At 63.0% G+C, this 55430-nt stretch carries 59 protein-coding genes (1 of these 59 running past the window's edge); 28 read left to right on the top strand and 31 right to left on the bottom strand.

Going from position 1 to position 55430, the window contains the following annotated elements; all coding sequences use genetic code 11:
* Positions 1–301: 301 nt before the first annotated feature.
* Together KJQ96_RS00005 and KJQ96_RS00010 are read right to left on the bottom strand one after the other, a co-directional pair.
* A complete protein-coding gene (locus tag KJQ96_RS00005; RefSeq protein WP_213284678.1) occupies positions 302–2338 on the bottom strand; it encodes a pyrroloquinoline quinone-dependent dehydrogenase in 2037 nt (678 codons plus the stop codon).
* Positions 2339–2392: 54 nt separating this feature from the next.
* Positions 2393–3835 (bottom strand): caspase family protein, encoded by a 1443-nt coding sequence (locus KJQ96_RS00010; RefSeq protein WP_213284679.1) that lies wholly within the window; start codon positions 3833–3835, stop codon positions 2393–2395.
* Between the two features lie 232 nt (positions 3836–4067).
* Here KJQ96_RS00010 and KJQ96_RS00015 point away from each other — a divergent pair, with 232 nt between their 5' ends.
* Positions 4068–4463 carry a hypothetical protein gene (locus KJQ96_RS00015; RefSeq protein WP_309142340.1) on the top strand — a complete coding sequence of 132 codons (396 nt, stop codon included), beginning with the start codon at positions 4068–4070 and terminating at the stop codon, positions 4461–4463.
* A gap of 2 nt (positions 4464–4465) precedes the next feature.
* Here the strand turns inward: KJQ96_RS00015 and KJQ96_RS00020 are convergent, their stop codons facing one another.
* Entirely contained in the window at positions 4466–6172 is a 1707-nt protein-coding gene (locus tag KJQ96_RS00020; protein WP_309142341.1) for a ShlB/FhaC/HecB family hemolysin secretion/activation protein, read from the bottom strand.
* A gap of 208 nt (positions 6173–6380) precedes the next feature.
* Here KJQ96_RS00020 and KJQ96_RS00025 point away from each other — a divergent pair, with 208 nt between their 5' ends.
* From KJQ96_RS00025 to KJQ96_RS00040, 4 genes are all read left to right on the top strand, one after another.
* The gene (locus tag KJQ96_RS00025) at positions 6381–7505 is read left to right on the top strand and encodes a FecR domain-containing protein (RefSeq protein WP_213284682.1); all 1125 of its coding nucleotides are present in this window, start codon (positions 6381–6383) and stop codon (positions 7503–7505) included.
* A 65-nt stretch (positions 7506–7570) separates the two neighbouring features.
* Entirely contained in the window at positions 7571–10297 is a 2727-nt protein-coding gene (locus KJQ96_RS00030; RefSeq protein ID WP_213284683.1) for an EAL domain-containing protein, read from the top strand.
* Positions 10298–10473: 176 nt separating this feature from the next.
* On the top strand, positions 10474–11664 hold the full coding sequence (locus tag KJQ96_RS00035) for a GNAT family N-acetyltransferase (RefSeq protein ID WP_213284684.1): 1191 nt from the start codon (positions 10474–10476) through the stop codon (positions 11662–11664).
* Positions 11665–12609, top strand: a complete 945-nt coding sequence (locus tag KJQ96_RS00040; RefSeq protein ID WP_213284685.1) for a cupin-like domain-containing protein — start codon at positions 11665–11667, stop codon at positions 12607–12609.
* 6 nt (positions 12610–12615) lie between these two features.
* Here the strand turns inward: KJQ96_RS00040 and KJQ96_RS00045 are convergent, their stop codons facing one another.
* Both KJQ96_RS00045 and KJQ96_RS00050 read right to left on the bottom strand, forming a co-directional pair.
* The gene (locus KJQ96_RS00045; protein WP_213284686.1) at positions 12616–13254 is read right to left on the bottom strand and encodes an NIPSNAP family protein; all 639 of its coding nucleotides are present in this window, start codon (positions 13252–13254) and stop codon (positions 12616–12618) included.
* A 183-nt stretch (positions 13255–13437) separates the two neighbouring features.
* Positions 13438–14103 (bottom strand): DsbA family oxidoreductase, encoded by a 666-nt coding sequence (locus KJQ96_RS00050; protein ID WP_213284687.1) that lies wholly within the window; start codon positions 14101–14103, stop codon positions 13438–13440.
* A 162-nt stretch (positions 14104–14265) separates the two neighbouring features.
* Between KJQ96_RS00050 and KJQ96_RS41315 the strand changes: the two genes are divergently transcribed.
* Positions 14266–14397, top strand: a complete 132-nt coding sequence (locus KJQ96_RS41315; protein ID WP_256441589.1) for a hypothetical protein — start codon at positions 14266–14268, stop codon at positions 14395–14397.
* On the opposite strand, the gene KJQ96_RS00060 is transcribed toward KJQ96_RS41315, so the two are convergent.
* The gene (locus KJQ96_RS00060; RefSeq protein ID WP_213284688.1) at positions 14394–15215 is read right to left on the bottom strand and encodes a helix-turn-helix domain-containing protein; all 822 of its coding nucleotides are present in this window, start codon (positions 15213–15215) and stop codon (positions 14394–14396) included. The genes KJQ96_RS41315 and KJQ96_RS00060 overlap by 4 nt on opposite strands.
* 100 nt (positions 15216–15315) lie before the next feature.
* Here KJQ96_RS00060 and KJQ96_RS00065 point away from each other — a divergent pair, with 100 nt between their 5' ends.
* Both KJQ96_RS00065 and KJQ96_RS00070 read left to right on the top strand, forming a co-directional pair.
* Positions 15316–15537: a hypothetical protein gene (locus KJQ96_RS00065; RefSeq protein ID WP_213284689.1), complete on the top strand. Its 222-nt coding sequence runs from the start codon at positions 15316–15318 to the stop codon at positions 15535–15537.
* 38 nt (positions 15538–15575) lie between these two features.
* Complete coding sequence (locus KJQ96_RS00070) at positions 15576–15974, top strand: hypothetical protein (protein ID WP_213284690.1); 399 nt, start codon at positions 15576–15578, stop codon at positions 15972–15974.
* 128 nt (positions 15975–16102) lie between these two features.
* On the opposite strand, the gene KJQ96_RS41320 is transcribed toward KJQ96_RS00070, so the two are convergent.
* Positions 16103–16237, bottom strand: a complete 135-nt coding sequence (locus tag KJQ96_RS41320) for a hypothetical protein (protein ID WP_256441590.1) — start codon at positions 16235–16237, stop codon at positions 16103–16105.
* Positions 16237–16707, bottom strand: coding sequence for a group III truncated hemoglobin (locus tag KJQ96_RS00075; protein ID WP_213284691.1), 471 nt, complete (start codon positions 16705–16707; stop codon positions 16237–16239). The genes KJQ96_RS41320 and KJQ96_RS00075 overlap by 1 nt, the downstream gene beginning before the upstream one ends.
* 85 nt (positions 16708–16792) lie before the next feature.
* Between KJQ96_RS00075 and KJQ96_RS00080 the strand changes: the two genes are divergently transcribed.
* From KJQ96_RS00080 to KJQ96_RS00090, 3 genes are read left to right on the top strand one after another with little or no spacing between them, the layout of a single operon-like run.
* Positions 16793–17221 carry an Rrf2 family transcriptional regulator gene (locus tag KJQ96_RS00080; protein WP_213284692.1) on the top strand — a complete coding sequence of 143 codons (429 nt, stop codon included), beginning with the start codon at positions 16793–16795 and terminating at the stop codon, positions 17219–17221.
* A gap of 29 nt (positions 17222–17250) precedes the next feature.
* Entirely contained in the window at positions 17251–17541 is a 291-nt protein-coding gene (locus tag KJQ96_RS00085; protein WP_213284693.1) for a DUF6522 family protein, read from the top strand.
* Positions 17538–18218 (top strand): class I SAM-dependent methyltransferase, encoded by a 681-nt coding sequence (locus tag KJQ96_RS00090; protein WP_309142342.1) that lies wholly within the window; start codon positions 17538–17540, stop codon positions 18216–18218. The genes KJQ96_RS00085 and KJQ96_RS00090 overlap by 4 nt, the downstream gene beginning before the upstream one ends.
* 85 nt (positions 18219–18303) lie before the next feature.
* Here KJQ96_RS00090 and KJQ96_RS00095 read toward each other — a convergent pair whose 3' ends face one another.
* Entirely contained in the window at positions 18304–19011 is a 708-nt protein-coding gene (locus tag KJQ96_RS00095; protein WP_213284694.1) for an SET domain-containing protein, read from the bottom strand.
* Between the two features lie 156 nt (positions 19012–19167).
* On the opposite strand from KJQ96_RS00095, the gene KJQ96_RS00100 reads away from it, so the two are divergent.
* The gene (locus KJQ96_RS00100) at positions 19168–19770 is read left to right on the top strand and encodes a hypothetical protein (RefSeq protein WP_213284695.1); all 603 of its coding nucleotides are present in this window, start codon (positions 19168–19170) and stop codon (positions 19768–19770) included.
* A gap of 525 nt (positions 19771–20295) precedes the next feature.
* Here KJQ96_RS00100 and KJQ96_RS00105 read toward each other — a convergent pair.
* Positions 20296–21030: a TetR/AcrR family transcriptional regulator gene (locus KJQ96_RS00105; protein ID WP_213284696.1), complete on the bottom strand. Its 735-nt coding sequence runs from the start codon at positions 21028–21030 to the stop codon at positions 20296–20298.
* A 112-nt stretch (positions 21031–21142) separates the two neighbouring features.
* Between KJQ96_RS00105 and KJQ96_RS00110 the strand changes: the two genes are divergently transcribed.
* The 4 genes from KJQ96_RS00110 (at position 21143) to KJQ96_RS00125 (ending at position 24437) form a co-directional block, all read left to right on the top strand.
* Positions 21143–22549: a carotenoid oxygenase family protein gene (locus KJQ96_RS00110; protein ID WP_213284697.1), complete on the top strand. Its 1407-nt coding sequence runs from the start codon at positions 21143–21145 to the stop codon at positions 22547–22549.
* Between the two features lie 288 nt (positions 22550–22837).
* On the top strand, positions 22838–23416 hold the full coding sequence (locus KJQ96_RS00115; protein ID WP_213284698.1) for a hypothetical protein: 579 nt from the start codon (positions 22838–22840) through the stop codon (positions 23414–23416).
* A gap of 42 nt (positions 23417–23458) precedes the next feature.
* Positions 23459–24016, top strand: a complete 558-nt coding sequence (locus KJQ96_RS00120) for an inner membrane-spanning protein YciB (protein ID WP_213284699.1) — start codon at positions 23459–23461, stop codon at positions 24014–24016.
* A gap of 124 nt (positions 24017–24140) precedes the next feature.
* Positions 24141–24437 carry a hypothetical protein gene (locus tag KJQ96_RS00125; protein WP_028348671.1) on the top strand — a complete coding sequence of 99 codons (297 nt, stop codon included), beginning with the start codon at positions 24141–24143 and terminating at the stop codon, positions 24435–24437.
* 9 nt (positions 24438–24446) lie between these two features.
* On the opposite strand, the gene KJQ96_RS00130 is transcribed toward KJQ96_RS00125, so the two are convergent.
* From KJQ96_RS00130 to KJQ96_RS00140, 3 genes are read right to left on the bottom strand one after another with little or no spacing between them, the layout of a single operon-like run.
* Complete coding sequence (locus KJQ96_RS00130; protein ID WP_213284700.1) at positions 24447–25133, bottom strand: DUF429 domain-containing protein; 687 nt, start codon at positions 25131–25133, stop codon at positions 24447–24449.
* Complete coding sequence (locus tag KJQ96_RS00135; RefSeq protein WP_213284701.1) at positions 25130–25573, bottom strand: MaoC family dehydratase; 444 nt, start codon at positions 25571–25573, stop codon at positions 25130–25132. The genes KJQ96_RS00130 and KJQ96_RS00135 overlap by 4 nt, the downstream gene beginning before the upstream one ends.
* Positions 25574–25611: 38 nt before the next feature.
* Positions 25612–27264 carry a fumarate hydratase gene (locus KJQ96_RS00140; RefSeq protein ID WP_213284702.1) on the bottom strand — a complete coding sequence of 551 codons (1653 nt, stop codon included), beginning with the start codon at positions 27262–27264 and terminating at the stop codon, positions 25612–25614.
* A gap of 214 nt (positions 27265–27478) precedes the next feature.
* Between KJQ96_RS00140 and KJQ96_RS00145 the strand changes: the two genes are divergently transcribed.
* The 5 genes from KJQ96_RS00145 to KJQ96_RS00165 all read left to right on the top strand — a co-directional run bounded on the left by KJQ96_RS00145 (position 27479) and on the right by KJQ96_RS00165 (position 30186).
* Entirely contained in the window at positions 27479–28009 is a 531-nt protein-coding gene (locus KJQ96_RS00145; protein WP_213284703.1) for a hypothetical protein, read from the top strand.
* 79 nt (positions 28010–28088) lie between these two features.
* Complete coding sequence (locus KJQ96_RS00150; RefSeq protein WP_213284704.1) at positions 28089–28559, top strand: hypothetical protein; 471 nt, start codon at positions 28089–28091, stop codon at positions 28557–28559.
* A gap of 158 nt (positions 28560–28717) precedes the next feature.
* Positions 28718–28903, top strand: a complete 186-nt coding sequence (locus KJQ96_RS00155) for a hypothetical protein (RefSeq protein WP_213284705.1) — start codon at positions 28718–28720, stop codon at positions 28901–28903.
* Positions 28904–29135: 232 nt separating this feature from the next.
* On the top strand, positions 29136–29810 hold the full coding sequence (locus KJQ96_RS00160; protein ID WP_213284706.1) for an isoprenylcysteine carboxylmethyltransferase family protein: 675 nt from the start codon (positions 29136–29138) through the stop codon (positions 29808–29810).
* A 16-nt stretch (positions 29811–29826) separates the two neighbouring features.
* Positions 29827–30186: a GFA family protein gene (locus KJQ96_RS00165; protein ID WP_028348664.1), complete on the top strand. Its 360-nt coding sequence runs from the start codon at positions 29827–29829 to the stop codon at positions 30184–30186.
* Between the two features lie 138 nt (positions 30187–30324).
* On the opposite strand, the gene KJQ96_RS00170 is transcribed toward KJQ96_RS00165, so the two are convergent.
* From KJQ96_RS00170 to flgB, 11 genes are all read right to left on the bottom strand, one after another.
* Entirely contained in the window at positions 30325–31032 is a 708-nt protein-coding gene (locus KJQ96_RS00170) for a glutathione S-transferase (RefSeq protein WP_213284707.1), read from the bottom strand.
* A gap of 243 nt (positions 31033–31275) precedes the next feature.
* Positions 31276–31551 (bottom strand): hypothetical protein, encoded by a 276-nt coding sequence (locus KJQ96_RS00175; protein ID WP_213284708.1) that lies wholly within the window; start codon positions 31549–31551, stop codon positions 31276–31278.
* Positions 31552–31780: 229 nt separating this feature from the next.
* The gene (locus tag KJQ96_RS00180; protein ID WP_249733618.1) at positions 31781–32425 is read right to left on the bottom strand and encodes a lectin; all 645 of its coding nucleotides are present in this window, start codon (positions 32423–32425) and stop codon (positions 31781–31783) included.
* Positions 32426–32754: 329 nt separating this feature from the next.
* Complete coding sequence (locus tag KJQ96_RS00185; RefSeq protein WP_375293124.1) at positions 32755–33741, bottom strand: Tim44-like domain-containing protein; 987 nt, start codon at positions 33739–33741, stop codon at positions 32755–32757.
* A 204-nt stretch (positions 33742–33945) separates the two neighbouring features.
* Entirely contained in the window at positions 33946–36510 is a 2565-nt protein-coding gene (gene cckA / locus KJQ96_RS00190; protein WP_213284711.1) for a cell cycle histidine kinase CckA, read from the bottom strand.
* A gap of 148 nt (positions 36511–36658) precedes the next feature.
* Positions 36659–37732: a flagellar biosynthesis protein FlhB gene (gene flhB, locus KJQ96_RS00195; protein ID WP_213284712.1), complete on the bottom strand. Its 1074-nt coding sequence runs from the start codon at positions 37730–37732 to the stop codon at positions 36659–36661.
* A gap of 98 nt (positions 37733–37830) precedes the next feature.
* Positions 37831–38601 carry a flagellar biosynthetic protein FliR gene (fliR, locus tag KJQ96_RS00200; protein ID WP_213284713.1) on the bottom strand — a complete coding sequence of 257 codons (771 nt, stop codon included), beginning with the start codon at positions 38599–38601 and terminating at the stop codon, positions 37831–37833.
* A gap of 14 nt (positions 38602–38615) precedes the next feature.
* Positions 38616–38879, bottom strand: coding sequence for a flagellar biosynthesis protein FliQ (gene fliQ, locus KJQ96_RS00205; protein ID WP_057855657.1), 264 nt, complete (start codon positions 38877–38879; stop codon positions 38616–38618).
* Positions 38880–38984: 105 nt separating this feature from the next.
* The gene (fliE, locus tag KJQ96_RS00210) at positions 38985–39296 is read right to left on the bottom strand and encodes a flagellar hook-basal body complex protein FliE (protein WP_213284714.1); all 312 of its coding nucleotides are present in this window, start codon (positions 39294–39296) and stop codon (positions 38985–38987) included.
* A 16-nt stretch (positions 39297–39312) separates the two neighbouring features.
* A complete protein-coding gene (flgC, locus tag KJQ96_RS00215) occupies positions 39313–39738 on the bottom strand; it encodes a flagellar basal body rod protein FlgC (protein ID WP_057846814.1) in 426 nt (141 codons plus the stop codon).
* Between the two features lie 26 nt (positions 39739–39764).
* Positions 39765–40175, bottom strand: coding sequence for a flagellar basal body rod protein FlgB (gene flgB, locus KJQ96_RS00220; protein ID WP_213284715.1), 411 nt, complete (start codon positions 40173–40175; stop codon positions 39765–39767).
* 436 nt (positions 40176–40611) lie between these two features.
* Between flgB and KJQ96_RS00225 the strand changes: the two genes are divergently transcribed.
* The 5 genes from KJQ96_RS00225 to KJQ96_RS00245 all read left to right on the top strand — a co-directional run bounded on the left by KJQ96_RS00225 (position 40612) and on the right by KJQ96_RS00245 (position 46573).
* Complete coding sequence (locus tag KJQ96_RS00225; protein ID WP_213284716.1) at positions 40612–41640, top strand: flagellar biosynthetic protein FliO; 1029 nt, start codon at positions 40612–40614, stop codon at positions 41638–41640.
* Positions 41637–42392 carry a flagellar type III secretion system pore protein FliP gene (gene fliP, locus KJQ96_RS00230; RefSeq protein WP_213284717.1) on the top strand — a complete coding sequence of 252 codons (756 nt, stop codon included), beginning with the start codon at positions 41637–41639 and terminating at the stop codon, positions 42390–42392. The genes KJQ96_RS00225 and fliP overlap by 4 nt, the downstream gene beginning before the upstream one ends.
* A 221-nt stretch (positions 42393–42613) precedes the next feature.
* On the top strand, positions 42614–43600 hold the full coding sequence (locus KJQ96_RS00235; protein ID WP_213285099.1) for a GGDEF domain-containing protein: 987 nt from the start codon (positions 42614–42616) through the stop codon (positions 43598–43600).
* Between the two features lie 160 nt (positions 43601–43760).
* Positions 43761–44084 carry a copper-binding protein gene (locus tag KJQ96_RS00240; RefSeq protein WP_213284718.1) on the top strand — a complete coding sequence of 108 codons (324 nt, stop codon included), beginning with the start codon at positions 43761–43763 and terminating at the stop codon, positions 44082–44084.
* Between the two features lie 1094 nt (positions 44085–45178).
* On the top strand, positions 45179–46573 hold the full coding sequence (locus KJQ96_RS00245; protein WP_213284719.1) for an FAD-binding oxidoreductase: 1395 nt from the start codon (positions 45179–45181) through the stop codon (positions 46571–46573).
* A 33-nt stretch (positions 46574–46606) separates the two neighbouring features.
* Here KJQ96_RS00245 and KJQ96_RS00250 read toward each other — a convergent pair whose 3' ends face one another.
* The 3 genes from KJQ96_RS00250 to KJQ96_RS00260 form a co-directional block, all read right to left on the bottom strand.
* On the bottom strand, positions 46607–46957 hold the full coding sequence (locus KJQ96_RS00250; RefSeq protein WP_213284720.1) for a DUF1488 family protein: 351 nt from the start codon (positions 46955–46957) through the stop codon (positions 46607–46609).
* Positions 46958–47066: 109 nt separating this feature from the next.
* On the bottom strand, positions 47067–47780 hold the full coding sequence (locus KJQ96_RS00255) for a hypothetical protein (protein WP_213284721.1): 714 nt from the start codon (positions 47778–47780) through the stop codon (positions 47067–47069).
* A gap of 229 nt (positions 47781–48009) precedes the next feature.
* Positions 48010–51768: a tetratricopeptide repeat protein gene (locus tag KJQ96_RS00260; RefSeq protein ID WP_213284722.1), complete on the bottom strand. Its 3759-nt coding sequence runs from the start codon at positions 51766–51768 to the stop codon at positions 48010–48012.
* Positions 51769–52166: 398 nt separating this feature from the next.
* Here KJQ96_RS00260 and KJQ96_RS00265 point away from each other — a divergent pair, with 398 nt between their 5' ends.
* Positions 52167–52388, top strand: coding sequence for a hypothetical protein (locus KJQ96_RS00265; RefSeq protein ID WP_028348639.1), 222 nt, complete (start codon positions 52167–52169; stop codon positions 52386–52388).
* Between the two features lie 5 nt (positions 52389–52393).
* Positions 52394–52837: a hypothetical protein gene (locus KJQ96_RS00270; RefSeq protein WP_375293125.1), complete on the top strand. Its 444-nt coding sequence runs from the start codon at positions 52394–52396 to the stop codon at positions 52835–52837.
* Positions 52838–52876: 39 nt separating this feature from the next.
* On the opposite strand, the gene KJQ96_RS00275 is transcribed toward KJQ96_RS00270, so the two are convergent.
* The 4 genes in view from KJQ96_RS00275 to fliL are tightly spaced (at most 18 nt apart) and all read right to left on the bottom strand, a layout consistent with a single transcriptional unit that may run on beyond the window.
* Positions 52877–53659, bottom strand: a complete 783-nt coding sequence (locus KJQ96_RS00275; protein WP_213284723.1) for a MotE family protein — start codon at positions 53657–53659, stop codon at positions 52877–52879.
* Entirely contained in the window at positions 53656–54093 is a 438-nt protein-coding gene (locus KJQ96_RS00280; RefSeq protein WP_213284724.1) for a DUF6468 domain-containing protein, read from the bottom strand. Before KJQ96_RS00280 ends, KJQ96_RS00275 begins: the two co-directional genes overlap by 4 nt.
* Positions 54090–55292 carry a flagellar motor switch protein FliM gene (gene fliM / locus KJQ96_RS00285; RefSeq protein WP_028348636.1) on the bottom strand — a complete coding sequence of 401 codons (1203 nt, stop codon included), beginning with the start codon at positions 55290–55292 and terminating at the stop codon, positions 54090–54092. Before fliM ends, KJQ96_RS00280 begins: the two co-directional genes overlap by 4 nt.
* A gap of 18 nt (positions 55293–55310) precedes the next feature.
* Positions 55311–55430, bottom strand: partial view of a flagellar basal body-associated protein FliL gene (gene fliL / locus KJQ96_RS00290; RefSeq protein WP_213284725.1) — the end only. It continues 372 nt past the right edge of the window; only the last 120 of its 492 coding nucleotides appear in the window; its start codon lies off the right edge, out of view; it ends in the stop codon at positions 55311–55313.

Genomic DNA, 55430 nt, shown 5'->3' on the forward strand with positions numbered 1-55430 from the left:
AGGCCGGGATGCTCCCGCTGTACCTGTATGCTCGTGTGCATTTTCTTTAGCGCAAATCGCACACGAGACCGCGGGTGCAGCCAGCACCCGGTCTTCCCTGCGCCCTCTAAATGAGAGGGCGGGAAGTTGATGGCAAAGCTCGGGCGCCATGCGTCGCGAGAATGTCACTTCATATTCCGTTGTCGTCACCCGCGAAGGCGGGTGACCCAGTATTCCAGAGACGCCAGTGATTAAACCGAGAAGCCGCGGCGTACTGGATCGTCCGGTCAAGCCGGACGATGACAGCAGAGGATGCGTACACTCACGCCCTTCCTGCCCTGCTCCGCCACCAGCGCCACAACGCAATCGCCATCACCACGATCACCAACCCAACCGCAATCGCCCCGCTCATAAAACGTCCACCGGGCCGGTCGATGGTGCGCGACCACAGCGAGGGCGCCTCACCTGGCCGCGCCAGGCGGAACGCCACCACGCTGTCGCCGATCGTGGTGCCGGACTCGGAATGACCGCCGGCGCCGATCGCGACGTATTGCTCGCCCTTCCACATGTAGGTCATGGGATTGGCGACGCCCGGCACCGGCAACCGGCCCTGCCACAGCTCCTGCCCCGATCGGGCATCGAAGGCGCGCAAATAAGCATCCATTGCGCCGGTGAAGACGAGGCTGCCGGCAGTGATCGCGACGCCGCTGATGAGCGGCGTGCCGAAGGGAAAAGCGATGCCGAGCGGCGCACGATCTTCCGTGGTGCCGACTCTCGATCGCCAGAGAATCTTGCCGGCCTTGAGATCGACCGCGACCATCTCGCCCCAGGGCGGCTTGTTGCACAACAGCCCCAACGGCGACAGTGCAACCGCACGGGTCATCGCAAACGGCGTGCCCTGTTGCCGTCCGAAATCGTGACCGGGCGGCGGGCTAAAGCTATCGGCCATAGCGGCACGTGGAAACAATTTGATAATGTGAATCGCCCGCGTCGTGTTGGCGTAAAGAATCTGGCTGACCGGATCGAATGCGACGCCGCCCCAGTTCACGCCGCCGCCGGTCATCGGAAACACCACGGTGCCCTGCGTGGACGGCGGCGTGTAGAGGCCTTCGTTGCGGGCAGAGGCGACCTGCGCGCGGCAGGCTCCGCTGTCCCAGAACGGAATCAGGCCGAACACGTCGTCGGCCGAGATCTGCTGCGACAGCAGCGCCGGGACGTGGGTCGGGAACGGCTGCGTCGGCGAGAGCTGCTCGCCTTCGGCCCCGCCCTGCGGCACCGCGCGTTCCTCCACCGGCCACACCGGCTCGCCGGTATCGCGGTCGAGCACGAACACGAAGCCTTGTTTGGTGGGCTGGATCACCACGTCGCGCAGGCCTTCACCGGTGTCGATGCGCGCCAATGTCGGCTGCGCCGGCAGGTCGTAATCCCAGACGTCGTGATGCACGGTCTGAAACGACCACACCCGTGCGCCGGTCTCCGCGCGCAGTGCGACGATCGAATTGGCGTAGTCGTTATTGCCGGGCCGCTTGCCGCCCCAGAAATCCGGGCTCGGCGAGGACGTGGGCAAGAATACCAGGCCGCGCTCCTCGTCCACCGACATCGGCGCCCAGACATTGGCGTGGCCGGCAATCACGCCATCATGCACCAGCGGATCGAAGCTCCAGCGCGGTTGCCCGGTTCGTGCATCGAAAGCGCGCACCGTGCCCGGCGGCGCTTCGACGCGGCGATTATCTGCAATTGCGGAGCCGACGATGACGGTGTCGCTGATAATGACGGGCGCCGACGTGATCTGGAATTCGCCGGGCCACTCCAATGGACCGATTGCGAACTTGATCTCGCCATTGTTGCCGAAATCGGCGCAGGGAACGCCGGTCCTGGCGTCGAGCGCGATCAGGCGCACGTCGTTGGTGCCCATGAATATCCGTGCGCGGCAGGCGGCAGTCTCAGCGGCGCGCTCATCGAGCCAATAGGCGACGCCACGGCAAGTGTAGCGGTTGGCCGGGCGTTGAGCTGTCGAGATACCAGGATCGTATCGCCACTTCGGCACACCACTGCCGGGATCGAGCGCGATGACCTCGTTAAAAGGCGAGCAGAAGATCAGGCTGTCCTCGACAAGCAGCGGCGTGGCCTGAAACTTGGTCCGCTTCATCGCCTCGACCGGCCGGCGATCAAGGTCGCCAGTCCGAAATTCCCAGGCGCGGACGAGATTGCCGACATTGTCGGGCGTGATCTGCTTGTGCGGCGAAAATCGCGATCCGCCGCGATCGCCGCCCCAATGCTCCCAGGCGGAAGCAGGAAGCGGATTGGCCGCGCAGAAGATGGCAACGATCAAAGCGAACAGACAAATCGGATTTCGCATCCTGCCCCCGCAAGCGCAACCCACGCTTGCGGGATTGATTACCCTATGGGCAGGTCAGTATCTACCCCGACTGCCGTGGTCGCCATAATTGCCGCCGCGTCCGCCGCCAAACCCGCCGAGACCGATCCCGATGCCGATGCTGACCGGCGGCGGCGGTGGCGGCTGCTCGTAGACCACGCGCGGGGGCGGACGGCGAACGACCACAACGTCGTCATCTACCTCACGCACACGCCGCGGCGGCTTGCGATCGGCGCGTTTCGGCGGATCGGGCTCGACGCGCTTGACCGGTGCATTGACCTTGATCGGTTGCTGCGGCGGCTGGATGTTGCAGGGACACATCGGCGCGGCGAGCGCGACGTTTTGCGGCACGGCGCCCGCGGCGACCAGAGGCGGCGCGAAATCCGGACGGTTACGCAGCCGCTCCTCCAGCTTGCGCGCGGTCGCGGCCAAATCGCTATCGGGGAATCGCGTCAGGAACGAACGATAAGCGGACGCGGTATTGATCAGCACAGCGTTATTCCACGCCACCATGCGCCGGTGACGGACCAGCCAGTCCCGCGCCAGCCGCCCGAGCGACGTTTGCGGGTAAAGGCCGGCAAAGGCCTCATAGGCTTCGTCGGTGCCGTCGGCCACGATCAATTCGTTTGCCGCCTCGACCGGCTTGCCCTTCAGATCGCGCGTCCACTCGGCAACCGTCTTCTTCGGAGCTGCGGCAGGCTTGGGTCCGGCGACCGAGGCGCCAAAAAAGCGGAAATCCTCCGTCAGCGAAGAGCTGTCCCACGGCGTCTGCCGCCCTTCGGTGACCTTGTTCACCGCAAGCCGCACCCGCTTGAACGTCTCCTCGATCGGAATCCCCTGCTCCTTGCCGGCCGCGAGCAGCGCGGTCGTATACGGGCTGTTGGAGCCCGAGCCGTCTTCCGCGACCGCGCCGGGCGAAGTCGAGAACGACAGAAACGTGCCGGGCGCACCGACCTTGGCATCGACCAGCGCAAGGCCGCTGCCGGCGGTCTTGAGATCGGGGAACGGATTGTTGCGGCAGGCATCGAGCATCAGGATGCGCATCCTGCTCGGAACCGATGTCAGCGTGTTCAGGATGTCGTTGAGGCGCACCGCCTGGATCGGAATATCGGCTTCCCGCTTCGGATCGATATCGACCGGGACCAGAAAATTCTCGCCGTCGATCTGCAGCCCATGGCCGGCGTAAAACACCAAGGCGATCGTATCGGCGCCTTTCGCGGCTACCTTGCCGGCGAATTCGCTGACCACCTCCCGCATTTGATTCTGCGAAAGATCGGCAGCGGTCGAAACCTCGAAGCCGGAATCGGTCAGCAATTGCGTGACCGCCTTGGCGTCATTGGCCGGATTGGGCAGCGCTGGCACCGAGCGATAGGCGGATTGGCCGATCACCAGTGCGAGGCGGCTTTCGGCGGAGGCCGAATGGGCGCCCAGCAGAACCGCCGCAGGAATCATCAGCTTGAGCAGCGCGTGACGGAACATGATGCCACCTCCCGACAATGCAGGCTTCGGATTGGTCACGGCCTCGAAGCCAAAGGTTCAAGCCGGCCGCGCCCTGTGAGACGTGATGGCGGCCCCATTCGAAGGCGACCTTGTCGCAGGCCCAGAATCCCGCGCAGTGATCCAAATCACAGTCGCGAGATCGTTATGTGCACGGCAATCCCCTGTCCGAAATGGCGCCGCCGGGGTAAAACAACCTCCGATGCGGCGGATCGTGGTTCACATAGCGCTGGTAGCGGGCGCAGCGCTGACGCTTGCGGGTTGCGGTTTTGCCGACGTCCGCGCGCCCGTGCCCGACTTCATGCGCGCCAAGGCGCCCGACCCGCCCGCGCTGGGGACGCCGCCCGACGTCAAGCTGCTGCTGCGGCAAAGACTCGATTCGGTGTTCGTGGCGGCCTCGCAACCGACCCAGGTCCGCGTCTCCGAGCCGCGCCCCAACCTCCGCGGCCAGGGCTGGACCGCCTGCGTCAAGGCCGAAGTGGTTTCCGTGACCGGCAAGCCCCTGGGCACGCAGACCTATCGGATCGAAATATCCGACGGCTCGATCGCCGACCGCCAAAAAGTCGAAGCCGAGGATACCTGCGCGACCGAGAGCTACGAGCCGGTCTAGCTCTACAGACAGCGCGTCGTCGCCCGCACCGGACAGAGCTTCAGCGCGCTGGTCAGCGAGAACAGCACCCGTGCCCCGCGGGTCGGATTGTCGGGCGCGCGGTAGCTGAGCGGCGCGGCGGCGCCGATATCGGCTTGCAGGCCTTCAGCGAGGAAGAAGCGAATGCCGCCGCCGGCCGAGGTCAGCGACAGCCCGTCGCTGAGCCGATAGCCGTCATTCCAGGCCACACCGCTGTCGACGAAGCCGTAGAGCTGGTAGCCGTTCAGATATTGCAGGTTCGTCTTCTGGTCGAAGCGCAGTTCGAGCGAGCCCGCGAGGCCGTTGTCGCCGCTGATCTCGGCGCTGCCATAGCCGCGGCCGAACGCAATGCCGCCGAGGTAGAATTGCTGCGAGGTGAAGAGCGGACGGGACGCCGCCTGGCCGGCGGCAGCGAGCTTCACCGACCATGCATCCGTCAGCGTTTGATAGCGCGTGAACCAGAAATTCAGCGCGGAGAAAGTGGCGGACGCGCCGACGCGCGACAGATAATCGTCGTCGCGGTGCGAGGCGCCGAGAATGTCGAGGCCCTGGCGATAGTTCACCGTCAGATAATTGGTGCCGCCGAAATTATCCTGCAGGCGGTAGTCCGACGTGAGGCTCGCTGTGCGGATGCGATCGGCATAGATCAGGCCGAACACGTCGTTTTCGGTGGCGTTGGTGAATCCCGCAGCCGCGGTCAGCGTCAGGCTGGACTTCTGCGACTGCACCGGAGCGATGCTGCCGCGAACTTCGAACGAATGGGTCTTGATGTTGTCGCTGTAGAGACGGCGGTAATCACCGGGCCAGACTTCGGTGTAATAGCCGTACGCACCGATACGGGCGCCGTCAGTGCCGACGGGCATTTCGTAGGACAGACGGCCGAATGCGAGCTGCCTGGGATCGCCGGGCGTGGTCGAAAGGTTGAACACCAGCGAATCGCCGGGCGCGAGATAGGAGTTGAACGCGGCTGTCCCGTAGCTTTGCCAGGGTCCGACCGACGACGATCCGAGATTGTCGATGCCGAACGATGTGAAGACGTGCCAGGTTTTCACGGAGATGATCAAGCGGAAATGGCCGCTCGTCGTGCCGATCTCGTCGATTGCGGTGTCAATGATGCGCAGGCCTGGGCGGCCATTGATCAGGAGCAATTGCCGTTCGAGCGTTGCAAGCCGCGAGGGCCGTTCGGCCAACACGGCATCGAACATGGGCCGGACGCCGAATTCGTCGGCGCCGTCCCCCTTCAGCGTCAGCTCCGTGATGCTGCCTTCGACGACCTGAATGCGAAGCTCGCCGCTCTGGATATCCTGCGGCGGGATGATCGCCCGGCTGAGGTGAAAGCCGGCGGCGCGATAGACCTCGCTGACCGCGCTGGCCATCGCCGCCAGATCTGCCTGCGACACCTTTTTCCCGATGTAGGGTTGATATGCCGTCACCAGCCGGTCCTGCGGTATCGCGACGGCGCCGCTGATCGAGACGCGCCGAAGCACGAACAGCGGCTTGGTGTCTCCCTGCCCCTCCGTCCCGGCAAACTGCGGCGACGGCAATCGGGGCCGCCCGTTCGCGCCCTGGCTCGATTGCTGGTCCTCGAAACGCTTTTCGGTCTGCCGCGGATCGTAACCGGGCTGATGCGCCTGCTGCGCTTGCGCCGGCAAACAGATGAGCGAAGTCCACAGCCCGAGGCTAACCACCACACGGGACAAAGCTGAACAGGCCCAGTTCCGTAATTGTACGGACAAGAAACCGGAATCGTGAGCGGAACCGCTAGCCATCTGATTTTTAATAGAAAATTATGGTCAACGAATGGTTAACGCGTCCCTCGCAGAGCACGGTTTCCGCTCACTCAATGTTGAAACATTTCCAATAGCGTACGGGATAAAGCGGCAAATCGGAGAGAGCTTCATGCGTGCGATCCCTCATGTCCCGAGAACACTCGCGGCGATGCTCTTCCTGGCGACGGCCTCGATCGCTAACGCCGCCGATGGCGGCGAGTGGACGGTCAGCAAATCTTCCGGCGAGGTCTGGGTCACCGGCAGCGGCGTGCAGCAGGCATCGATCAAGCAGGAAGACGCGTTGAAGCCGGGCGATACGGTTCGCACCGGCCGCACCGGGCGCGTTCTGTTGAAGCGCGGCGAGGAAATAATCATGGTTGGGCCGAATTCCGTGGTCGGCGTCCCGGCCCAGAAGAAGGAAGGGCTATCGACAACGATCGTGCAGCGGGCAGGCTCGATCCTGCTCGACGTCGAAAAACGCAACGTCAAGCATTTCGAGGTCGAAACGCCCTACCTCGCCGCCGTGGTGAAGGGCACGCAATTCCGCGTCACCGTCAACGCCGGCAAGACCACCGTCGATGTGATCCGCGGTCAGGTCGAAGTCGCCGACTTTAAGTCAGGCCAGATCGCGCAAGTAATGGCCGGGCAGCACGCGACCGCGTTCGCGAACGGCAAGACCGGGCTATCGCTGGGTGGAGCCGGCGTCCTCGTCCCGATCGAGCACGGCAAGCCCCGCGCACCTTCGATCGACCGCGTGCCGGTGCCGCGCAACGGTCTCTCCGCGCCGCGCCATGCGGCCAACGGACAAGATAAACATGCGAGCGCCCATCCCGCCAAACATGGCGTCACCCGCATCTCCTCGTCGATCGGCGAAGTCCGGGTGAACTTCCATCGCGTTACCAACGGTCTCGCCCATGGCACCTCGGCTTCGGCCAGCGCGGCGCGGGGCGCCTCCGAACCCAAGACGGTCTGGAGTTCATCAACTCCCGGCACGGACACGGCCGCCGCCAACAGTGGTCAGGGAGATAATGGCAACGGATCCGTCGCCAGTGCCGCCGGTCGAGCAAATGCAAGCGCGGTAGCGGCTGTCGCCGGGGGCAACAGCAATAGCGGCAATGGCAACAGCGGCAACGGTAACGGCAACGGCAATGGCAATGGCAATGGCAATGGCAGCAGCGAAAATGCCGCCAACGGGAACGGCAACGGAGCCAACGGCAGTGGCCGTGGCAACAGTGGACACGGAAGAGGCCGCTAACCGCACGATCCACTGCAAGAGAACTGAACGACCAGTCAAACCCGAAACACCAGAATGGTGACCAAGTGAAACGATATCGGCCGCATATTTTCGTGATGATTGCGCTGGCAATCGTCCTAGCGGGCGGCTGGCACAGCTCGCTTCGCAACGTGCTCGCCGACTTGCGGTTCGCTTGGCAGTCGCGACAAGTCAGCGGCGACATCGTGGTGATCGCGATCGACGCATCGTCGATCGACAGGATCGGCGTCTGGCCGTGGCCGCGCCTGCTCCACGCCGACCTGATCCGGCAGCTTCAGAAGGCGGACGTCGAGGACATTGCGCTCGATGTCGACTTCTCGACACCTTCGGATGCGTCATCGGACCGAAACTTTGCCGAAGCCCTCGAGGGCGCCGGCGGATCGGTGGTACTGCCCTCCTTCCAGCAGCCCCGCACCGACAGGACAACGCTTCACATCAATCGCCCACTGCAGCAATTCGCCGAACATTCGTGGTCGGCGATCGTCAATGTCGAGGTCGGGCCCGATGGACTCGTCCGGCGTTATCCGTTCGGTGAGAAGCTGGACGGCAAATTCGTACCCTCGATGGCTGCCGTGCTCGCCGGCCAATACGCCGAAAAGCGCACGCCCTTTTTGATCGACTTCAGCATCCGAACGGCCGGAATTCCCAAAGTATCCTTTGCCGACGTTCTGAGCGGCGACCCGGCGACACTGCAAAAACTCCGGGGCAAAAAGGTCGTCATCGGCGGCACGGCGCTCGAACTTGGTGACCGCTTCAGCGTGCCGAACGGCGTGATCCTGTCCGGACCGGTGCTGCAGACGCTGGCCGCGGAGTCGCTTCTGCAGAACCGCGCGCTGCAATGGACCTCGGGCGTCGTCACCGCGGCCGGCCTGGCGTTGCTCGCCGTGCTGATGCTGTTCTCGTGGCGCCGCCTCACCGCTGGCAAGCGGGTCGCGCTGCTCGGCGCAACGGCGTTCACACTCGAGGCAGGCGCGTTTGCCTTGCAGACGGCGTTCCCGCTCATTGTGGATACGTCGCTGTTTCACATCGCCATCATCGTCTACGTCGCGGCCATCGCCCTCGACGAAATCGACATCAGGGATCTGCTCGGCCGGGTCGCCGAGAGCCGCTTTCAGCGCGTGGCGATGTCGCTCGGCGACGGCCTGATCTGTACCGACTCTAACTATTTGATCACGGTGTGGAATCCGGGCGCGACCGCGATCTTCGGCTATCTGCCCGAAGAGATGATCGGTCGGCCGTTCGACGAGATTTGCGCACGTGACGAGGCCCTGGCCACATCCGCCTTCTCCATCAAGAACGCGGCACATCTGGCTGCCGGATCGGTGGTCGAGTTCGACGGACGCCGCAGCAATGGCGAGGTGTTTCCGGTCGAAGCCTCCTTCTCCGGCTGGCAAGGCACCGACGGGCTTCAGTTTGGCGCGATCCTGCGCGACATCTCGGTTCGCAAGCGCGAAGCCGAAAGAGTGAGATATCTTGCGGAACACGACACGCTGACGGGGCTCATCAACCGCAACACGCTTCACGTCCAGCTCGAGGCAAAAATTTCCGCGGCCGGGATGGACAGCCGCAAGGTGGCACTGCTGGTGATCGGCATCGACGGCTTCCAGCAGATCAACGACATGCTCGGCAACACCTGTGGCGATCTCGTGCTTCGTGCCATTTCGCAGCGACTGACGGCGGCTGTTCCGTCGGCGGGTCTGGTCGCCCGCTTGAGCGGAGACGAATTCGCCATCGCCGTTCCGACCAGCGATATCGGAGAAAACCTCAGCCGCTTCGCCGAACAGATCGGCGACGGCTTCGACGCGCCGCTGCTGGCCGGAAACCGCCACCTCCGCGTCAAGGTCAGCATTGGGGCCGCCGTTTGCCCGAGCGATGGACGAACGGCGGACGAACTCCTCAGCAACGCCCATCTGGCGTTGAGCCGCGCCAAGGCGACCAACCGCGGCGGCCACGTGCTGTTCGAAGACTCGATCCGCCGCGAGCTAGAGACGCGCCTGACGCTGGAAGCGGAGCTGGCGCTGGCCGCGGAACGCAATCAGTTCGAATTGTTCTTTCAACCACAATTTCATCTGGCCGACGGCCGGTTGATCGGCGCCGAAGCCCTGATCCGCTGGCGTCATCCCGTGCGGGGGCTGGTTTCGCCGGGCGAATTCATGCCGGTCGTCAATACCTCTCCGATTTCCGAGCGGATCGCCGAATGGGTTCTCCGAACCGCCTGCACCCAGGGAGCCGCCTGGGAACGCGCAGGACACAAGCTCCGCATCGGCGTCAACCTTTCGCCGTCGCAGTTGGAGTCCGGTGACCTCACGGTCTCGGTCGCGCAGGTACTCGCCAGCACCGGCTTGAGTCCAACCAGCCTCGAGCTCGAGGTCACCGAAGACATCCTGCTCCACGATGAGCAAGGCGCGCTGAATACGTTCCTCGAGATTCAGGAGCTTGGCGTTCGCCTGTCCTTCGACGATTTCGGCACCGGCTTTGCCAGTTTGAGCTATCTGAAGAAATTCCCGCTCGACGGGCTGAAGATCGACCGGTCCTTCGTGTTGGGCTTGCTGACCAATCCCGACGACGCGGCGATCGTCAGCTCGACCATCGGGCTGAGCAAGCAACTCGGCCTGTCCGTCATCGCGGAAGGCGTCGAGGACCGCGCCACGGCCGACTGCCTGGTCAGGATGGGCTGCGAAGAGGGACAGGGTTATTTCTTCGGCAAGCCGATGCCCGCTCGGGATTTTGAGGCCAAATTCCTGACCGCTCCCGCAGCCGCCGAGGTGGCGTGACGCCGAGCGCGGTTCGCTCAGGCTGAACGATCGGTTAACGCGACACCTCAAATCCGAGCGTCGCAGCAACGCTATTTTCCAACTCTTTTCGCTAGGGTCGCCCAGTGAACGCGATAGCCAAGGAATGCCCTTAAGGCGTCGTCGCCACATAAATCGCGAATGGGGATACGGGGAAAGTGGCCGATATTGCCGACATCTCGACGGTGCGCCGGGCATCGAGCAAGGAGGCGAATGCGCCAGCCATCAGCGAAGCGCTGACGCCGCTTACCGGCATCTCCGCGCCGCAATGGCGTGCGCTCGCCGAAGGCGCCGCCGAGCCGAACGGCTATTACTTGCCCGAATGGAAATTGGCGGTGAACGCTTCGGCGCGGGGCCGTTCGAATGTCGCCGCGCTCGGCGCGTGGCACGATGCATCCGCCTTGATCGGCCTTGTGCCCGTGATCTCGATGTGGCGCGCCTACAAGATCCCGCTGCCCGCTCTGGTCAGCGCCGATCCCTACGGCACGCTTTGCACGCCGCTGCTCGACGCTGATATGGCGGAGGAAGCCGTCACAAGCATCCTGCGCCGGGCCCGGCGGGCCGGCGCGCATGCGCTGATTTTCCGCGCCACCCCGCTCGATGGCGCAGCCATGAAGGCCTTCACCAATGTGCTGCATCGCGGCCACATGCAGCCGCTGGTGCTGCAATCGCATGTCCGCGCCTGCCTCGATGCCACGGCCGACGCCGATACCGTGCTGCGCGACGCGCTCGGCGCAAAGAAACTGAAAGAACTGCGCCGCCAGCGCAATCGCCTCGCCGAACACGGCGCCGTCCATTTCGACGTGGCGCGGACGCCCGGTGAGATCACTGCCGCCGTCGAAACCTTCCTGGTACTGGAAGCCAGCGGCTGGAAGGGCCAGCGTGGCACGGCCCTTGGCCAGCACGAGGGCGATGCGGCGTTCGTCCGCCGCGCCACTTCGGCGCTGGCAGAGACCGGCCAATGCGAGATCGTGACCTTGCGCGCCGGCGCAACACCGGTGGCGGCAGCGATCGTGCTGCGCCATCAGGATCGCGCCTTCTACTTCAAGCTCGGCGTTGACGAGCGCTTTGCGAAGTTTTCGCCGGGCGTGCAACTGACGCTGGAGCTGACGCAGCATCTTTGCGCCGATCCAGCCATTGCTATGGTGGATTCCACCGCAAATCCCGACCATCCCATGATCAACCCGATCTGGCGCGGACGCCTTGCGATCGGCGACGTGTTGATTCCGCTGCGGCGGAACGATCCGGTGGTGGCGTTGATTCGCGCCGCGCTCCCCTTGCGGTCCGCAATCCGCGAGCCGGCGCGGCGTCTCGTCCATTTCATCAGAAAGAGCCGGGAGAAATCCTAAATGAATACGCTCACCGCCATAGCGCCCGTCATTACGGCTGACCATGACGCGCTCCGCCGCGACTTTCCGCTAAAGCCGTTCGCGATCCGCCACAAGCTCGCCGGCCATCCGCTGCTGACGCTGCCACGCATCGCGCAATTGGCTTCCGAGCTGCCGCGCGACCTGATCGAACATAATTCCGGCAAGGTCGCGATCAGCCAGGATCCGGATGCGATTCCTTCCGTCGACCTCGACCCCGTCGAAGTCGTGAAGAGCATTGAGTCCGCCGGCGCCTGGATGGTGCTCAAGCGGATCGAGAATTCGCCGGACTATCGCGCGTTGCTCGAGGATACCCTGCTGTCCGTCGCCCGCGCCCGCGGCTTCAACAGCTTGGCTGACGCCGGCTTCGAGCAGGTCGAAGGTTTCCTCTTCGTGTCCTCGCCGAATTCGACCACGCCCTTTCATCTCGACAGCGAAGACAATTTCTTCGTGCACATCCACGGCGAAAAATTCTTCACGATCTTCGACAACACCGACCGTTCGATCGTCTCCGACGACGAGATCGAGCGCTCGATGACCAAACATCGTAACCTGAAATATGACGAGAGCATTGCGCCGTTGGGTAAGGAATTCCACCTGTTCGCGGGCGAGGGCTGCTATGTGCCGTATCAATGGCCGCACTGGGTGCGCACCGCAGGTTCGTTCTCGATCTCGATGGCGATCACCTGGAAGACGCGCGAGGTGCGGCGGATGAACGATCTGCACTTCTTCAATTCGATGCTGCGCAGCATCGGCCTGCCGCAGCAGCCGCCGGGCAAACAGCCGCTGCTCGACGCGCTCAAGCTGGCGTTCTATCGCACCGTGACGACCGCGATAACGCCGCTGCGCGCCTCGATGGCGATGCGCCGCGTGCTGCGGCGGATCGCGCTCGGGAAACGCGCGAACTATTATTTGAAAGGGGCGTAACCAGCCTCACTGCAGCGGCGAATGCGGCGCCGGCAGCATGATGGTTGAGTGCATCTCGTCGAGAAATCCGGGACCCTTCCCGAGAAATTCCTGCCAGGCCGGATCCTTCATCGCATTCCCGCGCGCTTCGGCGCGGGCGTTCAGGCTGGGATAGGCCCAGATGTGGCAGGCTTCGTTCGGCTGGCCCGCTTCGGTGGTCCAGAGGCCGACGATCTTTGAATGTTTTTCGCGCTCCGGCAGCACCGCGGTGAACGCATCGAGCCATTGCTTCAGGCCGCCGGCTGGCTTGGCGCGGTAGTTGCGGAGTTCGTAGACATTGCCCGTCGATGCCGGGGCCACCGGAGGCCTCACTGCATTCATCAGGCGGACATCCTGGCGGACCAACCAGGGGCGGATCAGCGGAACGTACTCGCCGGTCCAGCGCGGGTTTTTCGCAAGCTCGGCGCGCAACCGGGCGCGCTCGTCAAAACTGTTGTAGCTCCACATGTGCAGAACCTGATTAAGCGGGCCGATCTCGGTCGACCAGTAGCCTTCGAGCTTGCCGTAATCGTCCTTGCGGATCTCGCGCGATATCGTACTCGCGGCCTTGATCATGTCGCCGAGCGTGCCGGGTCTTAAGGTGTAGGTGCGCAGTTCGTAGATCATGATTGCCTCCCCAAGTTTATTCTAGTTTCATTGCCGCGTTCCCCGGATGCTGCGCAGCGTCATAAGCCCGTTACGCGCGTCTTCGACACGCTATGGCGGTGCGCTGAGGATCCGGCGCCCATCGCTGGAGTTGGGTCCCGGCTCTGCGGCGCAGCGCTGCGCGCCGCGTCGGGACACGCAAGGTCACTCCGCGGCCTGCGCGTTGATTTCGCCGGAAACTTGCCGGATCGCGCGGGCGAGTTGCTCGGCCGGCTGGGCGCCGGACACTGCATATTTCTGCGCGAAGACGAAAGTGGGAACGCCCGAGATGCCTTTGTCGGACGCTTCCTGAGCCTGGCCCGAGATCAGCGCGACATCCTCATCGGTGGCAAGCCGCTTACGCACATCGTCGGCGTCGAGGCCGACATCGGCCGCGGCCTGCACCAGCACGTTGACATCGGTCAGATCGCCGCCATCGCGAAAGTACAATTCCATCAGGCGCTGCTTCATCTCGGCAGCCTTGCCCTGCGCTTCCGCCCAGTGGATCAGCCGGTGGCAGTCGATGGTATTGGGCTGGCGCTTCACGAGTTCAGGGCGGTAGGTCAGCCCCTCCTCGCCCGCAGCCGCCACGACGCGGCCAGCGATACCCTTGTAGGCCTCGACCGAACCGAATTTTGCGGTGAGATATTCGTCGCGACTGATGCCCTCGCGCGGCACCCAGGAATTGAGGAAAAACGGCCGCCAGCGCACTTCGACGGGAACATCGGGCACCAGCGCCAGAGCGTTCTCGATCCGGCGCTTGCCGATGTAGCACCAGGGGCAGACCACGTCGGAGACGATGTCGATCTTGAGGGGTTTTAGGGTGCTCATCGGGACGTCCTCGCTGAATGATGTCCCGGAAGGTAGTCCGATCGGACAAGGAGACAAGGGCGCGGCCTGCATGTCTCGTATCACTTCACCTCCACGGTTATTGTGGCGAACGGCTAGCCCTTCTAGAACTCCGCGCCTCGATTTGAACCACGGAGCCCTGCAATGACCGTCATTTTCAGGCCGGAAAGCCTCCTGTTTCGCGCCATCGAACATGCGGGCGGGCCGTGGTCACCGGATATGCTGCAGGGCAGCGGGACCACAGCGCTGATGACGGTGCAAGGCGGCGACTCTTAGGTCAAACCGGCCGCGATCTGCCGCATCCGATCGGCGGTCAGATCGTCGGCGGGGAAGAACGTTTCCAGCGCCAGCTCCTGCAGTGTGATGTCGACGGGCGTGCCGAACACCATAGTGGTGGAGATGAAACTCAGGACGTCGCCATTGTGGCGCAGCTTGAAGGGAATCGCGACATTGTCGGCCGAGATCGGTCCCGAACGCGCCGGCATGCGATAGGCTTTCAGCTCCTGATACAGTTTGAGCAGTTCGGGATCAGCCGTTGCCTCGCACTGACGATGCAGCCGTTCCAGAAGATGCGCGCTCCATTCGGCAAGATTGACCGTGCGCGGCGCGAGCCCCTCTGGATGAAAGGCGAGCCGCATAACGTTGAGGGGATGCCGGAGCAAATGCGGCGGCAAACCTTCGAGCAACGGCGCCACCATGCGGTTGGCCGTCACCAGATTCCAGTGCCGGTCATAGGCCAGCGCCGGATTGGGCTCATGTGCCTTCAGCACCAGATCGATCGCCTGCCGGGCTGACTTTAGCGCTGGATCATCCAGCGAGCGTTGCGGAAAGGCCGGGGCAAAACCCGCCGCGACCAGGAGTACGTTGCGTTCACGCAAGGGAACCTCCAATCGCTCGGCAAGCTTGAGCACCATTTCGCGCGACGGCGCGGCGCGGCCGGTTTCGACAAAACTGAGGTGACGCGCGGATATTTCGGCATCGCTCGCCAGATCGAGCTGGCTCAGATGGCGGCGCTGGCGCCATTCGCGCAAGTGATCGCCAATGTGGAGGGGTTGGGTTCGTTCGGCTCGCGCCGTGGCAGCATGTGCGTTCATGGTGGAAAACCTACCATGCGAATTTCATCCATTCCATTACGTCCAAGGTAATCGAAACGGGTCGCAGGCCGGGTCATCTTGGCGGCACAGGAGATGACCCATGCTGATGCTTTCGCTGTTCCGCTTCGCCGCCGCCATGATCCCTTGGGTGCGCAATCTGGTCACCTGGCTCGTGGCACGCTCCCTGAACATGCCCGAGCCCCTGGTGCATGACACCGGTGTGTTCGTGTTCGTGCAGGTGCAAACGATCGAGAACAGGGTCGGCAAGGCGCTCTGCCCGGTGCGGCTGATGCGTCAGCTCCGGTCGCTGCTGCAACGCTGATCCCTGCCACCAGTCATTCTAAAGCAAAGGAGAACGTCATGATCCATCCGTCCACCTTCCTGAGCCGCGCCCTGCTCGCCGACGCCATCTTCAGCGGCGTCGCCGCTGTGGCGCTAACGCTCGGCGCCGGCACGCTCGCGCCGTTCCTCAATTTGCCGGAAGTCTTGTTGCGCGAAACTGGCCTGTTCCTGATCGCCTATACCGCGCTGGTCGGCTGGCTGGCGACGAGGTCGACGGTGATGAAGGCGCTGGTGCTGTTCGTGATCATCGGTAACGCCGCGTGGACGCTGGGCAGCATTGCGCTGCTTTTCTCGGGCGCGGTGTCGCCGAACCTGCTCGGTCAGGTGTTCATCGTGGCGCAGGCGATTGCAACGGGCGTCTTTGCCGAGTTGCAGTATATTGGGCTGCGGAAGAGTGGCGGTGTCGTAGCCGCTTGATCGCAGTTCTAACGCAGTCATTCCGGGATGGTGCGCAAGCACCAGACCCGGAATCTCGAGATCCTCAGGTGCGCAATTGCGCACCGTATTCGATGCTTCGCATCGCCCCGGGATGACGCGCGAGCGCGTCAGCTCAACACCACCGCCGCAATCATTCCGGCAAAAGTCAGCACCAGCCCGATGACCAGCATCGGCACCAGGCTGCTGCCCGAATACGGGTTGGCCTGCTCCTTGTTCGTCACGATATGTGCTCGATAAGCCATCACACTGCTCCTGCCTGATTGCGTCGAAATCTTTCACCGTTTGCGAGCATGACGCCATTGGCGCCGGCGATACCAAGCTCGAGGCTCGCCGCAATCCGCCGCGCCCGTTCCACAAAATGCGCGTCCGCCTCCGGCGGGCAGATCTCGCGCGCGGTGATCTCGAACAGTGCGAGCCAGCGGTCGAAATGCGCGGCATCGACCGGCAATGGCAGATGTTTCGCCATTGGCGTGCCGTGATAGCGGCCGGTCATCAGCGCGACGGATGACCAGAATGCGCACATCTGCTTCAGATGCGGCTCCCAATCCTTGATGCGCGTATCGAAGATCGGCCCCAGCACCGCGTCCTCGCGGACCTTGGCGTAGAAGCCGCGCACCAGGCGCTCGATCATCGCTTCGTCGATGCCCGTCCGCTCCATGATTTCGGCCATGAGCCGTTCGCGCCGCTCCGGCCCTGCCAAGATCGCTTCCATTCCGCCTGCCCTTAAATCGGTATTTCAAATACCTATTTAGACGGGCTATAGATGATTTGCAAGCAGATCTTTTGAGAGGGACCCCATGCGCCTGACGTCGTTCACAGATTTTGCGTTGCGCGCGCTGATGCGGCTGGCGGGCGACCCCGACCGTTCCTTCGCCACCAATGAAATTGCGTCCGAGTTCGGCATTTCCCGCAACCATCTGGCCAAGGTGGTGCGCGACCTCGCCGACAGCGGCTTCATTTCGACCCAGCGCGGCGCCGGCGGCGGCTTCATGCTGGCCCGCCCGGCCCAGTCGATCACCATTGGCGAGGTGGTGCGCGCGCTGGAAGGGCCGCCGCTGGTCGAATGTTTTCGTGAGGATGGCGGCAGTTGCGTGCTGAAGCCGCGCTGCCGGCTAAAGGCGAGGCTCGCTGCCGCGCGCGAGGCCTTCATGCGCGAGCTCGACGCCACGACGCTGGCGGAATGCGCCTACCCCGCGCAGCCCAGACGCAGTCCGTTGACCGCGTGAGGCCTCTACCGAAGCATCAGGACCTGAACATGAAACCGATCGAGTTCGAGAATGGCATCGTGCAGATCGATGCGTCCATCATCGCCGAAGGCCTCGGCCTCGCGCCGTCCCTGCTGCAGGAGGAGATGCGCGCGGGCAGGATCACGAGCCTTGCCGAGCGCGGGGTCGATGCCGATTCCGGCCGGCACCGCCTGACTTTCTTCTCCGAGCACCGGCGTTTTCGCGTCGTAGTCGACGAAACAGGCACTATCCTTCAACAATCGGCGGTCGACTTCGGCGATTCGCCGTTGCCGAAATCGGTGCGCAAGCCTGGCAGGTGAACCGCCGCACGCTCAGAAAGCTGTGCAGGAAACAGATGACATCAGCACAAGTCAGCGGCACGGAAGGATATGCCAGCGAAGCGGAACAGTTGTTCCAGCGCTACGAAAGCATTCCGGCGGCTGAAAATCACCGCCATGTCCTGCATCTGATACCCAAAGCCCCGGCCCGCGTGCTCGATATCGGTTCAGGAACTGGACGGGACGCGGCCTGGCTCGCAAGCTTCGGACATCGTGTTATCGCCGTAGAGCCTACCGATGCCCTGCGTATCCCCGCGATGGCGCTGCATCCCTCTCCGCTGATCGAATGGCTCGACGACAGCCTGCCCGACCTGGTCCGCCTGCGGGCACGCGACGAGACGTTTGATCTCGTGATGCTGACCGCGGTGTGGATGCATCTCGACCAGACCCAGCGTCAATATGCGATGCCGAATCTGGCCTCGCTGATTGGGTCAGGCGGCACTATCACTATGACGATCCGGCATGGGCCCGTGCCGCCCGCGCGGCGGATGTTTGAAATCCCCGCCGAGGAGACTATCGGGCTCGCGCAGGCGCACGGCTTGCGCTGTGTCTTGAATGTGGCTTCTGGATCCCACCAGGAGAGAAATCTCGCCGCCGGCATCACCTGGACAAACTTGGCGTTCGTGAAGGCAGATGCTTCGGGATCATTTTCGCGTTAGCTAAGTGAGCCCCGGCGCCTCCTGAAGAAGCGCGTCGAAACGAAGGGCAAGAGCCTTGCTCCGATTCAATCCGCGCAAAGCAGCCCTATGCCTGGAGGGTCGGCGCCGGCGCGGAAACCGGCTGTTTCCTGGCAGCCGATTTCTTGCCGGACGCTCTGACACGGCTGTTGACGTTCAGTGATGACCCATTCAGTGACATGCCATTGGCCGAATGGCCGTTCAGCTTGAGCTTCTTCTTCGACTTCCGCTCAGCCTTCGCCTTCAATTTATCCTTCAGCTTCGCGTCGGCCTTGGCCAACTTTTCCGCCTGCTTCAGCGCCTTCCGCTCGGCCTTCGCCTTCAGCCGCGCTCTCTCGGCGCGCGCTTCGGCGCGCTTCTTTGCGCGCTTCTTCTCGCAGGCTGCGCATTTGCAGCCGATCGGCTTCAGATAGGCTTTGAAGTAATCGGTACCGTAATCGTAGTTGATCTCCTCGCCCGGCTCGATGTTCTTGATAGCGCGGATGAACACCTTGCGTTTACGGGGTTTGACATCGGACTCCGCGTTTGGCCTGCAGGAATGGTTGATATAGCGGGCGATGTTCTTGCGCACCGAGCCGTCGATGGTCCAGCGGTTGTTCAGTTCGAACAAATATTTATTCTCGATCGCGTCTTCTTCTTTCTTCTTCGAATCAAGAAGCGGCCCGAAATAGCGGATAATCTTAGTGCCCTTCTTGATCGGCTTGGTGGCGAAAAGGCCAAGTCCGGTGCGAGAGCGGCCGACGCGATAGGGTTTATTCGAAGGAATGGAGGGCATGACGATTGGATAACTGCGCGCTCGAAAAACGAGGAATTGAAGCCGCCCTTCTAGGACGATTCCAACCGAATGTCAGGTATTTCGCGGCGTTTCCGTGAACCTTCCCCAGATTGCGCATGTCTGATCTTCGAGGTTCCAGAGCAAATGAGTGGCAGGATGAAACGTTCCCCACAATTGATCGCATTGGCCGCAGCCCTGTTGCCCGGTCTGATGTCGCCGGCGAACGCCCAAACTTTCAGCAGCAGCTACACATCGACCGCTCCAAAGGACTGCCAAACGGTCGGCAAGCCCGAATCCGAGGGCAGCACGACGCAGGTCTGCCCCGGCAAATCGGGGTTGGTGGTACTGATCAGCGAGGGCGATCTGCGTGAAACCGTCTCAGTGGGGCGAAACCGCGAGGTCGCCGCCAAGGAGCCGGCCGCGGAGGCCTGGTTCGGCCCCTTCAATTCGACCGGCCACACCGTAGAATGGCGGGCGGTCGATGGCAGGCCGTTCGCGATCATTCAGCGCTGGCTGATCGCCGATAACAATGACCTGGACCAGACCGGAAGCCCGATCACGAAACCGATGCTCGCGGTGACGCGGCTGCCGCCCGGGCCGGTCTGCCACGTCGCCCATATCGACGGCCAGGCCAACCGCAATGCCAACGAGCTCGCGCGCCAGGCCGCGGACGAATTTGCGCGTGATTTCAAGTGCGGCAAGGACGAAGTGAAGGTGATTGGCGAGCGCGGCCGCGCGGTGGAATTGGCAAAGCGGTGATGGTAGACGCAGTCTGGCACTTTCTTGCCGCATTAACGTCAAAGCTTCAGGCTTGAGTGCTTGAACCTTGTCAAACCTAATTATTTCACGGCATTACCCGGGGCAGCGATGCACATAAAACTCTTGGCACTCCTCATCGCCGGCATCGCCCTCTCCGGCTGCTGCGCCTCCGGAACTGGCTGCTCGACGCAGACCGCGGGCGCGCCGATTGCCTGGGACGGGTTGGGTGAACCGCCGACCGCAGATGGCGAACAAGCCGGGGTGGCCAAGCCAAAGCGGAGGACGGCGCGCAACAGCGAGATCATTCTGGGCCCGCTGAACGAAGCGTCTTCCAGGGACAGGTCAACCGGATCGGACGCCAGAGCGCGCTACGACGATTGGACACGGCAGCCCAACGAAGACGCGGAAGCCGACGCAAGGCTCGCACGGCAAACCAAGATTTGCAGAGGTTGCTGAGCGGGACGCCAGCCGCAACTGCAGCGCAGCTTCATCCCGCCTGCGAACTCCCGCAGAGCGGCCGCCGTCTTATGCCCCCGGCGGTCGTGGCACTGTCGAACGCAGCATTGCATCCAGAAGCTGATCGACGCCGGTCCCCTCGGGCAGCCGATGCAGGATGTCCTTGAGCCTTCCATCAAGCAGCAGCGTGGTGAAGCCGTGCACCAGCGACCACGCGCGCGCAATCGCGGCAGCATGGTCGAGCGACAAAGTCTCCAGCGCTTCGCCGGTGAGCTTTTCGTTACGGCTGAGGCTCACCGCGGTGGCCAGTCCCTCGAAGGAGGCGGTCGCCGCCTCGTGCAGCGAGGGCCGTGTCATGTCGAGCCGCTCGGTACGGAACATCAGCCCGTACATGCCGGGGCGCGCCTGCGCATAGGCGACATAGGCCTTGGCGCGCGCTAACGCCTTCATGAGCGGGAGCGTTTCGGTGTTGCTCGCCGCGATCATCGCCTCGTTGAAGCGCCGAAATCCGATGGCCGCAAGTTCGCTCAGGAGCCCGGTGAGATCGCCGAAATGATGGGTCGGTGCCGCATGCGACACGCCGGCCTCGCGCGCAACCGCCCGCAGCGTCAGGCCCGACAGCCCGTCGCGTTCCAGCACCCGCTCCGCCGCGGCGAGCAAGGCGTCGTGCAGATCGCCGTGATGATAAGGCGTCTCGCCGGCCGGACGACGCCGCCGGCTGGCCGGCCTTTCGGCTACAGTCTTCGCGGGCCTGCGCTTCGCGGCCGGGCGGTTCGTTTTGGTTGCTCTCGATAATCTTGCCATGCGAATCGTTATAACCACAATTTTTACACTGTAAAGATTTTGCTTGACGACCATTGGCGGCGCGCCTACTGATATCTTTACGATGTAAAGATGTAACCGGAGGAAACGTGTGATGCTCGACCAATTGGCGACAACCAATGCGACGGGGGACAATCTGGCGCCGATCCCGATGGAATGCGACGCGGCACATCTCAAGGTATCAGGCGAATTGCCGCGCGAGCTCAACGGCACTCTGTATCGCAACGGCCCCAACCCGCAATTCGACGCGCCCGACGCCCACTGGTTCGTCGGCGACGGCATGCTCCACGCCTTCCATCTGGAGAACGGCCGCGCCAGCTATCGCAATCGCTGGGTCCGCACCCCGAAATGGCTGGCCGAGCACGACGCCGGCCGTGCGCTGTTCGGCGGCTTCGGCCGCAGGCTGCCGGGTACGCCTGCCTCGGTTACGCAAGACGGCGGCGTCGCCAATACCAACATCATCTTTCATGGCGGCCGCCTGCTGGCCCTTGAGGAAGGCCATTTGCCGACCGAGATCGAGCCTGGCACCCTCAACCGGCTCGGCTATTGCGATTATGGCAGAGGCATCTCTGGACCGTTCACGGCGCATCCCAAGATCGATCCCGTTACCGGCGAGATGGTGTTCTTCGGCTACAACGCCGCAGGCCCCCTCACCCCCGCCCTCTCCTTCGGCTCCGTCAATGCCGCCGGCGTAGTAACGCGCTTTGATCGCTTCGAGGCCCCCTATGCGAGCATGGTGCACGACTTCATCGTCACCAAAAATCATCTGCTGTTTCCGATCCTGCCGCTCACCGGCAGCATCGAGCGCGCCATGACTGGCCGGCCGCCCTATGCTTGGGAGCCGGACAAGGGCGCCTATGTCGGCGTCATGAAGCGCGACGGCTCCGCCAAGGACATCGTCTGGTTTCGCGCCGAGTGCTGCTACGTTTTTCACGTCATGAACGCGTGGGAGGACGGCGACCGCATCATTGCCGACGTCATGCAGTACGAGGAGCCGCCGTTGTTCACCCATCCCGACGGCACGCCCACCAATCCCGCCAAGTCGCGCGCCCGGCTGTGCCGCTGGACCTTCGATCTCGCAGGCAATACCGATCGCTTCACGCAAACCTGGCTCGACGACATTACCGGCGAATTCCCCCGCGTCTGCGATCGAAGCGTCGGTTCAGCCAACCGGCATGGATGGTACGCCTGCGCCAATCCCGACCTGCCGACTTCAGCCGGATTGTCGGGCTTGGTACATGTCGACGGCAATGGATCGCGGCTTGGCCAGTACCTGCTGCCCGCCGGCGATACGATCTCGGAAGCAGTGTTCGTTCCACGCGGCGATGACGCCAGCGAGGGTGACGGCTGGCTGATGTCGGTGGTCTGGCGAGCCCGCGAAAACCGCAGCGACCTCGCGGTATTCAATGCCACCGATGTCGACGCCGGACCGGTGGCACTGGTGAAGCTCGGACATCGTGTCCCCGACGGCATCCACGGCAATTGGGTTGCCGCGGCCTAAGCGCGCTATAGCCTCCGCGATGCCAGGGCGCGACGTTGTCGCGCCCTGCGTTGCAAGCGTCGGCCGAATCGGCGGCATCACGATCACGCTCGTTTTGCTACTCGCCTGTGCCCTCATGTTTCTCTCGGTCGCGACATTGGGCGCCTGAAGCGCCCGCAAACCGTTGCAAAGACAATCACATATCGTCGCGTCGTCAAATTTAGACACTGTAAAGATTTTTCTTGACGGCCCCGACGCCCAACCCTACGGTATCTTTACGATGTAAAGATTAGCTTCCTAGAGGCCGTCATGACCATCTTCCTAGTCCTCGCCCCGTTCGGCTCGTTCGCCCTGCTGATGCTGGTGACCTCGGCCGAGATCAGCCTCTTCGTTGCGGCCGCAATCTGCCTTGCCGTCATCGGCATCGACTTTTATCGCGGCCGCTCGGTCAAGATGCTCGGCGCGGGCTCGGTCGTCGTATTTGCCGCGCTCGGCGCATACATCTCCTTGGTCGATCCGAACCTCAGCCATTCGGCCGTCAAGCTGACGGTAGACGTCGGCGTGCTCGCGATCTCGCTGGTTTCGCTAATCATCCGCAAGCCGTTCGTCCTGCAATATGCACTTGAGGAGGTCGATGCCGAAACGGCCAAGCAGCCCGGTTTTCTGAAAACCGTCTACCTCATCACCTGGGCCTGGAACGCCGCGTTTGTCCTGATGATTATCGGCAACGTGCTGCCGATCTATGTCCCGGGTCTGCCGCTCTGGTCGGGACTTGCGATCGCGTTCGCCGCCCGCAACAGCGCCCTCTACTTCACGGCATGGTATCCGCAATATCGCAAGGCGAAGCATGGTAAGCCGCCTGCAAACGCCCTTCCCGGGATCAACTGAAGCAGACTTCCAACCGAAACACGATCAGCAGAGAGCAAGACGATGAAGGACGTATTCGCCAGACTGGGCGCCGATTTTTTCTCCACCATCCTGTTCATCGCGATCTACCTGACGACTGACAACGTGCTGCTGGCGACTGCCGTCGCGATCGCTGGCGCAATTGCGCAGGTGATCTACTCCCGCATCAAGGGCAAGGAACTCGGCTACATGACATGGGCCAGCCTTGGGCTCGTCATCGTGCTCGGCAGCGCGACGCTTCTGACCCGCGACCCACGCTTCGTGTTGGCGAAACCCGCAATTGGGCATTTCGCGATCGGCGTCATCATGCTCAAGCGCGGCTGGATGTTGCGCTACATGCCCTCCATCGTGACCCAGACCATTCCCGAATATGTCACTTTCGCGGGTTACGCTTGGGCCGCACTGTGCTTCACACTCGCCGCCGGCACGATCGGTATCGCGATGACCGGCGACATGAAGCTGTGGACGTTCTATGTGACCGTGGTGCTGGTCGGCGCCAAGATTGCCGTCTTTGCAATTCAATACGTCGCGTTTCGTATTTTGGTCGGCAGCCGGCTTCGCACCGCCGCCCAGCAAGCCTGAAAATACGCGTCAAAAGGCGCTTGAGACGATTGGGCTTGTGTGGCGAGATAGGCTATACCGCGCTCGAGTTTAGCGGATCTCGCAGGCCATTTCGGCTTGCCGTGGAAATGTCGGGGAGACAAAGATGGCCGTGGACGGAAACTGGAATATCACCATGAGCACGCCGATGGGCGAGCGCAAGGCAACGCTGTCGCTGCAAAGCGCGGGCGGCGCGCTGACGGGCACGCAAGGCGCGGACGGCAATTCCGGCGAAATTTTTGACGGCACCGTCGACGGCGATGACGTCGCCTGGAAGATCTCCATCACCAACCCGATGCCGCTCACGCTTGCCTTCACCGGCAAGGTTTCCGGCGACACCATGTCCGGCGAAATGGGCATTGGCCCGATGGGCAGCTTCCCGTTCACGGGGTCGCGGGCGTAGGTTCTCCCCCTAAAACCAGATCCGCATCGGCAAGCCGTGCGCATCAACGGGCGGCGCCCCCTCGGGGAGGCTGCCCGCAGGCTCGCGGGCCGCAATCGCAACCGCGCAGGCATCCAGCACATCGTCAGGCTTTGCACCGCCACGTTCATCGGTCAGCCAGCGATCGATCTGCCGAAAGCCTGATTGCTTGAGCAGCGCGCGGCGCAGCGCAACTCCCCCGGCGGATTTCTTCGACGGCAAGGGCTCGTTGTCGTTCAATCGCAGAAACACCAGTTCGGGATGCACCTCGCGAATATCGCGAGATGGATTCGCGCGCACGAACGCGTCGACCTCCATGATCTTCGCACCCAGATGCCAGAGCTGGCGGGACACCCGCTTCTGCCCGCGCCGCTGCGCCTCCCGGTTGGCATCATTGGGATCGCTGAACTCGGACCACAGCCAGCGGCGAGCGCCGGCAAAGACGCGCGACGCGTGCGGCCGCAATTTTGCGCGAGCCAGCAGGTCGCAGCAGCGTTCGCCGTGATCGCTCATCCCGATCGGGATATCGATCCCCGCTCTGTCGCAAGAACGCGACAGCGCGTCCGTGATGTCGCGATGAAAAGAGATTTCCTGCACGTCACCGTCGAGGAGAACGGCGACCCAGCCTTTGCTGAACCCGTCGAGGCCAAGCGCCCTGCAGCCCGACCTCTTGCTCACCTCGGCCGGCGGGGCACGATTGCAATCGGATTGAAGGTATAGACCGCTTCGCCATGCTGGTTGTAGGCGGTCCACTCGACCCGGGCGATGCCTTGCGGCTTCGTGCGCGACGCTGCCAATTCCACCACCTCCCCTTCGAGAAAAATGGTGTCGCCGGGCCGCACCGGCTTCAGCCAGCGCAGATCGTCGACGCCGGCGCCGAACAGCGGATGCGGCCCGAACGGGCGCGCGCTCGCGGCGAGCCGCATGGCGATCGCCGCCGTCTGCCATCCGGAAGCGGCGAGGCCCCCGAGAATGGACTTCTTGGCCGCCTCCTCATCGAGATGAAACGGCTGCGGATCGTACTCTTTGGCGAAGCGGATGATGTCCTCCTTCGACACCGTCGCCGCCTCACTCTTGAAGCGCATCCCAATCTTCAGGTCGTCGAACCACTCGATCATCGCGTCCTCGCTCACATTTCACGCTGAACGCGAAGAGGTTAGCCCAAATTCAATTCCTTGAAGAAGTCGTTGCCCTTGTCGTCGATGATGATGAAGGCCGGGAAATCCACCACTTCGATGCGCCAGATCGCTTCCATGCCGAGTTCGGGATATTCCACCACCTCGACCTTCTTGATGCAGTGCTCGGCGAGATTTGCCGCAGCTCCGCCGATCGAACCGAGATAGAAACCGCCGTGCTTCTTGCAGGCCTCGCGCACCGCGACCGCGCGGTTGCCCTTGGCGACCATCACCATCGAACCGCCCGCCGCCTGGAACTGGTCGACGAAGGAATCCATCCGTCCCGCTGTGGTCGGGCCGAACGCGCCGTGCGGGTAACCGTCCGGCGTCTTGGCGGGGCCGGCGTAATACACCGGATGGTTCTTGAAATAGTCCGGCAGCGGCTCACCCTTCTCCAGCCGCTCGCGCAATTTGGCGTGCGCGGAATCGCGCGCGACGATCATGGTGCCGGTCATCGAGACCCGCGTCTTGATCGGATAATTCGACAGCGTCGCCAAAATCTCCTTCATCGGCTGGTTGAGGTCGATCTTGACGACCTCGCCGCCGAGCGACTGCTCGACCGCGGGCAGATACTGCGCCGGGTTGTGCTCGAGCTCCTCGAGGTAGACGCCATCCTTGGTGATCTTGCCGAGCACCTGGCGGTCGGCCGAACAGGAGACGCCGAGCCCGATCGGGAGCGAGGCGCCGTGGCGCGGCATCCGGATCACGCGCACGTCGTGGCAGAAATATTTGCCGCCGAACTGCGCGCCGACGCCGAGCGACTGCGTCATCTTCAGGATTTCCTGCTCCATTTCGATATCGCGGAACGCGTTGCCGTCGGCCGAGCCGTGCGTCGGCAGCGCATCGAGATAGCGCGCGGACGCGAGCTTCACCGTCTTCATGCACAGCTCGGCCGAGGTACCGCCGATGACGATGGCGAGGTGATACGGCGGACAGGCCGCGGTGCCGAGCGTGAGCACCTTCTCCTTCAGAAACGCCAGCAGACGATCTTTGGTCAGAACGGAGGGCGTCGCCTGAAACAGAAAGCTCTTGTTGGCGGAACCGCCACCCTTGGCCATGAACATGAACTTGTAGGCATCGTCACCCTCGGCGTAGATCTCGCACTGCGCCGGCATGTTGTTGGCGGTGTTCTTTTCCTCATACATCGACAAGGGAGCCACCTGCGAATAGCGCAGGTTGCGGCGCAAGTAAGCGTCACGCGCACCTTCCGAGAGCGCCGCCTCGTCGTCGCCATCAGTGATGACGTTGCAGCCCTTCTTGCCCATGATGATCGCGGTGCCTGTATCCTGGCACATCGGCAGCACGCCGCCGGCGGCGATGTTGGCGTTCTTCAGGAAGTCGAAGGCGACGAACTTGTCGTTGTCGCTGGCCTCCTTGTCTTCCAGTATCGAGCGGAGCTGCTTCAGGTGGCCGGGCCGCAGATAGTGGTTGATATCGCCGAAGGCAGCCTCCGACAGCGCCCGCAGCGCCTCGCGCGACACCACCAGCATGTCCTTGCCGAGCACCTTCTCGACCCGCACGCCCTCGGTCGTGATCTTCTTGTAGGGCGTGGTGTCCGGCCCTAGCGGAAACAGCGGCGTATGCTTGTAGGGCGGAACGGGTTTCTGGTCGGGAAAAGCGGTCGGGGCGTTCATGCTGGTATCTCGGGGTTGGAGCCGGCGGCAGCCAGAGCGGCGCCGCGACGATAGACCCGTTCTAAGCATTTTTCGACCAAAAGGAAGGTTCTGCCGGCCCGGCAGACGAGGCCGAAGCTGGGCAATTTTCGGCCGCCAATCGGCGATTGAACCGTTCCCAGCCATCTCCAGACAAACCGAGACTTTCGATACTCCCCAACCGATTGCGATGGTAATGAACTCCGCCACCACAGTGCCCGACACGGCTTCCGTTCCGATCCGTCCCCCGCGGCTGCTTGGGCTGTATCTGTTTCTTATCATCATTGCCGCGATCGAAGCTTTCGACGGGCTCTCGCACGCGCCGGTCCTGTTCGGCGACATGTCGCAAGTTCCTAGCCCTGGCGTCGGCGGTGCGATCATCAAGACGTATATTGCAAGCCATCCGGTGCTGGCGTTGGCGGCGCTGGGGTTTGCAACCATCGGAAGGCTGCGTTACGCCATCCTCGCGCTTGGCGCGCTCGTGCTCATGACCTGGCTGAATTTCATGCCCTCAGTGGTGCGGCACGGCTTGGATTTCCGTGGCGTCTCCGCCTTCGAGACGCCGGTCCGAATCATCGCGTTTCCGCTGATGGCCGCCTGCGCTATCGCGCTTGCCGCACGCGGCGAGCGGCTGGGACTGGCCACTATGCTGGTCAGCATTCCAACGCTGTACGGCGTGGCCTCGGTGATCGCCTTCGGCATCGGCATTTTCCTCTACGGGTTCTGACACTCGCAAGATCGGATTGACTTCCGCCCGCGCTCCTTGCAGGAAATCCGGGCTTCAATGGTGCATGGGGGCATTCATAATGGCTTTGGGACCACACCTTCGACGACCGATCCTGCTTGCCGCGGCGCTGGTCGCCACGGCCGCTGCATCGCCGGCGCAGGCCGACCGCTGCGACGATATCGCCAAGGAATTGAAGAACCAGATCGACGGCCTCAAGATCAGCGTCAATACCGGCAACATGATCTATCTGACGCATCCGGCGGCGAAGGAGCTGTCGCTCGGCTGCCGCGGCCGCAATTACTCCAACGAGCTCTACGCCAAGACGGACCGCAAGCCGAAGCCGCAATTCTTCGAGCTGGTCGCCTCCGCCGGCGCCATCATTTTCACGATTCCGAAGCCCGACGTTGCGACCGGCTCCTCGCGCTGCATCAAGCGCATGGGCATCCTGCGCGGCGACAAGGTTTCCATGCGCTTCCGCCGGCTCAACATGGAATGCACGCGCACCAAGACCGAAGCCTCGATCGCGGTGACCCGCGGCAAGGACGAATAGCGCGGCGCTCCCGATCCGTTGCATTCTAACAATTCCGCGAGCCGTCTGTTCACCATTGAACGGGATTGACGGCATTGGCGCGGGATTGCCGGGCCGGATTCACCAACCGTTCGTTTCAACCCGGCCAGTGTAGGAGGCCAGCCAAAAGGATGCTTCCGATGAGTGTTTCTGCTGTCCCCGCAACGGTGGTGGTCAGACCGCCCGAAGTCCCCGTGTTCAAGGCTCCCGACAAGACCCCCGACGTGCAGAACGGCGCTGCCGCCGACGGCACCCGCACGCCGCAGCCGACGCTGGTCGCCCCCCTACCGCCGGGTCAGGGAACGCGGATCGACCAACTGGCTTGAGCCAATCATCCGGTTTTCGTCACCCGCCAACGGGTCGGCGCGTAGCGCCGCCCGATGACAGGCTCCAGCGGGTGAACCAGTATTCCAGACACGTCGCCTTGAGCCGATAGGCCGCGGCGTACTGGATGGGTATGACAGGCGAAGGAAGCGGGTACCCTTCCTCACCTCAGCGCCGCAAGTTTGCCGAAAAAATGCGCGATCCTGTTGCGCGTGGGGCCAACGGAGCCCGCGCATGATCGCAAAACTTCTGCTGCAGAACACAATCGTCGTCGTCGGCATGGGCGCGCTATTGTTCGCCGCGGCCGGTTCGCTGGACTGGCCGGGGGCGTGGGTGATGTTGATCGTCAGCGCGATCCTCGGCCCTGCCTGCGGATTGTGGCTTGCCAAGACCGATCCGGCGCTGCTCGCCGAGCGCATGCGGCCAAAATTTCAGGCCGAACAGCCCACCGCCGACAAGATATTCATGCTGGTATTTGTCGCGACGCTGCTGATGTGGCTCGTCGCGATCGGCCTCGACCGGCGGGCCGATGCCTCCGATGTTCCGCTGCTGCTGCAGGCGCTCGGCCTTGCGATGTTCTTGCTCTCGATCGCGTTCATCATGTGGGTGTTCCGCGAAAATTCGTTCGCCGCTCCGGTCGTGAAGGTGCAGGCAGCGCGCCACCAACGCGTGATCTCGAGCGGACCCTACGCCTTCATCCGCCATCCCATGTACAGCGCTGTCATGCTGTACTTCATCGGAATACCGCTGCTCCTCGGATCGTGGTGGGGTGTGGCGTTCGCGCCGGTATTCGCCGTGCTGTTCGCCATTCGCGCCCGCATCGAGGAGCGCGCATTGGTCGAAGGGCTTCCCGGCTATGCTGACTACGCCGCCCGCGTGCGCTATCGTCTGGTGCCTGGAATTTGGTGAGGAGGATGACGGAGAGATGCCCGACAGCAAGACCTATACCGGCGGCTGCCATTGCGGGCAGGTACGCTTCGAATGCACCACCGATCTGGCGATGGTGACCGCCTGCAACTGCTCGATCTGCACCAAGAAGGGGCTGCATTTCACCTTCCTCGACCCGAAGAGTTTTCATCTCCGTGCCGGCGAGGAAAATCTGAAAGAGTATCTGTTCAACAAGCATGCGATCCACCACCAGCTCTGCGTCGATTGCGGCGTCGACGTCTTCGCACGCGGCAAGAAGCCCGACGGCACTGACGTGGTGGCGGTCAATGTGAGCTGCTTCGACGGCATCGAGCTGTCGAAGTTGAAGATGACACCGGTGGATGGCAGGAACATGTGACGGCGGAGCGGTCATTGCGGGGCGGTGCGTAGCATCGAACTATGGGGCGCCCTTGCGCCCCTGAGAATCTAGGGCTTCCCCGATGCGCAATTGCGCATCTGAGGTCTGGTGCTAGCGCACCATCCCGGAACGACGGCTTCAACCATCCAGCACCTTGTACCTCCGGAAAATCCCGTCCTCGTTGAATTCAATCCTTCGATCGCTCGCCAGATACGCCTTGATGTTCGGCCTCGCTGCCACCCTGTCGCGAAGCTCGATCAAGCCGGGAATCTCCGGTTCAAATGCCTTCATCCGGTTCGGAAATGCATAGCGAAGGCCTTCGACAATCTGAAACAGCGACAGGTCGACATAGGTCAGGCGGCGGCCGGTGACATATGTCCCGCCATTGGCCTGCAGCAGATCTTCGAAATAGCCGAGATATTTCGGCACGCGCGCCTTCCAGAACTCATCGGTGCGTTTCTTCGCCGGGGCCTTCTGCTCCTCGTAGTAGAGCGAGGGACCAAGCGGATGGTGGGTGTCGTGAACTTCCAGCACCAGATCCGCAATCGTGAGCTGCAGTTGGTGCACCCATAATCTGCCGGCTTCCGTCTTCGGCGCCAGCCCATGCCGTGATCCGAGATAGAGCAGGATGTTGGCCGTCTGCCCGATCACGAGCTTCCCGGCTTTCAGGAACGGCGGCGCGAAAGGCGGCGTTCCCTTCCCGACTTCCATCATGCGCGTCATCGCCGCCATGCCGTTGCCGTGGCGCGCCACGTCGGTATAGCCGGCACCCGCCTCTTCCAGCGCGAGACGCACATATTCGCCGCGGCCCTGAATGGTCGGCCAGTAATAAAGCTCGTAATGCATCGAAGGCGCCTCCTAGATCCGGATTGACAGGCCCAACAAATCATCCCGCCATTCGTTCGTCACGCCAGACGCTGCGGAACTGGACTGGACAGGAATGCTTTCGAGAGCGGCGCAATTAAAACGCCGCCTCTGGGGCGGCCTTGATAACTTGAAAATTAACGGGCTTCAGCGCCGAGCGCCCGGGAAATTTGTCGACCCGAGCGCCGCCCTCCTCGTCAGGTACCGGATCGGCCGCAAATGGCTTCAATCATCATCATCGTCACGGTGCCAGCGGCGCACAGGGCCGTAGCCTTCGCGAACGCCGTAGCGCTTGTATGTCGGTCGTCCGCGATCAGCGTCGATGCGGACGCTGCGCCGCTGATAAAATGTCCGTCCGCGGCCGTCGTCGGTAGTGATTGTGTCGACGCGGGTGTGCACGCCATTCGACGAGTTAGAGCTGGAGTTCGACGATGTGTTGCCAGCCAGCGCCAGCTGCGTTGCCAAGACGGTAAAAGCCAACGCGACAAGGACTCGTTTCATTCAAGGCCTCCGGATTCCGATTGGCAACTCGTCAAACACTCTGGAGTTCCGCGATCGACAGCCGGACTGCACGAGCAAGAAAATAGGTTGCACGGGTTCCGTGACATCGAGAGGGCAGGAAGCATATCGATGTTGCGGAACTGTCATTGGACGCACGTTCGTGCGAAGGACTTCGATTGGTCGATTCTGTTTGTGTCACTCGCCGGGCGAGCGCAAGACCGACCGCCCGTCAATTCGCCGCGAAGCAATAGAACAGCCCGTCGCCGCCGGTGCTCTTCAGGTCGGCCTGCGAACAGCCGCCATCGGGCCCGCGCGAGGGATGCGACGAATTCCAGGATTTCGAGGCGTCGTCGTCGCGCAGTCCCACGCGATCGGAATGTCCGACCATGGCTGCGCCTTGCGTCGAACTCGTCCAGTTCCTGCAGGTGCGATCTTCGCCGGCGGTAAATGCGGTGCCATCCGGCTGCGATCCCGTCAGCACGTCGTGGCGATTGGGCGTATCGCCGCGGCCATTGATGACCTCGCCTTTTTCGCTCAAGGCGGTCTGCTTGGTGAGGCCGTTGGCGGCGTGCAGTTCGGCGACATCCTTGGCAATCACAGTGCCCTTGGCGTTCTGCCACGGTCCCTTGCCGATACGGTCGCGCGCGTTCACCGCGGGCGCACCGTCGGCGCCTTGCGTTGAGAGATAGCCGCGCCAGGTCTTGCCACCGGCACCGGCGGCCTGCGCCAGCGTCTGGCAATGATTGTCGGCGCCGGCAAGTCCGCCGAGATTGCCGCCATTGCCGATGCCGTTGCTGGTCACGAAGAAGCTGGTATTGGCGGATTGCGCAGGCGCAGGCGCTGCAGGGATGACCCACATAACGGCAACCGTCATGCAGGTCTGCGCAACGATGCTGGCAAGATTCTTCATCTGGGTTTCTCCCTGTGGCTTTTCGTTCGATGTCATGAACCCGCTGCGATAGCGAATATTCCGGCGCGAGCATCGTGAAAGGAATGAGATCGGAAGTCGTATCGCCCGGACGCGGCGCGGCACGAAGTGACGAGACGCAGAGCCGGGACCCAAAAGTTGCGCGAGGTCCCGGCTCTGCGGTGCAACGTGAAGAACGTCGCACCGCGTCCAGGACACACAATCAGCTTCGCCAGGACAAAGAAAAAGGCGCTGCGGAACAAACCGCAGCGCCTTCTTCGGTGTGGTGCAGGCGATCAGCTCGTCTGCTGGATCGCCGAGAGTTCCCAGTCGCCGCCGCGGCGGCGGGCGAAGGTCCAGACTTCGGTGGCCTCGATCGGGGTTTCGCTGCCCGCGACCAAACGGCCGGTGGTGCGCTCAAGGGTCTTGTCGACCAGCGAGAACCGCATCGCCACGCTGGCGTAGTCGGTTTCGCCTTCGCGCCAGGCTTCCGCGAGGTCACCCTGCAAGAGCTTGACGTCGGACACCTTGTTGACGTCGTTGCGGGCCTTGTTCTCCTCGAGATCCTTGGAGAAGTAGGACACCATCTCGGGCGTCGCCAGCGTATGCAGTTTGGCGACATCCTCGTTCGACCAGGCGGCCTGAACCTCGCCGAGCAGCCGCTCGAAGGCTTCATAGTCGGCCGGCTGGATTTCCAGCGCCGGCTGGCTCGAACCCAGCCCAAAGCCACCCAGTCCGGAGCGGAAGCTGGTCTGGGCACCGGGACCTTCAGCAGGCCCACTGGCGGCAGGCCCGTTGGCATAGGCGGACGCCGGCGTATGGCGGCGCTGCCACCACGACATCGCCAGACGCACCACGATCACGATCAGCGCGATCTGCAGCAGCAGGCCGATGATCGAGGACAGGCCGCCGAGGCCGGAGAACAATCCGCCGCCGAACAGCATGCCGAGCAGGCCGGCGCCGAGGAAGCCAGCGGCAAGGCCGCCGAGCATGCCCATGCCGGGCCGGTTGAAGAAGCCGCCCTTGTTGGCTGCGCCCGCGGCCGGATTGCCCGCTGCGGGGGTGCCCGGCTGGGTAAAGGTGCGGTTCATGGGTTGCGCCGTACCCGGAGCGGTGGTCGTGCTCGGGGGCGCCGAATAGGTCTTGGATCCCCGCGAACCGGAGCTGCCGCCGCCGCCAACGCGAGCGTCAGCCGCATCGATTGTGATCGCCAGGGGAACCGCCACGGACAGGACAATGGCCATCGCCCGTACAATTCCGCGCGCAGTCTGCGTGAAATTCATGTCTTTTTCCTCTTTCCCCGACATGGGGAAGTGCCCCTAAGATGGGCAGACCGGCCCAAAAGTGAAGCCGCTATAGGGACGCATGGCTGCGGCCCTCGGTCGCGGGGATGTGACGATAAAGCCGAAAAGGCTCACGCCGGTTTGACGAACGGGCGCCCAAGATCGCTCAAAGCCGCCTGGAAAGCGTGAACCGGTGAGCCAACCTCACGACGCCGTCATCGTCTCCTTGACCTTCTCGACCAGCGCGGAAAGCGCAAACGGCTTTGGCAGGAAAGCGAATTGTTCGTTCTCCGGCAAGCTCTTGTCGAAAGCCTCTTCAGCGTAACCTGAGACGAAGATGATCTTCAAATTCGGATTGCGCTTGCGCATTTCGCGCAGCAGCGTCGGACCGTCCATTTCCGGCATCACGACGTCGGAAACGACCAGATCCACCGCTCCGTCCTTTTCGTCCAGCGCCTCCATCGCCTCTATGCCGTTAGAGGCCTCGATCACGCTGTAGCCGCGCGAACGCAGGCCGCGCGCATTCAGCGATCGCAAGCCGTCCTCGTCTTCCACCAGCAGGATGGTGCCCTGCCCGGTCAGGTCGGGCCGCGGCTTCGGCGGCTCGGCCGCCCCTTCCCTGGCCGCCCCAGTGGCGGCGGGCGCCTCCGGCTGCGCTTCCAGCTCGGGACGATGACGCGGCAGGAAGATGCGGAACGTGGTGCCTTCGCCAGGCGTGGAGTCGACATAGACGAAGCCCCCGGTCTGCTTGACGATGCCGTACACCGTGGAGAGACCGAGCCCAGTGCCCTTCCCGACCTCCTTGGTCGAGAAGAACGGCTCGAAGATCTTGTCGACGATATCGGCCGGGATTCCGGTGCCGGTATCGGAAATGTCAATCCGCACGTAATCGGCGGCCGGCATGCCCTTGTGCGAAAGCTGCGCAGCTTCGTCCACCGTCACGTTGGCGGTCCTTACCGTCAGTTTGCCGCCATCAGGCATCGCATCGCGCGCATTGACCGCGAGATTGACGACCACCTGTTCGAACTGCGAGACGTCGACCTTGACCGGCCAGAGATCGCGACCGTGCACGAGATCGAGCTTGACCTTCTCGCCGATCAGGCGGCGCAGCAGCATGGTGAGGTCGGAAAGCGCATCGCCGAGGTCGAGCACCTGCGGCCGCAACGTCTGGCGGCGCGAGAACGCAAGCAGTTGCCGCACCAGCGTCGCCGCGCGTGTCGCGTTCTGCTTGATCTGCATGATGTCCTGGAACGACGGATCGGTCGGCTTATGCGCGTTCAAGAGGAAATCGTTCGCCATCATGATGGCTGACAGCACGTTGTTGAAGTCGTGCGCGATGCCGCCGGCGAGCTGGCCGACCATGTCCATCTTCTGCGACTGATTGATCTGGTTTTCCAGCGTGCGGCGCTCGGTGGTCTCGAGCAGATAGACGATGGCGGCTTCGGTATCGCGCTCGTCCTCCTCGACCGCGGTGACGAAGAACTGGCCCCAGCGTTCCCTGGCGCCGTCGAGCATGGCCTCGACGGGTGCGATGTCGCCCTGCCCTTCGGCCGCCTGGTTGATCGCCGCGATCAAAAGGCCGCGGTCGCGTGCATTCACAGTGCGGAAGATCGACTTGTTGGCGGCGCCGTCCGAGCTCAGGCTTTGCGCGAGCTTGGCGAAGCGGGCGTTGGCGCGCACCACCGTGCCGCCGCGATCGACGGTCGCTATCGCCATCGGCGTATGATCGAAGAACCGCATGAAGCGGACTTCGGCGGCACGTTCGGGGTCGGAATGCTCGTCGCGCGTGCGGCTGATCACGAGCGTGCGCGACGAACCCGGCGAGCCGTCGGCGCCGAAGGCGAGCTTGTGGTAGAGCCGCACCGGCATAGTCTTGCCGCCGCGCATGCGCAGGTCGATATCGAACACCTCGGTTTTGACCTCGCCGGGTACCGCTACGATCGAGGTCAGGAGCGAGGCGCCATCGCCGGAGACGATATCGGTCAGCTTCAACCCGCCGGATCCAATCTCGGCGAGATCGTAATCGAGCCAGTTCGCCAGCGTGGCGTTGACATAGATGACGTCGCCGGCCGGATCGACCGAAAAGAAGCCGCATGGCGCATGATCGAGATATTCGATCGCGTGCTGCAGTTCCCGGAACACATCTTCCTGACGCTCGCGGTCCCGCGTGATGTCGGCGATCGACCACACCGCGTATTTTGCTTCGCGCTTGCTCTGGCCAAGCGGACGAACCCGCATCCGGAGCCAGCGGCCCTGCGCGCCGTCAGAGCCGGCGATGCGGACCTCCTCCTGCTGCCGCTTGCCTTCACGGGCGGCCTTGAGCAGGCGGAACACGGCTTCGGAGACGTCGGGATTGCCGATGAAGACGCGCTCGACCGGCCGCACGTCCTGCGCGGTGGCAGCTCCGGTCAGCGCCAGATAGGCGGCGTTGGAATAGACCACATGGCCTTTGGGGTCGGTCACCGCCAGCCCGTCATAGGCATGATCGGCGATGCGGCCCATCACCGGATCGTCGGCCCCGCGGTCGGTGAAGCGAATGATACCGGCGGCAAAGGCGAACAGATTGAACAGGCCGACCATGGCCAAAAGGGCCAGCACGCCGAGAATATAAGGCTGAGCCTGGGCGCGGCCGATGGTCATCAGAGCCACCGCCACCGCGATGATGCCGGCGGCCACCAGCAATACCAGCACGATGCTACCGCCCCGCCGCGCCGGCTCGTGGGCCGCGAAGGGCTCGGTGGGCGGATGGCTGTCGGTTTCGGCGGTCATCTGAAGAGGCACTGCCCGTCGGCAAGGAGGTGACGCGCAGGGTCGCGCGCCGCTCCTGAGTGCCTGAATCGGACCTGCAAGCGCAAGTCCATCAGGCGGTTATTTGACAGGTTGAAGGCATTTCAAGGCTTTTTTCCAGCGGTTCCCCTCACATTCCTCGGTTAGCAAACCCGTTCTTGAGGCGCATGACATAGCCGATGATCTCGGCCACCGCGTGATAGTGCTCGACCGGAATCTCCTCGTCGATATCGACGGTGGCATAAAGCGCACGCGCCAACGGCACATTCTCCACGATCGGTATGTCGTGCTTCTTGGCGATCTCCCGGATCTTGAGCGCGATGTTGTCGACGCCCTTGGCGACGCAGACTGGTGCCGACATGCCGCGATCGTAGGACAGCGCCACCGAATAGTGGGTCGGGTTGGTGATGATCACGCTGGCGTTGGGCACGGCGGCCATCATGCGCTTCTTCATGCGCTGCTGGCGCAACTGCCGGATCTTGCCCTTGATGTGGGGGTCGCCTTCGGACTGCTTGAACTCGTCCTTGATCTCCTGCAGCGACATCTTCTGGCGCTCGAACCACTGCCGGTACTGGAAGAAGTAATCGGCGATCGCGACTGCCGCCAGCATCGCCACCACTGCGCCCATCAACTGCAGCGTCAGATTGGTGGTGACGCCGAGGATCGCCGAAGGGTCGAACATCATGAACGATTCCAGGCGATCGCGCTCGGGCCACAGCACGGCCATCATGACGGCGCCGAGCGCGATCAGCTTGAACAGGCCCTTGGCGAAATTCGCCACCGCCTGCTTGCCGAAGATGCGTTTCAGTCCCGCGCCGGGCGATACCTTGCTGAATTTCGGTTTGAGCGATTCCGACGACCACACCAGCCGATGCTGGATCATGTTGCCGGCGATCGCGGCAAGCGCCAGCATCAGCAGCGGCACGCCGATCGCGCCGAGCACGGCGTAACCCAGCGTGTTGCCGAGCGCGAGCAGCGCCGCGCCGTCGGCGCGAAGCTGGCCCGCATTGGCGATCAGGTTGCGCAACGGCATCAGAATGCCGCCGCCGATCGATCCCGCGAACGTCGATAATATCAGCGTGCCGCCTGCGATGATGAACCAGGTGTTGACCTCCTGGCTCTTGGCAACGTCGCCCTTGGCCAGCGCATCGTCGAGACGTTTTTGCGTAGGGTCTTCTGTTTTGTCGTCGGTATCGTCGGCCATCGCGGCGTCCTAGCATTTTGTTTGAGCATGATCTCCGCGCAAACGCGTTCCGCGTTTGTCGCGAGGGAAAACCGGCCCCCACTTTTCCGGACCATGCTCTATTTCAGCGGCGTCAATTCGTGCATCACGCCGATGAAGTAGTTGAGATAAGTCGCCATCATTCCGGTGAGGACAAGGGCGAAGATCAGAAAGCCCACCATGATCGACAGCGGCACGCCGACGAAATAGACCTGCATCGCCGGCATCAGCCGCGCCAGCACGCCGAGGCCGATATTGAAGACGAGACCGAACACCAGGAACGGCGCGGAGAGCTGTATGCCGATCTTGAAGGCGGTCGCGAAGGCGCGCGTGGCAAGCGCCGCCACGTCACCGCTCGGCATCAGCTCGCCCGGCGAGAAGATCCGGTAGCTCTCGTTCAGCGCCGCAATAACGAGGTGATGGGTATCGGTCGCAAACAGCAGCGTCACGCCGAGAATGGAGAGGAAGTTGCCGATCAGCACGCCCTGCTGCCCTTGCGTCGGATCGACGGCGGTGACGAAGCCGAGACCGAGTTGCTGGGCGATTACCGAGCCTGCCACCGCAAGCGCCGCCAGCGTCACGCGCGCCGTGGCGCCGAGCACGATGCCGATGGCGATCTCGTGCACAAGCAGCACCCCGATCGCCGTCATCGAGGTCAGGTCGACCTGGTAAGCAGTGCGGTGCAGCGGCAGGATGATCAATGTCAACAGCAATGCAATGCCGAGCTTGACGCGCACCGGGATATTGCTCTCGCCCAACCCCGGCAACAGCATCACCATGGCCCCCACGCGGGCGAACACCAGCATGAAGGTGGCGGCAAGGGCCGGCAGCAGCGATATGTCGACGCGCATTTATTCACAATGCATCAACCGCCTATGATTCGCGACGATATCCGCATCATGTGACTGTGCATCGAATCGGCCATGAACGGCAGGGCAAGCAGCAGCGTGACAAAGATTGCGAGGATCTTCGGCACGAAGATCAGCGTCTGTTCCTGAATCTGCGTCAGCGCCTGGAACAGCGACACCACGACGCCCACCACCAGGCCAATCACCATCAAGGGCGACGACACCACCACGATGGTCCAGATCGCATCGCGCGCCACGTCGAGGGTTTCGGCACCGGTCATTGTCGTTTCTCGCTCTTCACTTGCTACGTCGTTCCGGGGCGATGCGAAGCATCGAACTACCTCGAGATTCCGGGTTCGCTCCGCGCCCCGGAATGACAGCATCAATCAGATCGGCATCTTCATGATGTCTTCGTAGGACTGAATCACCCGGTCGCGCACCGATACCAGCGTCGAGACGGCGACGTCGGTCTCCGCCACCGCGGTCACCACGTCCATGACGTTGGCTTTGCCCGCGGTCATCGCCATGGTCTGGGCGTCTGACTTCTTGCCGGCATCCAGCACGCTTCCCACCGCGTCCTTGAGCAGCGCGCTGAAGGACGGGCCGCCGGTGGATTGGCCGCCCTTCTCGGCGCCGCCGGTTTCCATGATGCGTGAAAGCGCGGCGTAGGCGTTTGCTGCAACGGTCGGTGAAGCCATTTTCTATAGTTCCTGTTCAGGCCTTGAGGATGTCGAGGGTGCGTTGAATCATGCGGCGTGTGGCGCTGATGATGTTGAGGTTGGCTTCATAGGACCGCTGCGCCTCGCGCATATCGGTCATTTCGACCAGCGGATTGACGTTCGGATATTTGACGTTGCCGGCCGCGTCCGCCGCCGGATTGCTCGGTTCGTGCTTGACGCGAAACGCCGACTGGTCAGCTCTGACCTTGCCGAGCGTCACCACGCGGGCGTCGAGCGTGCGGTCGAGCGCCGAGGAAAATGTCGGCACCTTGCGGCGATAGGGATCGCCGCCGGCCGATGGCGCGGTGGATTCCGCATTGGCGATGTTTTCCGAGATCACCCGCATCCGCCCCGCCTGCGCGCGCAGGCCGGAGGTGGCGATACTCATCGAGCGGGCGAAATCGCTTCCATCATCTGCCATGATCCGGTTCTCCTAATCGCGCCGCGTCAGCGCTTTCCGATGGCGGTTTTGAGCAGGCCGAGGCTGCGGCTGTAGAGCGAAGTGGCGGCCGCGTAATCCATCTGGTTGGCCGAGACCTTCAGCATCTGGTCTTCCAGATTGACCGAGTTGCCGGCAGGCTTGGTCAAGAAGCCGCTCCTGCCGCCGTCCCCTCTGAAGCTCTGGAGGCCGCCGGAGACGCCGATGTGGGTGGCACTGGTGCGCAGCATGGCGAGCGAGCCCATCGCGCCGCCGATGTCTGTGCCCTTGTTGTCGAATTTCGGCTCGACCAAGTCGCTCGGCCTGTAATTCGGGGTGTTTGCGTTGGATACGTTTTCGGCGAGCACCCGCTGGCGTTCCTGGTGCCACTGCATCTTGGTGCGCAGCGCCGACAGGATCGGAAGATCGTTGATGGCCATCGAGCCGTTCCCCGTTAACCTCTGGCAGACGCCGCGAGGTAGGCAGAATTTGCCCGGTGTATGGTTAACGGCTGGTTAAAATCACGCCTGGCGGCCGGTGGACGTCGGCCAATGCCCGCTGCTGGCGACGAAACGAGCGCATTTTCGCCACGAAAACTGCGTTAACCAGCAGCAACCAACCCGGCGTGGGGCGCTCAGAAGTCGTTTTGGGTCAAACGATTCTTGGTCTATTAATTAACCCGGATGGCGGCGCTCGCCGTGGGGATTAAGAAATAAGGCTGATCTCAGGCATGATTCGCCGGATGCGGATCGCTCAGGGCATGATCCGGCAAACGGGAACCGCTTTCCCAAAGGGAACATGCTCGGACAGGAATACCTAAGACCGCACTCGTCGAAGCCAGCAGCAAGAGAACGGCCCGTGGCCGGGGACTAAAGAATGCAGACACTGACATTCCTCTTCGCATTCATCGCCGTTCTGGCGCTGATCGGCGTGGCCGCATGGCTGGTCCGTCGCTTCGCCAACAACCGGCTTGGCGCCAACACCCAGCGCGGGCGGATGCCGCGGCTTGCCGTGATCGACGCCGCCGCCGTGGATGGTCGCCGGCGCCTCGTGCTGGTACGGCGCGACAATGTCGAGCATCTCCTGATGATCGGCGGTCCGAGCGACATTGTGGTCGAACCCAACATCGTGCGCGCAATGCCCAATCGCGATCAGATGGCGCCGCGCCCGGCGGTCGGCGAGCAGGCGCCGCGGATTGCCCCGCTGCCCGATGCCGCCTGGAGCGAGGAAGCGGCGAGAGCCGATTTGCGACCGACGGACGGCTTCGATCACCACGTCGAACCGCAAATGCCGGAGCCGCCGCCGCGCCCCGCACGCCCCTCTTTCGCAGACGATCTCCGCCGGCCCGCGCCGCCGCCGGAGCGTCGCAGCGATCCATTGACGGGCTTTGCGCCGGAATCGATCACCGGTCGTCCCGAAGCGGCCCCGCCGCGCCTCACCCGCAACGAACCGCTGATGCCGCGGCCGCAGCGTGAATTGCCCAAGGCACCGCCGGTGGTCCGTGAGGCGCCACCAGTTCGTGAGGCACCGTCGGTCCGTGAGGCAGCGTCGGTCCGCGAGGCACCGACAGGCCGTGAGGCGCCGCCTGTCCGCGAGGTACCTGCCGTTCGCGAGGCACCGGTTCGAGCGCCCGAACGCGCCGCGGCACCGCCGCCTCCGCCGCCTCCTCCACCTTCCGCACCCTCGAGCGCCGACCAGAATCTCGCCGAGATGGCGCAGCGGCTGGAAGCCGCCCTGCGCCGGCCGGCCGAACCGGTGGCGCCACCGGTAGCGCCGGAAACGCCGCCTGCCCGTACCTCCCGCAGCGAACCCCCCGCTCCCACACCCGCTCCGCAGAAGAGCGGCTTCGAGAATCTCGAAGATGAGATGGCATCATTGCTGGGCCGTCCGAAGAACCCTTCGTGAGGCCGGCGACTTCTCCGCGTAGAGTTTTATTTTTCTTAATCCTGACCATCGCCGGATCGCTCGCCGATCCGGCGATGGCGCAGGACATCAGCATCAATCTCGGCCAGGGCGGCGGCGGGGTGACCGAGCGCGCGATCCAGTTGATCGCGCTGTTGACGGTGCTGTCGATCGCGCCGTCGATCCTGATCATGATGACGTCGTTCACACGGATCGTCGTCGTGCTGTCGCTGCTGCGCACGGCGCTGGGCACCGCGACCGCCCCGCCCAACTCCGTGATCATTGCGCTTGCGCTGTTCCTGACCGCGTTCGTGATGGGGCCTGTGCTGCAGAAGTCCTACGACGAGGGCATCAAGCCCCTGGTCGCCAATGAACTCGGCGTCGAAGAAGCGCTGCAAAAGGCCTCTGTGCCGCTGCGCGGCTTCATGCAGAGGAATGTCCGCGAAAAGGATCTGAAGCTGTTCGTGGATCTCTCCGGCGAGCCGCCGCCGGCGACGCCGGAAGACCTGTCGCTGCGGATTCTGGTCCCGGCCTTCATGATCTCCGAACTGAAACGCGCCTTTGAGATCGGCTTCCTGCTGTTCCTCCCCTTCCTGATTATCGATCTGGTGGTCGCATCAGTCCTGATGTCGATGGGTATGATGATGCTGCCACCCGTCGTGGTGTCGCTGCCGTTTAAGTTGATCTTCTTCGTGCTGGTGGACGGCTGGTCGCTGGTGGCAGGAAGCCTGGTGCAGAGCTACGGTGGGAGTTAGCGGCCGATTTCTGCCGGTTCCGCGCGCAATAGGTCAACATTACTTACGTATTTGCAGCGGAGTTTCACAGGTAATTTAAGGTGAGATTAGTTCCTTCATGCACAATGGATGCCACGAACTGACTTACCAAACGCATCACCGGATTAGAGATGGCAGGCCAGCCGATCGGCGACATGGACGTCGAATACGCCACGACGATTGCCGACCGGGCTATGCGGTTGATGTCGCAGCAGTCAGTCCCTCCCACCCCCACCAATTTCGCCGTCTGGTTCGAATACTCGCTCGGCAGTTCGCTGGCGCTGCGAAAGACCATCGACATTCTGATTGCGGGCAAGCGCAAATTCGACCCGGCAACCAACCACGGACTCTACATCACCTATGTGGCGCAGGCCGGCACCGATCCGTTTGGCGACCTTCCCGATCAATTGGGCGGGCTGATCGAGACCGCGCAACAATTCCTCAACACTGCCGTCACCGACAACCGCAGCCACATCGAGGCGCTCGGTGAAGTGTCTTCTGAGGCCGCTGCTACCGGCGATCCCCGGACGATCATTGCAAAACTGGTTGATGAATTGTCAAAGGCGACGGCCCGGGCCGCCAAGCTGGAGGCGAATTTCGCCGCCACGTCGGAGGAACTGGATAGCATCCGCGACTCGCTCAAAGCGGCCGAGCAACGCTCCAACACCGATGCGCTGACCGGGCTGGCCAACCGCCACTCGATGGATGAATTCCTTCGCCTCGCCCAGATCGCGGCAATGGAAAAGGACGAGCCGCTCAGCGTCTTCCTGATCGACATCGATCACTTCAAGAAATTCAACGACGATTATGGCCACCAGGTCGGCGATCAGGTGCTTCGGCTGGTCGCCAAGGTCTTGCAGGAAGGCGTTCGCGAAGTCGATCTCGCCGCCCGCTACGGCGGCGAGGAGTTGATCGCGGTGCTGCCGGGCGCCGATCTGCAGGCTTGCACGGCCGTTGCCGAACGCATTCGCCGGCGCATTGCCGAAGCGAAGCTGACACGCCGCGCGACGGGCAAGGAGATCGGCAGCATTACGGTATCAATAGGCGTGTCGCAATTCCGCCTCGCCGAATCCGCGGAAGCCATGATCGAGCGCTGCGACCGCGGGCTTTATCAAGCCAAGCGACTCGGCCGCAACCGCACGGTGACGGAAACCGAGCTCCAGCTCGAGCCCGAGGCCGGCGCGGCCTAAGGCTTTATCCGTTCTGATTAAGCAGAACCGCGCCTTCGTCCTGGGTCGTTTGCAGAGTTGCCTTAATTCGTATGGGAGAAAAAGTCGCTATCCCGCTCCGGCGCGGAACTATTGCCGCAATCCCGGCTTATCGTGGACGCCCTACAGCCGGGAGTATTCCATGAAGATCGCAGGGATGATTATGGCTGCCGCCGCGGCCCTCAGCATCGCCGGAACGTCGGCTCTTGCCCAGCAACCGCGTACGGGAATGGTAACGAGAATAGACCGGATCAGCGGCACCATCACAATCAGGGATATGCCTGAAGGCACCACCGGCGCGAATACCGGCGCTGCAGCCGAAGAATTCAAGATCCAGGATAGCGCGCGGCTGAACGCCCTGCACGCCGGCGACAGGGTCACCTTCGCCGTAAACGACACGCCGGGGACCAAGACCATCACCAAGATCGACAAGACGGACGCAGTTACGAAGATCGAGAAGAAATGAGGCGAAGCAGCATCCCACTTTGTGATGCATTGCTTCCATCAAAACAGCGAGGCCCGGAGTGCCCTAAGTAGAATGACGTTTCTTCGAAACGTCATTCTACTTAGGGAGTCCGGGCATCGTCACCAGAGCCGCCCCATCCGGAACAAGGAGCCGCTCGGCATAAAGCGCACCTGAGGGCAATCCGGCCGGTGTTGCCTTGATCTGCCGCAAATCACCCGCTAGCGTGCCGAGCGCCCGAGCGAAGCGCGAATTTCGGCGGCCGCCTCGTCGCAATACTCGTTCAACTTCTGGAATCGTTGCTGCAGCGCCAAGAGTTTGACGGCGCGTTTCGCCGGCCCTCCCCGATCAATATTAAATTTGTCGGCGGGCGATGGGCGGGACGCGGCGGCCTCTGCGGTTGCCAGCGCTGCTTGCGATATATCGCGACCGTTGGTGGAAGACATTTTGCACGCCTCACAAATGCGCAATCCGACCGGACTCGGTCCGGTGGACTTTCCGTGGAGTGACGCGCCAGCGTTGCGAGTTTGCACCTTGCAGTGTGTTGGTTGGATGCCCGGCCGGGATCGATTTGGTGGCAGAACACGGACACCGGCGGCGAATGAGTGGCATAACCTCGTAGTCTTACGGACTTTCTGTCCACGATTAGGATGCAATCGGCAACCAGCATTGCTGAATTGAGTCGTTTGTTGCTTCAGCGATAGTTCGATATGCCCGCCCAACCTTCAGAAACCGGTCTGCCGCCGCGCTGCGAGATCTGCGGCGGTGGTACGGTCCAGATCGGAAAGCTGCCCCGGATCGGACTGCGTCCTCTCGTTTACGTTTATAAGTGCGAGACCTGCAACCAGATCACTTCGATCGAGCCCGAGCGGCAGGACAGCCCCACCATCAGCCCTACCGTCACCCCGCCGATGCCGAAGCCGCGCAGCAAGAAGGCTCCGCACAGGGTCCCCCGGCGACAGCCACACTGACCGCCGGCTCCAGAGCGCGACTTTCCTAATTCCTGAAAATGCCGCGATTGCGGCTGGACCGGGTTCCATCCCAGGAACGCCGCATGTATAGCTTCGGCCAAACTCCACATGAAGAAGAGGCAGGGCATGTCCGAGGGCTTCATTGACAAACTGCACAACGCGCTCGGCAAGGGCGCGGTGCTATCAGGCGCTGACATCGACGCGCGGTATCACCACGACCTCGCCGGCAATCCGGTGCCCAAGCCGCGCGCAGTCGTCCGCCCGAAGACGACCGAGGACGTCTCCCTGCTGCTGCGGCTCTGTCACCGCGAAGGCGTGCCGGTTACGACGCAGGGCGGCATGACCGGGCTGGTGCGCGGCGCGCTGCCGAATGCGGACGAAATTGTGCTGTCGATGGAGCGCATGAACAGCGTCGAAGAGGTCGATGCCTCAGCCGGCGTCGCCATCGCGCAGGCCGGCACGCCACTGCAAAAACTGCAAGAGCGTGTCGAGCAGGACGGCCTGATGTTTCCGCTCGACCTCGGCGCGCGCGGCAGTTGCACCATCGGCGGCAACATCTCGACCAATGCCGGCGGCAACCGCGTCATCCGTTACGGCATGATGCGCGACCTGATTCTCGGCCTTGAGGTCGTCACCGCCGACGGCACCGTTCTGAAGGGCCTGCGCAAATACATCAAGAACAACACCGGCATCGACTTAAAGCAGCTTTTCATTGGCAGCGAAGGCATCCTCGGCGTCGTGACACGTGCTGCGCTGCGTGTCTTTCCCGCGCCCGCGGAGCGGCAGGTGGCGCTGTGCGCCCTGCCTTCGTTCGGCCAGGTCATGGCATTCCTGAAGCTGGCGCGAAAATCGCTCGGCGGCGATCTGAGCGCGTTCGAGGTGATGTGGAATGCCTACTACCGCCAGACGGTCGAGCGTGTGAAGGGCGTGGTTGGCCCGCTGCCGACCCACCATCCCTTCTATGTGCTGCTGGAGGCCTCAGGAAGCGACGCTGAACGCATTCGGGACGGCCTCGAGAAGGTGCTGGAGACGGCGATGGGAGATAATTTGATCCTCGACGCCACGCTTTCGACCTCGAACGCGTCCGTGGCTGCGATCTGGCGCATCCGCGATTCCAGCGTCGAACTCGGTCGCAGCTTTCCATTCACGGCACGGATGGGGTTCGATGTCAGTGTGGCCATCGACAGGATGGAGGAATATGCGGATACGCTGGATGCACGCGTCAAAGCGATCGATCCGCAAGCCTTCACCATCGTGATGGGACACGTCGGCGACGGCAATTTGCATCCCAGCGTGTATCACGAACATACGCCTGACAAGCACGATGAGTTCGAGAAGCTGGTCTACGACCTCACGGGTGAGTTCGGCGGCTCGATCTCGGCCGAACACGGCATCGGCATCCTCAGGCGACCCTATCTGAAAATGAGTCGCACCGAAGAGGAAATCGAAACCATGCGCACGCTCAAGCGCGCGCTCGACCCGAAGAACATCCTGAACCCGGGGCGAATTTTTACGGTGTGAAGGTGCTTGGCGATCGCATATCGAACGTCAGGTCTACGAACTGATGCCGAGGTGATCGTCGGCCGCAGAAGCAGGTGGCGGCCTGGCCGGCAAGTTGTCCGGAGCCGGCTGTATCGGGATATGCTTGGTGAATATCCGGATGACACGGCCTTTGATGGGCGGCAGCTTGTCGAAGAGATCGGACGCGATCTCCTCCACCGCGCCCCGCAAGGCTAGGAACTGCGCCTGCCTTGCGATGCTCTCGGTGCCCCTGACACCTCCGAGTTCATCCATCGCGGCATCGCTGATCTGGCATTCGACCGTCTCGCCGTCGTTCAGCATGGTGAACTTGAACGCAAGGCGTTCTCTGTCATGTCCAACAATTCTGTCCCGGGTCAACGGCATCGAACGATCAGCTTTGAACGGTAGGCGTGGCTAGAAGCGGGTGAGAAGGCGCCGGAGCTTCGTATTGCGCCAACACGTCAAAAATTGGCCGAACCTGCGGCCAAATCCACTACCTCGCTGCGTTATCGGGCTCATTGGAATAGGCGTGGTCGTCTGCGCGGTATGGCTGTTGGGACTCGCCCTCGTGCGCCGACCACCATTCGAGCTTGGTATGGCTGCGCACCAGCGCGATCGGGACTTTCCAACGTCGCGCCCAGCTCACAACCCGGCGGATCCGCCCCGAGCCCGTCGAGAAGCAGGTCGTGTCGAAAATCACGAGATCGAGGCGCGGCCTTGCACAATGCAGGGTCGCCTCGAATGCGGCAGCGGGCGTGCATGAATCGAACAGAAGAATTCGCGGTCGATCAGCACAAAATGCGACCTCGTCGGGCGAGCTTTCCAGCCGGACCAAGCGAAACTGACGTGCATGATTTTCGATGAGCTCCAGGGTCTCGCCATAGGCGCCAGGCAAAACCAGAATGTCCGCCTCAGATACCAAGCGTGCGAAGGCCAGCAGCAGTGCCGATATCGCCGCCATCCCCGAGGACGTATAGATGGTCTGGTTCGCCAATGTCGAATGGTCGAACTGGTAAAAGGATGGGCCGCGCACTTCGAGGTCTGCGCGCTGATAATCGTAGCTGAACGTGAACGGTCCGGCGCGCAGCCGGCCCGGATGTGCCCAGGCTGTTTCCGTGAACGCCCAATCGTGCAGCGCATGTTGGGCCTTCAGGGCCGCGGCGATGTGAAATTTTGTCCAATCACCTCGGCCACCGAGGTCGGACACCGCAGCGCCAAAGGAGTGTCGAGGAAACCGTTCAGCAACGTGATTTCCTCGTATTTCCTGTCGAGATAAGCCTCAACTGTTTCCATGGCTGGTTTCGACCGACCATGCCTTGCGATAACGTGCCGGGAGGGCATTGGGTCCACGCCACAGAAAATGCATCGGCGGTCGGGCGAGCAAGCCGTCTCCGACTTCAAACTGCGAGCAATTCACCGGGGGAACGAAGTCGGCGCTATCTTGCCGCGCCGATCCGCTTGATGCCGGCAATGGCCGGTAAGGCGCCGGTGTGAACCGGCTCGCCCCTGGAGATTTCCGGCGACAGCGGTGCGCGGGCGGTGGCATCCGGGAAGCGGATCCTCATTTCGCGGATGAAGCCGTCGAGCGTGTCGACGCTGGCGGCCATCTTGGCAATCAGAGCGAACTCGGCGCTGTTGGAAGCGGCCGGCTTGCTCGCGGTCTCGAACGCGAACCGATCGGCCTCGCCGATCATCAGGGGCGCGTATTTCTCGCGGAAACGGGCTAGGCCGATCGCATCCTCGGCCAGCGCATAGCCAACCACGGCACGGACTATGTCGCTCTTCTCGGCGGCATTCAGCGGTTTGAAGTCCCGCCAGCGGTCGGCGTAATACAATTCGATCTGTTCGGAAGCCTCCCGCCACTGCCGCGACGCCCAATAGATGTCGGAGCGCAGCCGGATCGCTTCGCGGCCGGTGAGGTTGGAGATGATATCGAGCCCGAGGTCATGGCGACCGACATCGCTCTGCGCCCGCGCCTCCAGTAGTAGCCGCTGCTGACGCAATTCGCCGGACAGATCGGAGATCCGAGTCAGGCGCAGTGCTGTGATCGCCCGGTCCGGCTTGCGGTTGGCAAGGTAGACCATGGCAAGCCGGGCCGCCACCTGCGCGCGCGCGGCGCCCTCCAGGCGTTTGTCGACCTGGTACTGCAACAGTTCGGCGGCCTGGTCGAGCAGGTCGACAGCGGCCAGCCGGTCCGCGAGGCGCCGGATCATTTCATCGCCGCGCCGGCCGATCGGCGTCAATTCGCGATACTCATAGAACATGGCGAGCGCATCGACCGGCTTCATGTCGTCGCCCTTCTGGCCGAGATAGAGGTCCGTGAACAGCGCGGACGCCGCATCCTGGCCCTGGCGCGACAGTTCGGAGTTGGGCTGCAGCTTCGTAGCGGTCTTGGCGGCGGAGAGCGCCTCGGCATAACGGCCGTTTTCGGCATAGAGCTGCGTCAGCTTGTTCAATGCCTTCAGCTCGATCGCGTCGCCGCGCCAGATCACTGACAAGGTCTCTAGTTCGCGTATCAACTCGGCTTGACCGAGTTCGCCGCGCCGGTGCCGCAGCAGGGCCTGCAGCAGACTCGCCTCTGCCGATGCCTCCCGGTCGCCGGACTGCGCCGCGAACCTGTAGGCGTCGAGCGCATCCTTGTCGTGCCCCAATGCCTCGGCAAGACGCCCGCGCAGCACGGCGATCTCGGGCTTCATCTCGTTGGGAATGCCGATCACTTCCAACTCGCTGCGCCGCCGCGAGGCCCCGCCATAATCCTTTACCTCGAGCGAGGCCCGCATCGCGTCGGTAATGATGATGCGCTGCAGTTCGAGCGGCAGCGCGGCGATCGAGAATTCGGCGTTCTTGAACTTTTCACGCGCGTCCACCCATTTTTCCTGGCGGGCGGAGGCGAACCCTTTCCACAATTGGGAATCGTGGCCGTTGCCGATCGCCGGATTGGCAAGGTCCTTCAGCGCGTGCTCGGGATGGCCAATCAAGATGCTGGCGACCGCATGCACCATCAGCACGGCGCCGTCTTCGTTCCCGGGGTTTGTTTCGGAGAGGATGAGGTTGGTCACCCCTCTCGCCTCCTGATACATGCCGCGCGACATGTAGAAGTTCGCTAGTTCGAGGCGAGCGTGTGTCTTTTGCTCAGGGCCTGCGGCGGCGGCCGCCTTGATCAGCGCATCCAGCCGGGCAAGAAATTTTTCTTCCCGGTTCTTGCGCCATTCATCGGCGTCGAACAGCGGCCTGACCGCCGCGGTGGCACGTTCAGCCGCGACGTCGGCGGATGACAGCGTCAATCCGCCGGGCCGGCCGAGCATCACCTTGTCGGCGCCGACTTCGGCGTTGATGTCATCGGAATTCGGATGAACGACCACGCCGTGCACCGATTCCAATAGCGACAGCTCGACGAAATCCTGCCGCTTGATAAGGCCGCGGGTCGGTGGCGGCGCGGTCACCACCCACAGCGTATCGCCTGCGTCGGGATCGACCAGCCGGTGCATCGCGCCGGGATTGGCCAGCGGCACAGTGACATTGGCAAGCGCGGGATCGGTAATATTCCGCAGCACCATGAGCGGCAGCGGCGGTGTCTGGCCGCGGTCGGCGAAGGTCAGCGTCCACTCGGCGCCGTTGGCGCGGCCTTCGCTTTCGAGCGAAGGGATCTGCGGCCGATTGAGGCGGATGCGGACGGCCTGGCCCTTTTCGAGCGGCAACCGGCTGACATCGCCGATGATGGCGCCGCCCTTGCTGCGGATCGGCTCGATATCGACCGGCTTGGTCTGGTCGAATACCAGCCATACCGTGTCGGCACGGCGAAACAGCGCAGCCGGGGTCGGCGCGGCAAAGGAGAACGTCACGCGCAGGCCGTCACTGTCACGCCTTGCCTCGACGGCGGGGGTCTTGTCCTTGGCACCACTTTCCGGCGGCTCCACGGAAGACTGAGCCTGCTTGGATGCCACGGACCTTGGCGCTTCCGCCGCGGCGGCCTGCACCGGTTCGGCGGGCTGCACCGCTTTCGCGACTGCCGCCGGAGACGACGTCTTTTCCGGTGCAGCGGCCATCTTCTCGGTCGGAGGGATAGCGTTGCCATTGGCCGGCGGCGCCTTTTCGAGGCCAGGCATTGCGACCTCCGCAGCGGCCGGTGCTTCGTTCGCCTGCGCGGGCTTGATTTCGATCCTGGCCTGTTCGGCAATCATCTCCGACGTGACGGGCGGAATCTCGGCCGGCTGCTGTAGTGGCGGCGATTCCTTCAGCGCCTTATCGCGCGCGATCCGCGAGGCGGGTCCTGGCTTGGCCGGCACGACCGGTTTGGCCGCGGCCTGCGGCTCGGCCAGCGCGGGCTTTTCCGGCTGCTGGAAGGCGACGTCGATCACATAGTTCTTTTCCTCGCGGAAGGAATACACGTCGACCTCGCCGATCAGCAGAACGTCGACGGCGGAAGAATCGACGTCGGCGCGCTGGTTGATCGAGGCGATGTTGGGCGGCGCCGCCACCTTCGCGTCCGCCAGGTCGAAATTGAGCACGCTGTTGAACTGCAGCGTCAGCTTCTGATCGTTCAGCACCGACGAGACGTTGACGCCGTCGGGCATCTCGAACACGAAGCGGACGAAAGTCGGCTGCACCGAGGCACGGACACGCACCGGCGGCCTCTTTTTCGCGGACGCCACCGCAAGCTGCGCGCGGAGCGCGCGCTCGGCGGCCCGTGCCCGCTCCGCCAGTTCGCGAACGACCGCGGCAGGAAGCGGGGGCGGCGGCCCGGTCCAGCTATCGGGCAGGAAGTCGACGAAGATCCGCTCCCCCGCCGTCATGGTGTTGACGGTTGCCCGCCGCGCCAGCGACAGCCGGATCGCGGTGCCGTCGGGATCGCGCCGCGCCGAGCCGACATAATCGGGGACGGCGTCCGACAGTTTGTCGACGGGAATATCCACCGGGCGCTTGAAGCGGATGATAATGATCGAACCCGCGGTCGAAACGTCGGATTCGACGTCCTCGGCCAGTTTCAATACCAGCCGCGCGAAGCCGCCTCCGGACGTGAACGTGGCCTCCCCTCGGACCGGATCGTCAGCACGGCAGGGCTGCGAAAGCGTCAGGCCGGCGAATAACAAAGCAACAGCAAGGGGCTGGCCAAGATAGTTGTGAAGGCAATGCCGCGCCGCCTGCGCCAATGCGCGGCCCGGCGACCCAGTTTCAGCGGCAGCCCTTCGCCCCATCCAGAAGATCTCGTGCCTCGATGAATTCTTCGGCGAAGCGCTCTCGCCCGCACGTTTGAATCTTGGATTGGCCGGCTTAAGGCTTTGTTAACGTCAACCAATTGATTTCATTGATGGGACGATGGGCTGCGGCCTCGAGCAATTACACATCGAAATGGGTCGGTATCCGGACCTTTCTCGGGATCACCGCTCAAACGTCGCGAGCCTCGGGGCCGCAGCGATCATCATCACGCCCGTGCCATGATTGATCTGCATTATTTATCTCACGCAGCGTTGGAACTAACATCGGCGGTTCCGTCTTAGGGAAGCAATGGACCCGGGAAGCGGGGCCGGCAGTCGATCAACCAACGCTCCCGGGTCGCTAACCTGCCTCAGGCAGCCAATTCGGAGTGCGTGAAATGGCAACCCAGATCGTGATGGATCGTACTGGCGACACCCGGCATACTTTCGACGTCCATGACCGCGCGGAGGTCGAAAAGGCCGAGCGGCGCTTTATGGAATTGACCGGCGCAGGATTTACCGCAGCGGTCCGAACGGGACCCGGCGAGCAACGGGTTATCCGCTCCTTCGATCCGACCGCGGAAGAAACGCTGTTTTATCCGCGTCTCGTTGGCGGCTGACGGCAGTGACCCAGCAGATCGTCCTTGCGATATGCTCGTTCGTCCTGGCTTTACTCGGTACGGTGCTGCTGTCGGCGCTTTCGCTGGCAGTGGCGCGGTCCGGCTCCTGCAGTAAATCGTTTCGCTTCGAGACTGAGGCGCGAGCCCTTACGCTCTTGAAGGATTGGCTGTCGCCGAAGCAGCGTGCCTCTTACGAGCGATTCCGATATTTCGACGTCGTCGGCAGCCACACCGGGACGCGCTATCGGATCCATCATGGGACGCAGACGAACATCGAGGAAATCAGCGGCACCGGCCAACATGTCTGCAAATGGTGCTTTGTTCCGGATGGCGACCTCGTCGCCGGCGATGTCATGCTGGCGCAGAAAATCGCCCTTGAAACCAACGAGCGCGGCGCGCTCGCCGTAGCCCACCGCTCGTTTGTCTCGTCAGGGCCGCGCAGGTTCTGACCGGACGCGTCAATACCGTGGCCGGCGGCGCGTCCTGCGTCAATTCGGCTTTGGCTGCAGGACCTTGCCTTCGATTTTCGGCAACTCGGCCACGGGAGCGGATTTGTCAGCGCCGGCGCGGCGGGCCAGTTCGACCGTCAGCCGTTCGGCCGCTTCCGGTTGCATCAGGCCCAGAATGTCCGACATCTTCCGCGGCGCAATCTGGGAGGCGATTTCGTAGAGCACGGACATTTCCAGCCGGTCGAACACCTTGGCGGCGTCCTTCGGCTTCATGCCCTCGTACATCGTGATGATGCCCTTGAAGCGGGCAGCGTCCTGTTCGGCCTTTTGCCCGCTCGCTGTCGAGATCCGCGCCTCGGTAGCCTTGATTTCCTCGACGCGGCCTTCGATGCGCTTCTCGGCTGATTTCAGAAGGCTTTCGCGAATTTCGATTTCACGCGCGCGCTGCTCCAGTTCCTGGCGCCGCGCCTGCAGCCGTTCCAGGATGGCACGCTCCGACGGCGACACCGATTGCGGGTTCTGGTCGGGAAACACCACGACGCCGTCGTGCTTCGGTGCCTCCGTAGCCGGCGCCGCCGGCTTCGGCGCCTCCTCCTTTTTCTCCTCCTTCTTGACCGAACCGGTGATGTCGGCGGGGTCCGGCCCGCGGGCGCCGGGATAGCCCAGATTGTCCTGCGCCCAGGAGCGCTTGGCCGGCTGGCTGACCTGATAATCGAACACGTATCCGCCATCGATCACGAGGCCGGCGACCTTCAGCACTGCAAGGCCGAAGATCGCGACCAGCACGACCGGAATAACACGGATATCGCGAAACGATTTCATGCGGCGAGGCCACTGGCCTTTCGGCGTTCGGAGAATGCTTCAGCCGCCGCGGCCACCGCCTTGGCTGTTGAGACCCTGGGTGCTGCGGGTTCGGCTTCTTGCGGCGGCCGCGCCGCGATCGCGATCTTGGACAGCCGTCGAATGACGCCGTCGCCTTCGGCGAGCATGCCCTTCAGGTGCCCCGCCATCTGGGTCGCGGCGGCGAGTTGGCTGCCGAGATTCTCGTTGACGTCGCGCACGGTGTGCTTGAGGCCGCCGATCGCCCGCTCGGCGATTTCGGTTGCCGTGATCAGTTCCGCAATGGTGGCTTTCAGCGAATGCTCGTCCGCCTTCAGCCGCTTCAGCCGCTTGTTGAGCAGCATGCAGTAACCGATCGTGAGCAGTAGCAAAACCGCCACCAGGCTCTCGATCACAATGCCGAGGAAATGACTCATTGTGCCTCCATCAACTTGGTTTGCTCGTCGGCCTTCTCGAACATCGCGAATGTAGTATTAGGTTTGCGCAATTGCTTGGTGACGCGGATGGCGACGCGGTCGCCGACCCGGCCCATCCGCCCTTCGGTCAGGGTGACGTTGCCGCAGCGGACCGACACCAGCGCATCGGGCCGCATCTCCAGTGGCAGCGTGTCGCCGACCTTCAGCTTCATCAAATGCTTGAGCGGAATGTCGGCTTCATACAGCACGGCATCGACCGATATCTCCGCCTGCGCCACTTCGGTGGCGAAGTGCCCTTCCCAGATCGGATCGCGGCCGAATTTTTCGCCCATGAACATCTGCAGCAGAACCGGGCGGATCGGCTCGATGGTCGCATAGGGCAGCAGCAGTTCGATGTTGCCGCCGCGGTCTTCCATGTCGATGCGCAGCCGCACCAGGATCGCGGCGTTGGCGGGCCTCGAGATCGCGGCGAAGCGCGGGTTGGTTTCCAGCCGATCGATCGAGAACGTCACCGGCGACAGCGGCCGGAACGCCTGCTCGGCGTCTGAAAGCACCACCTCGACCAGCCGCTTGACGAGGTTGGTTTCGATCGTGGTGTAGGGCCGGCCCTCGATGCGCAGCGAGGTCTGGCCGCGGCGGCCGCCGAGCAGCACGTCGATAATCGAATAGATCAGGCTGGAATCGACCGTCGCAAGGCCGAAATTCTCCCACTCCTCGGCCTTGAACACGCTGAGCACGGCCGGCAAGGGAATTGAGTTCATGTAGTCGCCGAAGCGGACCGAGGTGATGCGGTCGAGCGAGACTTCGACGTTGTCAGAGGTGAAATTGCGCAAGCTCGTGGTCATCAGTCGCACCAGGCGATCGAACACGATTTCGAGCATCGGCAGACGCTCGTAGGACACCATCGCGGAATCGATGATGGCGCGAATGCCGGAATGGTCGTCGAGATTGACATCGCCGACGGTGAAGCCGAGCAGATTGTCGATTTCTTCCTGCGACAGAACCCGCTCGCCGGAATTCTTGTTGCCGAACTCGCGGCCGCCATCCTCGACCATGGCCGCCCATTGGAGCGCCATGCTCTCGGAGAGTTCATTGGCGGCAGCCTCTTCCGCGGCCGCCGCGGGATCTTCGGAATCCAGCGAGGCTTCCCATTGCGCGGCAATGGCGTCCTGGTCCATCTGGTCTTGGTTGCCGGCCATGATGCTAGATCCGCCCCATCACTGCACGACGATTTCCTTGAACAGCACGGCGCTTACCTGCTGCGGCGCCACCGCGTTGTTGACGCGCTTGGTAAGTTCTTCCTTGAGACGAAACAGGCCCGCCGAACCGTTGATGTC

The organism is Bradyrhizobium sp. sGM-13, from assembly GCF_018398875.1.
In the GTDB taxonomy this organism is placed as follows: Bacteria; Pseudomonadota; Alphaproteobacteria; order Rhizobiales; family Xanthobacteraceae; genus Bradyrhizobium.

Bases quoted from the DNA above. Each gene is read 5' to 3' on its own strand.
- fliE (WP_213284714.1), bottom strand. From the start codon at position 39,296: ATGGCTTCACCGACCGTTGCAGCAAACGCCTACGCCGCGCTTTCACGC.
- KJQ96_RS00275 (WP_213284723.1), bottom strand. From the start codon at position 53,659: ATGAAATCGTTTCGCGATATCCGTGTTATTCCGGTCGTGCTGGTCGCG.
- KJQ96_RS00170 (WP_213284707.1), bottom strand. From the start codon at position 31,032: ATGCATTACGAGCTTTATTACTGGCCGACCATTCAGGGCCGCGGCGAA.
- KJQ96_RS00135 (WP_213284701.1), bottom strand. From the start codon at position 25,573: ATGATCGAGTGGTTCGACGACCTGAAGATTGGGATGCGCTTCAAGAGT.
- KJQ96_RS00140 (WP_213284702.1), bottom strand. From the start codon at position 27,264: ATGAACGCCCCGACCGCTTTTCCCGACCAGAAACCCGTTCCGCCCTAC.
- KJQ96_RS00125 (WP_028348671.1), top strand. From the start codon at position 24,141: ATGGCCGTGGACGGAAACTGGAATATCACCATGAGCACGCCGATGGGC.
- KJQ96_RS00085 (WP_213284693.1), top strand. From the start codon at position 17,251: ATGAAACCGATCGAGTTCGAGAATGGCATCGTGCAGATCGATGCGTCC.
- KJQ96_RS00080 (WP_213284692.1), top strand. From the start codon at position 16,793: ATGCGCCTGACGTCGTTCACAGATTTTGCGTTGCGCGCGCTGATGCGG.
- KJQ96_RS00070 (WP_213284690.1), top strand. From the start codon at position 15,576: ATGATCCATCCGTCCACCTTCCTGAGCCGCGCCCTGCTCGCCGACGCC.
- KJQ96_RS00060 (WP_213284688.1), bottom strand. From the start codon at position 15,215: ATGAACGCACATGCTGCCACGGCGCGAGCCGAACGAACCCAACCCCTC.
- flhB (WP_213284712.1), bottom strand. From the start codon at position 37,732: ATGGCCGACGATACCGACGACAAAACAGAAGACCCTACGCAAAAACGT.
- KJQ96_RS00280 (WP_213284724.1), bottom strand. From the start codon at position 54,093: ATGAGTCATTTCCTCGGCATTGTGATCGAGAGCCTGGTGGCGGTTTTG.
- KJQ96_RS00095 (WP_213284694.1), bottom strand. From the start codon at position 19,011: ATGCCCTCCATTCCTTCGAATAAACCCTATCGCGTCGGCCGCTCTCGC.
- KJQ96_RS00180 (WP_249733618.1), bottom strand. From the start codon at position 32,425: ATGACGGTTGCCGTTATGTGGGTCATCCCTGCAGCGCCTGCGCCTGCG.
- fliR (WP_213284713.1), bottom strand. From the start codon at position 38,601: ATGCGCGTCGACATATCGCTGCTGCCGGCCCTTGCCGCCACCTTCATG.
- KJQ96_RS00165 (WP_028348664.1), top strand. From the start codon at position 29,827: ATGCCCGACAGCAAGACCTATACCGGCGGCTGCCATTGCGGGCAGGTA.
- fliM (WP_028348636.1), bottom strand. From the start codon at position 55,292: ATGGCCGGCAACCAAGACCAGATGGACCAGGACGCCATTGCCGCGCAA.
- KJQ96_RS00040 (WP_213284685.1), top strand. From the start codon at position 11,665: ATGAATACGCTCACCGCCATAGCGCCCGTCATTACGGCTGACCATGAC.
- KJQ96_RS00235 (WP_213285099.1), top strand. From the start codon at position 42,614: ATGTCGCAGCAGTCAGTCCCTCCCACCCCCACCAATTTCGCCGTCTGG.
- KJQ96_RS00005 (WP_213284678.1), bottom strand. From the start codon at position 2,338: ATGCGAAATCCGATTTGTCTGTTCGCTTTGATCGTTGCCATCTTCTGC.
- flgB (WP_213284715.1), bottom strand. From the start codon at position 40,175: ATGGCCATCAACGATCTTCCGATCCTGTCGGCGCTGCGCACCAAGATG.
- KJQ96_RS41320 (WP_256441590.1), bottom strand. From the start codon at position 16,237: ATGGCTTATCGAGCACATATCGTGACGAACAAGGAGCAGGCCAACCCG.
- flgC (WP_057846814.1), bottom strand. From the start codon at position 39,738: ATGGCAGATGATGGAAGCGATTTCGCCCGCTCGATGAGTATCGCCACC.
- KJQ96_RS00065 (WP_213284689.1), top strand. From the start codon at position 15,316: ATGCTGATGCTTTCGCTGTTCCGCTTCGCCGCCGCCATGATCCCTTGG.
- KJQ96_RS00265 (WP_028348639.1), top strand. From the start codon at position 52,167: ATGGCAACCCAGATCGTGATGGATCGTACTGGCGACACCCGGCATACT.
- KJQ96_RS00155 (WP_213284705.1), top strand. From the start codon at position 28,718: ATGAGTGTTTCTGCTGTCCCCGCAACGGTGGTGGTCAGACCGCCCGAA.
- KJQ96_RS00240 (WP_213284718.1), top strand. From the start codon at position 43,761: ATGAAGATCGCAGGGATGATTATGGCTGCCGCCGCGGCCCTCAGCATC.
- KJQ96_RS00010 (WP_213284679.1), bottom strand. From the start codon at position 3,835: ATGTTCCGTCACGCGCTGCTCAAGCTGATGATTCCTGCGGCGGTTCTG.
- KJQ96_RS00025 (WP_213284682.1), top strand. From the start codon at position 6,381: ATGCGTGCGATCCCTCATGTCCCGAGAACACTCGCGGCGATGCTCTTC.
- KJQ96_RS00175 (WP_213284708.1), bottom strand. From the start codon at position 31,551: ATGAAACGAGTCCTTGTCGCGTTGGCTTTTACCGTCTTGGCAACGCAG.
- KJQ96_RS00250 (WP_213284720.1), bottom strand. From the start codon at position 46,957: ATGCCGTTGACCCGGGACAGAATTGTTGGACATGACAGAGAACGCCTT.
- fliQ (WP_057855657.1), bottom strand. From the start codon at position 38,879: ATGACCGGTGCCGAAACCCTCGACGTGGCGCGCGATGCGATCTGGACC.
- KJQ96_RS00225 (WP_213284716.1), top strand. From the start codon at position 40,612: ATGCAGACACTGACATTCCTCTTCGCATTCATCGCCGTTCTGGCGCTG.
- KJQ96_RS00160 (WP_213284706.1), top strand. From the start codon at position 29,136: ATGATCGCAAAACTTCTGCTGCAGAACACAATCGTCGTCGTCGGCATG.
- KJQ96_RS00075 (WP_213284691.1), bottom strand. From the start codon at position 16,707: ATGGAAGCGATCTTGGCAGGGCCGGAGCGGCGCGAACGGCTCATGGCC.
- KJQ96_RS00120 (WP_213284699.1), top strand. From the start codon at position 23,459: ATGAAGGACGTATTCGCCAGACTGGGCGCCGATTTTTTCTCCACCATC.
- KJQ96_RS00115 (WP_213284698.1), top strand. From the start codon at position 22,838: ATGACCATCTTCCTAGTCCTCGCCCCGTTCGGCTCGTTCGCCCTGCTG.
- KJQ96_RS00245 (WP_213284719.1), top strand. From the start codon at position 45,179: ATGTCCGAGGGCTTCATTGACAAACTGCACAACGCGCTCGGCAAGGGC.
- cckA (WP_213284711.1), bottom strand. From the start codon at position 36,510: ATGACCGCCGAAACCGACAGCCATCCGCCCACCGAGCCCTTCGCGGCC.
- KJQ96_RS00260 (WP_213284722.1), bottom strand. From the start codon at position 51,768: ATGGGGCGAAGGGCTGCCGCTGAAACTGGGTCGCCGGGCCGCGCATTG.
- KJQ96_RS00045 (WP_213284686.1), bottom strand. From the start codon at position 13,254: ATGATCTACGAACTGCGCACCTACACCTTAAGACCCGGCACGCTCGGC.
- KJQ96_RS00100 (WP_213284695.1), top strand. From the start codon at position 19,168: ATGAAACGTTCCCCACAATTGATCGCATTGGCCGCAGCCCTGTTGCCC.
- KJQ96_RS00150 (WP_213284704.1), top strand. From the start codon at position 28,089: ATGGCTTTGGGACCACACCTTCGACGACCGATCCTGCTTGCCGCGGCG.
- KJQ96_RS00105 (WP_213284696.1), bottom strand. From the start codon at position 21,030: ATGGCAAGATTATCGAGAGCAACCAAAACGAACCGCCCGGCCGCGAAG.
- KJQ96_RS00185 (WP_375293124.1), bottom strand. From the start codon at position 33,741: ATGAATTTCACGCAGACTGCGCGCGGAATTGTACGGGCGATGGCCATT.
- KJQ96_RS00050 (WP_213284687.1), bottom strand. From the start codon at position 14,103: ATGAGCACCCTAAAACCCCTCAAGATCGACATCGTCTCCGACGTGGTC.
- KJQ96_RS00110 (WP_213284697.1), top strand. From the start codon at position 21,143: ATGCTCGACCAATTGGCGACAACCAATGCGACGGGGGACAATCTGGCG.
- KJQ96_RS00145 (WP_213284703.1), top strand. From the start codon at position 27,479: ATGAACTCCGCCACCACAGTGCCCGACACGGCTTCCGTTCCGATCCGT.
- KJQ96_RS41315 (WP_256441589.1), top strand. From the start codon at position 14,266: ATGACCGTCATTTTCAGGCCGGAAAGCCTCCTGTTTCGCGCCATCGAA.